Below are 57,671 nucleotides of genomic sequence, written 5' to 3'. Positions count from 1 at the left end.
GGATTCACCTTCGGGGCCCACATATTCAGGCAGCATAAAGGCTTCAGGATATCCGCGCTGCGCGCCAATGAAGTCTGTAATTTTTTCAACCTCGGGTGTATCAACAAAAGCACATTGTATACGCAGCAAATCTGCTCCGGTACTTAGCAACATATCACCTCTTCCAATTAATTGATCGGCACCTCCGGCATCCAAAATAGTTCGCGAATCTATTTTGCTGGTAACACGAAATGCAATACGTGCAGGGAAATTTGCCTTTATAGTTCCGGTAATAATATTTACCGAAGGTCGCTGTGTGGCAATAATTAAGTGGATACCAATGGCACGGGCCAATTGCGCAAGGCGGGCAATAGGCATTTCTACTTCGCGGCCGGCAGTCATTATAAGGTCGGCAAACTCATCTACTACAAGCACAATATAAGGTAGAAAACGATGGCCGTTTTCTGGATTTAATCTTCGTTGAATAAACTTGGCATTGTATTCTTTTAAATTACGCACTTGTGCATCTTTAAGCAGTTCATAACGATTATCCATTTCTATGCAAAGCGAATTGAGGGTATTCACAACTTTTTTGGTATCGGTAATTATTGCTTCTTCTTCGCCCGGAAGTTTGGCTAAAAAATGTCGCTCGATTTTCTTGAAAAGAGTAAGCTCTACTTTCTTAGGATCTACTAAAACAAACTTTACCTGAGCTGGATGTTTTTTATATAGCAACGAAACAAGTATAGCATTTAACCCAACCGATTTACCTTGCCCGGTAGCACCTGCCATTAGTAAGTGAGGCATCTTGGCAAGGTCGGTAACAAATACTTCGTTAGAAATTGTTTTTCCTAAAACGATAGGTAAATCATAGTCACTGTTTTGAAATTTTTCGGATGCAACTACCGAACGCATAGAAACCACATCAGCGGTTTGATTTGGAACCTCTATGCCTATGGTTCCTTTGCCGGGTATAGGTGCAATTATTCGTATACCAAGAGCGGCAAGGCTTAAGGCAATATCATCTTCGAGGTTTTTAATTTTTGAAATACGCACACCAGCTTGCGGCACTATCTCAAATAGGGTAACGGTTGGACCTACAGTTGCTTTAATTTTTTCAATTCCAATATTGTAATGCCCCAGCGTTTCAACAATTTTATTCTTGTTCGATTCAAGTTCGGCTTTCAATTCTTCGGGCGATAATTTGCTCTTATTACTAACATAATTTTCAAGCAAATCAATATCCGGAAACTGATAGGATGATAAATCAAGCTTTGGATCATACTCTCCCATATTAGCCAACACTTGTTGCACATTCATTTCTGTCTCTTCTTCGGGCAACAGGCTATTTTCAATAGTCAATGGCACCGTGCTTTCAATAACATCAGTAGTTTTATCCTCTTCAGTAACAGCTATGGTTTCTTCAATAATATCATCTGGTGGCATAATTATTTCCAACTCCTGTGTATCGGCTACTTCTAATATGGGAGATTTTAAAGCAATATTCTCAACCAACTCAGGAGATGATGTAACATCAAACTCAACCGGCTCAAATACCTGATGGTTCACCAATCGTTCTTCTTCTAATACAGGTGCATTGGCAGTTTGTTCCAAAATTTCCTTCTGCATCATTTGTGTTTCATCGGGCTGCATTTTCTTTTTCGACAAATCAAATTTTATATTGAAATACAAAGAAGAAAATGCCGTTGCGGCAAACAGTAAAAACAACACGGTGCCTAAGGAGCCCATTGCCGATTGCAACCACACAGCCATATTGAATCCATACTTACCAGCAATAAAAAGAAATTCACTTTTGTTAAGTAATACAAAGCCGCAAGTTGCAGGCACCCAAAACAATAAAAAAAGCGACATAGCAGCCACTCGTGGCCAACTAAAAAATTTGGCTTTGAACAATAAAACAAAGCCTGCCAAAAATGAAACCATCGAAAAAACCAACGAAGCAATTCCAAAGGATTTGTATATAAATAAGTGCGCAAGAATAGCCCCTGTTTTTCCCATCCAATTATTGAGCATAATATTTGTATCGCCAAACAATTGCCAATAACCGGTATTTGCTACTTTATCAAAATCCGATTGATAGGAGAATAAATAACCTGCAAACGACAAAAAAGAAAATAAAGCAAATAGGGTGGCTAAAAATCCGGCAGCAAGAATCCATTTAGAAAAATCCCTGGGTTGTTGAATTTCGGTTTCTTCAACTTCTGCTTCAACTTCTGCTTTCTTCTTTTTACGAACGTTGCGTGAGTTTTTCTTGTCTGCCATATTATCCAATATTTCAGGTTCGGGTAGGGTTTCAATTACTGGCTCTTTATATCTGTTACCTTTCAACATAGTTTAGTGATTTGCTGGTTTAGTGATTAAATTCTTTGATGTATGATAGCGCGTAAGCCACATGGCTCTTTGATGATTGGTAAAATTAATCTTTCGGGAGGCTTGTTCTTGCTGCATTACGAAGATGATTTCTGATTTTTTTAACAGCACTATAATTTCTGCCAATGCAACACAGGCAACACTTACAGGCCATTTGTGTTAATAAAGGCAGAAACTTAAACAAGAGCTTGTTTTATTAATGCCCGTTATTTTTTGATAACAAAAAAACTATTGTACATTCGTCTCATACTATTCAGAAGGATATATGAAACAATGTGCATCCACCGTATGTATGGTCAGACCCGGGCATTTTGGCTATAACATGCAAACTGCTTCATCAAACAAATTCCAGGTAAACACCGATACAGATATGTCGTTGGTCATGACCGAGTTTGATCATATGTACCATCAATTAATAAACGCTGGAATAGAGGTATTCGTATTTGATGATAAAACAGATGTAATCACCCCTGACAGTATTTTTCTCAATAATTGGTTTGCTATGCTACACAACCAAAACGCATTTATTTTCCCAATGATGGCCGAAAACAGGCGTCACGAAAAAAGAAATGATATAATAGAGACGCTGGCAAAAAAACACAAAACACAAACTATTGAAGACTGGAGCCGTTACGAAAAATCAAATGAGTTTCTTGAAGGCACAGGAAGCATGGTACTGGATCATGTAAATGCTATTGCCTATGCAAGCCTTAGCGAGCGTACCCATGAGCAACTATTTTTGCATTTTTGCAGCTACATAAATTACAAACCAGTCACCTTCCGAACATTTATAGATCAATTTCCGATATATCATACAAACGTTGTCATGTCTGTAGGCGAAAAATTTGCAGTGCTAGGGTCGCAAAGCTTTTTAAATGCAAGCGAAGAAAGATTAGTAAAACATTATTTGAAAGTGACAGACAAGGAACTAATAGAAATAACCAATAATCAGGTAATGCAGTACTGTGGAAACATTTTGCAATTGCAGGATAAATATGGTGATAAAAAAATATTGCTGTCGGCAAAAGCTAAAAATGCCTTTACACCCGAGCAGTTAGAAATACTTGAAAAGCATGGCGAGCTATTGGTTTGCAATGTGGATACTATTGAAACCATTGGTGGTGGAAGTGTAAGGTGTATGGTTGCTGAAGTCTTTTAAACTAATTAACATGAAAGATATTGAAAATACAAATGATATAATATTGCTGGTTGATGAGTTTTACAAAAGTGTAAATGCAGACGAATTACTATCACCGGTTTTTAACCAAAGTGCCAAAGTGAACTGGGATACACATCTCGAAAAAATGTACCGTTTCTGGGGCACCATGCTAATAGGAACTATGAATTATTCGGGGTCGCCCTTTGATAAACATGTAGGACATGGCATAGCTTCTATTCATTTTGACCGCTGGCTTGCCATGTTTACAAAAACTATTGACCTACATTTTGAAGGCCCCAAGGCAGAAGAAGCCAAGGCCAAAGCGGCCAATATTGGCAACATTTTTAATAATAAATTGCAAAATATCTAACTATAAACAGCAAAATATATGTGATGAATAATTTTGATGAAATAAATCGTTTGGTTGAAAAATTAATACATTTGCACCAAGAGAGTGCAGAAAAGAATAGTAGTTTGAATGATGAAATTGGCAAGTTGACTAGTCAACTTGTTAAAAAGGAGGAACAAATTTCGATGCTGCAACGAAATCTCGAAGTTGTCAAGTTAGATAGCGGCAATGGCACGTCAGATGAAAAGGAAGAATTGAAGCGCAAACTGAATATGTATATTGTAGCAATTGACAAATGCTTAAGCGGAATGAAGATATGACTGAAGCCACAACCATAGAAGTTGTTCAAATAGCAGACCTGGATTTTAAAATCAGTATATCAAATTCCGAACGAGAATCGTTAACAACAGCAGTTTCTGAAATAAATCAAAGAATAAAGGCTTATAAAAAGCAATACGATATTCATGACCGTACACAATTGCTGGCTATGACTTTAATTAAATTGGCAACCGACTTTGAGGTTTTTAGGGCAGAGGCCAACAAGAGTAAATCTGAGTCCTTAACACATCAACAAGCACTACTTACTAAATTGAATGATTATTTAAATAATCAGACTCGTTCTTTGAAGGTATCATCTAATCAATAAACCCTCGGTTTATTGTCAAGATATCCCGTTTGTTTCCTGACTCTCATATTTAAACTCAACATTTAAATACCATTGGAGCAACACTTAGCGATATTGTAATACAGGCCTCACCGATTGCTACGGTAATCGGATATGTTCGCATATCAGTGGAAGTAAGAATGTATCCGGATGCTCCACCCATGTATAATTGGGGTTTAAAATGGTAAGGGAAGCAAGCGGGTTTTTTATTGGCTATACTCAAGGCTGGCACATACATTTTTCGGTTGTCCGAAATTTCGCCATGCATTGGTTATCAATATATTTAAATGGTCTTAAGTAAAATTTTAGTTTAACAATTTATCAGCAAATATTTTAAATAAAAAAATGGATTCTACTATATTATTAGTTATAACAGCTGTGTCGTGCCTGGTGGTCGGGGCAGCGTTGGTGTATTTTATAATGAACAAAACCGCCTCAGGCAAAGTGTTAGCTGCAAGCGAGCAAGCCAAAGCAATTGTTCATGAAGCAGAAGCAAAGGCCGAGGTTGTTCAGAAAGACAAGCTACTGGAAGCCAAAGACAAGTTTTATCAACTAAAAACTGAGCATGATAAAAAGATTGCAGAGCGTGAGAAAAACATGGTTAACAATGAAAATAAGCTAAAGCAACGCGAGCAATTGGCCAATCAGCAAATAAATCAGCAAAAGGAGCAATTAGCGCGGAAGCAAGCGGAAGTTGAAGCCATTCAGATAAGTTTGAAGAATCAACAAGACCAATTGGAAAAGCGTAAGTCAGAGGTTGACAAGGCGCATGAGAAACAAGTACAGCAATTAGAAAAAATAGCCGGCTTGAGCCAGGCTGATGCAAAATCTCAATTAGTGGAAGCACTTAAAAATGATGCCAAGGCAAGTGCTATGTCATTCATAAAGGAAACGGTAGAAGAAGCAAAACTCACCGCAAGTAAAGAAGCAAAAAAGGTAGTAATTCAAACTATACAGCGTGTAGCTACCGAGCATGCTATAGAAAATGCAGTTACCGTTTTTAATATTGACAATGATGAAATTAAAGGAAGAATAATTGGAAGAGAAGGAAGAAACATTAGAGCACTAGAAGCAGCTACAGGGGTAGAAGTAATAGTAGACGATACTCCGGAAGCAATCATACTTTCATGCTTTGATCCGGTTCGCAGAGAATTGGCGCGTCTTGCACTTCATCAACTGGTGAGTGATGGGCGCATACACCCTGCACGTATTGAAGAAGTGGTTAACAAAGTGCGCAGACAGTTGGAAGATGAAATTGTGGAGGTTGGCAAGCGTACTGCTATAGATTTAGGAATACATGGCCTTGCCCCTGAATTAATAAGGATGGTGGGCCGCATGAAATACCGAAGCAGTTACGGACAAAATTTGTTGCAGCATAGCCGCGAAGTTGCTAATCTATGTGCTATAATGGCAACCGAATTGGGCTTAAATGTTAAGCTAGCGAAGCGCGCAGGACTTTTGCATGATATAGGCAAAGTTTCCGAAGACGAACCTGAATTGCCACATGCTATACTGGGAATGAAGCTTGCAGAGAAGTTTAAGGAGAATGCTGAAGTGTGTAATGCTATAGGAGCACATCACGATGAAATTGAAATGACCAGTTTAATATCGCCCATCATACAGGTGTGTGATGCAATATCCGGTGCACGACCAGGTGCGAGGAGAGAAATTGCCGAGCAGTATATGAAGCGTCTTAAAGACCTTGAATCTTTGGCTTCTTCTTATGCAGGAGTCGAAAAATCTTTTGCCATTCAAGCAGGACGTGAGCTTCGTGTAATAGTTGAAAGTGGTAAAGTAAATGATAAACAGGCCGATGACATGTCGTTCCAAATAGCCCAACGCATACAAAACGAAATGACCTATCCCGGTCAGGTGAAAGTTACCGTTATACGTGAAGTACGAAGTGTAAATATTGCCAAGTAATTTTCTACCGATACATCTTTTAAAACACTGCTTTTATTGGGCAGTGTTTTTTTTGTCAGAAGAAAAACGTTAATAGTGGTGCATTATTATTAGATGGTAAAAGGTAACAGCTACCCTACCCTATTTCTTATGCTGTAAAAGAAATATTATTTTTCTGCCTTTATAATATCAATCTCTCAAATATTGATATCAATAGCAGGTGATTATTAACGGTGAGGTTATTAGTTGCAATTGTACTTAATCATCACTGTGTCCTTTCGAATTTTGGACCTTACCTGAACGCCACATTTTATCTTCTTCCTCCAATTGCTTTTTCAATTCGCTGCTCATTTCTCCAGCTTTTAACGAATCAAGATTTGGCTGTCCGGCATTGACCCAAGCGGTGTACCAAAAACTACCAACCGCAATTATAGAGCTCCTCATTCTTCGTTCTACCATCCCATTTAGCAATTTGTCATAATCTGCTGTATATGCCTTGGAATATGTTTTTACAGTAGTAACACCGCGCTGTTCAAAGGCGTACTTCTTATCCTGATCATACTTGGCATTAAGTATTCTCTCAAACCTTAATACAGAATCGTGTGCAGCATAACTCTCGCGTACTACATTCCATATGTATTCCTGAGGGTCCTTAATATATTCGGCACGGCCTACAAGGTAATCGTAATCGTTGCCATACGATTCAGGTATTCGGCTTTCCCAAAAGCCATGAATGCCGTGTTGCCCCGTTAACTGTCCATTGTAATTTTGTGTGCAGTGCAAGGGTACATGTGCATCGCCAACGTAATGTCCCAGGTCGGCCGAGTAATGAAGAATTTTTTCTACATTCCCATTTCGCATGGCTGCCGTTAGATACCCTAAAACGCGAACTACATGCCAGGGCACTATGCCATATTCATTCAATGTATCTTCTGTGAATTTTTTAACAGCCTCATCCCATTTTTTGGGTAAGGTATCAAATGGGTTTTCACCATAATGATCAAGATCGATATAATGACGGGGGGCTTCTTCCTTAATGGCATATCTACGCTTATCAGGATCGACAGCGTGTTCAGTAACAAACTCCAGATGTTGCTTGTAAAAGCCTAGCATCTCTGGTGGAAGGGTAAAAACACTCATCCTGTTAATGCGCTGATGCCCCCAAAAGCCCCAGGAACATAACACGATGCCAACAACTAAAATTGATGCGATAAGTAAACCAGGATGTAAATTTTTCTGTTGCATATTATTTACTCAACACTTTCTTCCCATGCGCTAAAAAGCAAATCGAGTAACTCGTTTTCTTCGCGGGTAACTTTCTGGTCAGCTGTAACCAGTTTCATTACCATATCAATAAATTTGTTGCGCTCCTCAACGGTGCTATCACTATAAAAATCATCCATGCATTTTGCAAAGTGCGACTTATACTCATGCAAACCTAGGTTGCTGATTATTTCCATTTCGTTGTCTAAGTTGGTTGTGAATGGAAACGAATCAACCAAATACTTCCTTATCACCAAATCTTCTTCGTAATTAAACTCGTTGTCAATGGCGCATAATATGTGCAACATGTGATAACCTGCGATAGCTAAATTCATTCTTTCTGGCATGGCTAAATGGATTTTTATTTTATTAATAGCTTGCGAAAATAATTATTATATGTAACAGTGCAATTTTCTTAGTTATGCTATTATGTTAAAATGCCGATTAATAGTTTGCTGTTAATTGGTTTAGCATTGAAAAAATATTGAAACACTATAGCTTTTGCTTTTTAGTTACCTGATAAAATTAAAAGTCGAAGCCTATAAGTGTTAGCTTGCAGCATAGAGATGCAAATAAATGTATCTCAAGTAATAGCGAAACTTGCCGAATGAGCTTTGAATTACACCCGCATTTTTTGGCTAATTGAAAGCACATCTTGGTGCGAAATGCAGAAAATCTTAGGGCAGGTGGCTCATACACAAATTAAAAAAAGAAACCATCGCATATACTTAACGTAACAAACTAAGTGCTACAATGTGAGAATTGTTATTTTAGAAAATCTCCAACTTGAATGCTTGATGTTACTAATAAAAGTTTCTATTGAATTATTAAAACTTAGTTTTAAAGTCAATGCAAAAAGAGTTTTTCAAAAGGGCTATTTATCAAATCCAGTTTGAACAACGCGTTATCAATTTCACGCTATTCCATAAAAACACGAACACCACTAAATAGACATCGGTACATGTTTCTTAAGACGATGAGTAACTGGGCTTATAGCACAAGTTTCGGTTTTCAAAAAAAACTGCTCATGGCTTTTTGTTGCCATGAGCAGTAGTACTTCTGCTATTATGTTTTTGAGAATCTCTTTTATTGGTATCGTTAAATAAGGAGATTATTCAGACACCTTGATTTATTTAATGTATTGCCAATTTCACTTCTTCAAATCATAACGATCGGCATTCATTACCTTAATCCATGCATTTACAAAATCGTGAACAAATTTTTCCTTGTTATCGTCTTGCGCATAAAACTCTGCATAAGCGCGCAATATACTATTGGAGCCAAACACGAGATCTACGCGTGTTGCAGTCCATTTTGTTGCACCACTTTTACGATCCACTATATGATATAAATTTTCGCCAGCAGGCTTCCATGAATTATTCATATCAGTAAGGTTTACAAAAAAGTCGTTTGTTAGAACACCTTCGTGGTTAGTAAATACACCATGCTTGGTGCCGCCATAATTTGTTCCTAGTACGCGCATGCCACCAATTAGTGCAGTCATTTCTGGGGCAGTAAGACCCATAAGTTGCGTGCGGTCTAGCAGTAATTCTTCAGGTGTCGCGGCATAACTCTTTTTTTGATAGTTGCGGTAGCCATCGTGCAACGGCTCAAGCACTGCAAAGGATTCTGCATCGGTCATTTCAACGGTAGCATCTCCCCTGCCTGTATTAAATGCAACCTTAATCTTTACGCCTGCATCATGGGCAGCCTTTTCAATAGCAGCACAACCACCCAATACAATCAAATCTGCCATGCTAATTTCTTTGCCCCAGGCTGTTTTTATTTCATTAAGGGCTGCAAGCACTTTATTCAATCGCGCAGGTTCGTTGCCTTCCCAATGTTTTTGCGGAGCAAGGCATATCCGCGCACCATTGGCACCACCTCTAAAATCTGAACCACGAAACGTTCTTGCACTATCCCATGCCGTGTTTATTAATTCGGCATTGCTTATTCCGCTGCTTAAAATCAGACCTTTTAATTTATCAATTTCGTTATCACTCAATAGGTAATTTACTGCTGGAATTGGGTCTTGCCATATTAACTCTCCACTTGGAACATCTGCACCAAGATATCGACTCTTTGGGCCCATGTCGCGATGTGTTAATTTAAACCATGCCTTGGCAAATGTTTTGGCAAAGTAATCAGCGTCTTTATAAAACTTATCTGAAATTTTTCTATATTCAGGATCCATTTTCAGCGCCATATCAGCATCGGTCATAATCGGATTTCTGCGCACTCCCGGTAAATGAGCATCTAATGGTTTATCTTCCTCCTTCATATTTATCGGCTCCCATTGCCATGCACCTGCCGGACTTTTCTTTAATTCCCAATCATTATTTAGCAATAAGTGGAAGTAGGTATGATTCCATTTGTTAGGTGTTGTAGTCCAGGCACCTTCTAAACCGCTGGTTACAGTTTCTTCAGCATTGCCTTTGCTTTTTGTATTTACCCAGCCAAAGCCTTGTGTTTCTAACTCAGCACCTTCGGGCTCGGGGCCAAGTATAGCTGCATCGCCATTCCCATGCGCCTTTCCTATAGTATGCCCTCCGGCAGTTAAGGCTACTGTTTCCTCATCATTCATTGCCATACGCTTAAATGTGGTTCGCATATCCTGGGCAGTACGCAATGGATCTGGATTACCACCTACTCCTTGCGGATTCACATAAATCAATCCCATTTGAACAGCGGCCAAAGGATTCTCGAGTGTTTCACTACTCGAATCGTTTGTATAGCGTTCCTTAGCTAGCCACTCCTTTTCGGCTCCCCAGTATATATCTTTTTCAGGATGCCAAATATCTTCGCGACCACCGCCAAAACCAAATGTTTTGAAACCCATTGATTCGTAAGCCATGTTACCGGCAAGAATAAACAAGTCGGCCCATGATATTCTATTGCCATACTTTTTCTTTACAGGCCAAAGAAGTCTGCGAGCTTTATCAAGATTAGCATTATCGGGCCAACTATTTAGTGGAGCAAAACGCTGATTGCCTGTATTGGCACCACCACGGCCATCTGACAAGCGGTATGTTCCGGCAACATGCCAGGCCAGACGAATCATTAATCCACCGTAATGTCCCCAATCGGCAGGCCACCAATCCTGACTATCGGTCATTAGTTTTTTCAAGTCTGTTTTAAGTGCTTCTAAATCTAACTTTGCAAATTCTTCGGCATAATTAAAATCTCCTCCATATGGATTTGTTTTGGAATCATGCTGATGCAATATATCCAGGTTAAGCGTTTTGGGCCACCAATTGGTAACGGTATGTTGCGACTCAGTATTTGCTCCATGCATTACCGGGCATTTTCCATTTTTTGAATTTTCCATTTTCGTTTTTTTATGATTTTGATTTATTACTATTTCTGAAACAATTGATGCTAGTTGCTTGCAGGCCCATTTAATTAAAGGTGTGCTTTCCAATTTCGAAAACTAATTACTTAAAGCATTAAACTAACTTGGCAAATATAGCTGTACCTAACTTATCAAAAAGGAAAAAAAATATGATAGTTATCGTTTGTTGATAATTAAAGAAAAATCAATTGTGCTTAGTTTTCTAAAATGAAAGTTGAATAGACCATTCTAAAAAAAATGCATACTAGAATTGGATATTAAGAAAACGGTATTCGCAATACGATTACTTTTTTTTACTCCGAATTGCTTCTCGATTGCACCTTTGAAAAATAGCAATTGAGATATTAAAAAATGATTTCCATTTTTTTGATCATTAATAAATTAAAGAAATAATGCCTGGCGTCTTTTGTGTTATTACTTATTCAATTCCTTTCGCGCAGCATCTAACGATGCTTTATAAACAAGTTCAGAAATAGTTTGACCATTTTTGAAATAATAAATTCCACCCCAGTTATATTTTACTTTTTTGTAAGTGTCTTGCCCACTTTTTCTTTTAACAATCGTGATAAAGGTGGTGGTCGTTTTATCAGTTAAGGTATCTTCTGTTATACCTTCCGTATACTCCTTATTGAGCATAGAACCACTGCTCATAGCTGCTCGTTGCATTTTAAGATCTTCAAGACGTTTGGCCTCTACCTCTGTTAGCGCCTTATCTTTTTGATTTTTCTGTTCAAGTGATGCCAACTCATTTTCAATTTTTAAAAGGCTATCGGCTTTAGCTTTAGTTTCGCGTGCTTCCAAAGCCTTAGGATCGCTATTTTGATTTGCCTTCTGTTCAGCAAGTTTTTTCTCCTCAGCAGCCTTACGTTCCGCTATCTTACGCGCTGTTTCGGCCTTTTCTTTTTCTTCATACTCCTGACGTTTTCTTTCGGCTTCCTCTTTTTGTGCAGCTATTCGTGCGTCTTCTTCTGCCTTAATGCGAGCCTCTTCATCAGCCTTTGCTTTCGCTTCAGCTTCAGCTTTAGCTTTTGCCTGAGCAATTACTTCGAGTCGTGCCTTTTCAGCCTCATCTTTTTTTGCAATTTCTAAATCTGTAAGTCGCTTTGCTTCGGCAGTTTTATAATCGGCAATACTATCAACCTGTGCTTTCAATCTTGCCTTTTCCTCTTCGGCTTTCCGCTTATCTTCCGCAATCTTGTATTGGGCTAGCGAGTCAGCTTCGGCTTTGGCCTTCGCATCTGCTTCGGCTTTGGCCTTCGCATCAGCAGCAACTCTTGCTCGCTCATTTTCTTCAGCTTCTTTTTTTGCCTTTGCTTCTGCTTCTAATTTTGTTTTTTCTTCTTCTGCTTTACGTTTGGCTTCGGCAGCATTAAAGCTTGCAATTGAGTCGGCTTCCAGTTTTGCTTTTGCTTCAGCCTCCTTTTTAGCTTTTGCTTCGGCTTCAATGCGCGCCCTTTCTGCTTCCTCTGCTTCTTTGCGAGCCTTTTCCTCTGCTTCCTTTTTAGCTTTTTCTTCGGCAAGAGTCTTTGCTCTTTCAGCTAATTCAGCATCCTTCTTCTCTTTAGCATCTGCTTCAAGTTTTGCCTTTTCTTCTTCTGCTATACGTTTTGCTTCAGCAGCATTATATTTTGCTAATGAATCAGCTTCCAACTTTGCTTTTTCTTCTGCTTCCTTACGCGCTTTTTCTTCAGCAGCCAATCGAGTCTTTTCGGCTTGCTCAGCTTCCAATTTGGCTTTAGCATCTGCTGCTAGTTTAGCTTTTTCTTCTTCTGCTATACGTTTTGCTTCAGCTGCATTATATTTTGCTAATGAATCAGCTTCCAACTTTGCTTTTCCTTCTGCTTCCTTACGAGCTTTTTCTTCAGCAGCCAATCGAACTTTTTCAGCTTGCTCTGCCTCTAATTTAGCTTTAGCATCTGCTGCTAGTTTTGCCTTTTCTTCTTCTGCTATACGTTTTGCCTCGGTTGCATTATATTTTGCTAATGAGTCGGCATCCAGCTTTGCTTTTTCTTCTGCTTCCTTTCGCGCCTTTTCTTCAGCAGCCAAACGAGCTTTTTCTGCTTGCTCTGCCTCTAATTTGGCTTTTGCATTTGCTGCTAATTTTGCCTTTTCTTCTTCGGCTAAGCGTTTCGCTTCAGCTGCATTATATTTTGCTAATGAGTCAGCATCTAGCTTTGCCTTTTCTTCAGCTTCCTTTTTCGCTTTAAGTTCAGCTGCTACACGCGCACGTTCTGCCTCTTCAGCTTCCTTTTTAACCTTGGCATCTGCCTCGGCCTTTGCTTTAGCTTCGGCCAAAGATAGTTTTTCATCTGCCTCAGCCTTTTTCTTTGCTGCGGCCTCATCTTCTTTAAATTTTGCAATCGAATCTTTTTCTGCTTTTGCTGCAGCCAACTGTCGTGCCTCCTCTTCAACTTTATATTTGGAAACACTGTCCTTTGATGCTATTGCTGCTTTGCGAGCAGCTTCGGCTTGCTCATCGGCAAGACGCTTGCGAACTTCTGCATCTTCTTTTTCTTTGGCAACGGCAGCAGCTGCTGCTGCTGCTTTGTCAGATTTCTCTTTCTCTTCGTTTAGTTTGGCCAGGCTATCTGCTTCGGCTTTGCTTTTAGTGGCCGCCAAATCGCGTTCTGCTTTTCCTGCATTCCATTGAGCTATGCTATCGGCCCGCAATTTCGCTTTTGCATCAGCAGCTTCTTTATCTCGAAAAGCCTGTATGGTTTCCATGTTGTTTTTTACTGATTCAAATTCTACTTTTCGTTGCTTATGAAAGCTCTCATCGTAATTAAAGTCCTCTACATTCTGATCATAGGCGATTTTTGCAGCAGGCTTGTTCAACTTATATTCCGCTATTGAATCTATACCGTCTACTTTGCTAAAAAGATCAACTTTGAATTTCATAGAGAAAAGTTCGGTGGTTTCTGAACTTGGTACGGTTGTATTTATTTGCACCGATTTCGTAATGGTGCCGGGCCGGGTAAAATTGATAATGAAATTTTGATTCAAATCCAGATTCAAAATAAACTTACCTCCATTGCTGGTAATAATTTTATCAACTTGCTCGTTCCCTTTCAATACAGTTATTTCAGAGCCTTCCACCCCTTTACCATCCAGTAAAACTGAACCAACCAATTCTAATGAGCCACCTTTTTGCGCTTGAAGCTGTGTTGCTGCAATAAAAAGCGAAATCACCGCTAATATCTTTATCTTCATTTATTTAAATTTTTCCTATCCTTTTCAAATATGATGCTATTATCTATATGAATATATTAATTGAATGTGAAAATTGCCATTTGTCTTGCTTTTTCAAATTCGAAATAATTAAGCGCAGTAGTTGCATTATTATCTTCAATAAACTTAACTAAATTCTCTGTTGAAAGATTTCCGATCAATTTATCTTCTGCAAATGGGCACCCACCAAACCCAAGCAAGGCCGAATCGAATCTTCTGCAACCTTGATTATAAGCAGCCCTTAGCTTACCTTCCCAGTTGGTAGTAGTGCAATGTAAATGAGCACCTATTTCTGCATTGGCATTCACCTTTTGGACAGCGCTAAACACATCTGAAACCTGAGCGGCCGTAGCTATGCCAACGGTATCAGCAATTGAAATGGTAGCAGGAGCCAATGTGTCCAGCTTGCCGGCCCATTCTGCTGTTAATGCTGCAGACCACGCATCACCATAAGGATTACCAAAACCCATTGATATATAAACTACAAGTTGCTTATTATTACGTTCAGTAATCTCTTTTATTTCTTTAAGATTTTCAAATGATTGAGCTATTCCCGCCTTTGTGTTTCGTTGCTGAAAAGTTTCGCTTATGCTAAAAGGAAAACCAATGTAAGAAATGGCTTCAAACTCAGCGGCCATTTCAGCTCCCTTAATGTTTGCAACAATAGCTAAGAGTTTAGTCGCAGATTCGGAAGTATCTAATTGTTGCAATACTTCGGCTGAGTCGGCAAGTTGAGGAATGGCCTTTGGCGAAACAAAACTTACGCAATCCAGAATATCAAATCCTACTTTTAGCAAAGCGTTTAGGTAAGCAACCTTGTTGGCAGTAGGTATAAAATCGTGCAATCCCTGCATGGCATCGCGCGGACATTCTACAAGTGTTATTTTTTTATTTTCGCGCATAAATGTTTGTTGCTCCTTACTGCATATAATGCAGTGATAAAGAAAATTTCATAAGCCTATTTAAGAATAACTCCGCTTGCTATAAAAGTAATATCGTATTGAGGCTCGGTAATTTTTTCTATTTCCTCTTTCGATTTCATAGCATCTTCAGCATAATGACGCAAGTCTTCAACACTGGTAGTATCATAGTAACTATCGCCTTTAAAAATAGCCAGTTTGCCACCACAATCGAATGGCAATTCAAACGCATGGTCTTTCATTTTTACCATCATGGTGCTTCCATCCCCGCGATCAATGTTCATCCAGCAGCCGGCATTCTGACAAACTTCGGCAATTGTGCCTGATACCACAACACCTGTCACCATTTTTTCGTTACTCACTTTACTGTTTAATTCAGCTACTGTCAAAGGTTTTCCCGGTTCAAATTTTTCTCCATAAAAAACTAATGAGTCAGGCGCCTCTGTTTTTGCCGCATTATCGGCAGGTTGGCCACAACTGTATATGAGTGATACAACTAGGATGGCAAGAATAAAATATTTCATCGGTTTGTTATTTTTTGGAAATGCGAAAGTAATAAATATTTGTAAGGTAAACATGTTGAGGCAAGCATAACTTATTCACGCTTAAGCACTATCATGTCTAAAATGAACAAGACATAAATCAGCATAAATGAACATTAATAGAAATAAGCAGGAGTTGATCAGGAGGTTCAATTTTGCAACAAAAAAATCCATCAATTATATTGATGGATTAAATTGGTCGGGGTGGCAGGATTCGAACCTACGACCTTCTGCTCCCAAAGCAGACGCGATACCGGGCTACGCTACACCCCGAAATATGCAACTTGATTAGTTTACTGGATAATTTGTTTTGCGGTGAGGGAGGGATTCGAACCCTCGATACAGGTTTCCCCGTATGACAGTTTAGCAAACTGTTGACTTCAGCCACTCATCCACCTCACCGGTGACTTGGTTGAATTATCCACATAAGCTGTACTATCTATGTTGCACGAGAAAATAAAGAACCACTCTTATTTTTTTTAAGAGGGCGCAAATGTATAAAATACTATTGCCGCAACAAATAAATTTTAGCTTTTATCTTTTTTTTCATCCAAACGGCTGTAAAAACTATTGTTGCTAATAAACTCAGGAACAAGTTCTTTCATAATACTTACCATTTTTAAATCGTCTTGTTGCAGCAAGGCTTCCTTTAATCTAGCTAGATGTTGCGTTAACATATCTCCTTCAACATCGGCTAGTTTTGCTTTTTTAATTTTTGGATGATGTGTAGGTACAACATTCTCGCTATCATTCAATAATTCCTCATAGAGTTTTTCACCGGGGCGAAGCCCGGTATATTTAATTTCAATATCGCGCCCTTCTTTCAAACCCGAAAGGGTAATCATTTTTTGGGCAAGATCGGCAATACGCACAGGCGTGCCCATATCAAACACAAATATTTCTCCACCCTGCCCTATGGTGCCGGCTTCGAGCACCAGTTGACAAGCTTCGGGTATGGTCATAAAATAGCGGGTAATATCAGGATGGGTTACGGTAATATTTTTCCCATCTTCAATTTGTTTTTTAAATAATGGAATTACCGAACCATTGCTTCCCAGCACATTTCCAAATCGTGTTGTTACAAACCTGGTCATATGCTGCTTGTTTTGCCACTGACAATACATTTCGGCTATACGCTTGCTTGCACCCATCACATTGGTGGGGTTCACTGCTTTGTCAGTGGATACCATTACCATTTTTTTACAACCGTATTTAATTGCTGTATCGGTAACCATACACGTTCCAAATATATTGTTGGCTACCGCTTCACTTACATTTTCTTCCATTAATGGAACATGTTTATAAGCTGCCGCGTGAAATACTACCTCCGGCTTGTGCTTACCGAAGATAGTGGCCATGCGTAATTCATTCTTTATATCTGCTATGTAATAATTTATATTGTTATCTGGGTTTGCTGATTTTAATTCCTGCTCAAGATCATACAGCGCACTTTCGGCAGTATCAAGCAATATTAGAGCGGCTGGATTAAAATTGATTACCTGCCTTACAATTTCACTACCAATGCTGCCTGCTGCTCCGGTTATCAATATTGTCTTGTTGTTTAATTCAGTGGATATAGCTTCCGTGTCTAACACGATAGGATCACGTTCAAGCAAATCTTCAACTTTTATTTTCTTAATCTGCTTAAAACTTAACTCGCCTTTTATCCAGCTTTTTACCGGTGGCACATCAAGCACCTTGGTATTGTAACGCAGACATATGGCTGCTATCTCAGCTTTTCTGCGTTTCGAAATTTCCGAAATTGCAATTATCAAATGTTTAATCTCATTTTCCTGCAGCAATTTTTCAAGGCTTTCGTCTGTTTGAAAAACTTTTACTCCCTCAATTAATTTGCCTTTGCGATTGACATCATCATCTAAAAACGCAAATACTTTGAAACGTGTGCCTGCATCTCTATCAATACTGCGCTTGGTAATAATACCGGCATCGCCCGCACCATAAACTATTACTTTCGACTTGATACGTGTTGGATTAGTTACTTCATTATAAAGCACACGCACAGCCATACGGCCCATAACCAAAATAAACATGATAATGAGGTAGTCAATAATAACAATACTAATTGGAGCAAGATATAATCCGGTATAATGCCTGCTAATAAATCCTGCGCCAATTACAACCAAAGCAGCCACAGTTAAGGCAAATAAGATTTTGAACAAATCGCGTGCGCCCGTATAACGAATGGAAGAGTTATAAATTCGAAAAATGACGAAACCCAATATTTGTGCCCCTACTATTGAAAATAATGCGGTACGAAAAAACAGCCATTCGTAAAGGGGAATATTAAAATTGAATCGTAATTGATAAGCAATATATACAGCTAACGTACTCGCAAGAGCATCAAGCAGGAAAATGAGTAGCCGTGGCGCATTCAGATTTTTTATATTGCTAAGCACTTTACTTTTCCTTTATCATTTTTTTACGGAGACAATATTAGCAAAATTGATGTTTCTTTGACCTTCAATTACATATTAATAATCACATGCATCAAATCTTGATGATAGGTGCCGGCAGAAGTGCGAGCACAGCCATTAAATATTTTCTGGATAACAGCCAAAGTCAACATTGGCAACTAACTATTGCCGAATCGGATATTGCACTTGCGCAAAAAAAAATTAATGGCCATCCAAATGGCAAATCTGTATTGCTGGATGCAACCGATGATGCGCAGCGCAAAGCGCTCATTGCACAACATGATATAGTTGTTTCCTTACTTCCGCCCGCACTGCACATTCTGGTCGCAATGGATTGCGTATCGCTGAAGAAAAATTTAGTAACTGCATCCTACATATCTGCCGAAATACAAGCCTTACATACCGATGCGCTTCGAGCAGGTATTATTTTGATGAATGAGTGCGGACTCGATCCGGGAATTGATCATATGAGCGCAATGAGAATTATTGACGACCTGCATCATGAAGGATGCGCTATACATCTTTTTAAGTCTTATTGTGGTGGCCTGGTAGCTCCTGAAAGCAATACTAACCCATGGGGATATAAGTTTACATGGAATCCACGAAATGTGATATTAGCTGGACAAAGTATGGCTACTTTCTTACAAAACGGCAAGCAACGCTACCTGCCTTTTAATCGTATTTTTGATGACATTGAGCAAATTGAAATTGATGGTATGGGCAAATGGGATGGATATGCTAACCGCGATTCTCTATCCTACCGAACAATATACAGGTTGCAACATATAGACACCATGTTACGAGGCACCTTGCGCTACGCAGGCTATAGCCATGCATGGAACATTTTGGTGCAGTTAGGTTATACCGATGACAAATGTGTAATAGATAATAGCGAAAACATGACCTATGCAGAACTAACCGAAGCGCTGTTGCCCTCCAATGCAACAGGAAGCACATTGCAAGACAAGGTAGCAAGCGTAATGCCGGGCAAAGCCGACAAAGATGCTTTGGAAAAGGTGGCATGGTGCGGTCTATTCGAAAATCAAAAAATAGGAATCAAGAAAGCAACACCTGCTGCTGCATTGCAAAAACTATTAGAAGAAAAATGGAGATTGAACCCGGGAGATAAAGACATGATTTTGATGCAACATAAATTTGAATATACCGATAAACAACAAGTAGGCTATACGCTTACAAGCGATTTTATATTGAAAGGTGATGATACCACCCATACAGCCATGAGCAAAACTGTTGGATTGCCTTTAGCTATAACTACCAAATTAATATTGCAAAATAAAATCGCCAGCAAAGGCTTGCAACTGCCTGTTACCAAAGAATTTTATGCTCCGGTACTCGATGAATTGCAGTCGCTAGGAATTTGCTTCGTAGAAAAAACAATAAAGAAGTAACATTATTGATTAGTAAATCTTAATCAGCTGGGCTTGCTTGGGTAGTACTTTTACTTCTGCTTTACCATTACGGTAACTACATTTTTGATTTGAGAGCAAATCGATTGGGGAACTATTATCAAGCCCGGATAATTGCGAAGCAAAAGAGGCCGGGAGCGTAACTGTGCCAGTATACGTAGTATCTGAAAAGTTTACGCAAATCAACAAACACTCATTGGTTGTATACCTCAAAAATGAATACATATTTTTATAAGCAGTATTCGCTCTATTGGCAGTTTGAAGGTCATAAAAGTTGGGGCCATAAATACTTTCATACTTATTGCAAATAGTAAGCAACTTAGCATAAAACTCGCGAACCTTTTTTTCATCATCTGCTAATGCATAACCATCGTATTTATATTGGTTAATCCAACCCTGCATGGATGACATGGTCCAATAATCAAATATAGAAGTACGGCCATCCTCGCCACCAAAGCCTTCTACCCCGAGACCTTGCTCACCTGTCTCCTGCCCATTATAGATCATTATAGGGCCACTGCCAAGTGTTGCACTCAATACCATGGCGCCATATCCTTGTTGTGGGGAGCCTGCAAAATCTGCACTTGATATACGTTGTTCGTCATGATTCTCCATAAAACGGTACATCTTATCGCTAATGTCCTTTTGCTCAGTTTTCCAACAACGAGTAATATCTTCCGTATTTCCCTTATTTTGAATTAATCTTTTTACTGCATCATACAAACCAACTTTATCATACAGGTAATCAAATTTGCCTTGCGTTAAATAAGTTTGGTATGCATTGGGATTATAAATTTCAGAGATAAAGATAAGATTAGGATGGTTGCTCTTAACGCGTGTAATGGCATAATTCCAAAACTGAACAGGAACCATTTCGGCCATATCGCACCTAAAGCCATCAACCCCTTTTGCCGCCCAGTATTCCAAAATGTCAGTCATCATTTTCCATGTACGTGGCAAACTATCGAAATAGGTTTTGCGCTCGCTCATGATATCGACTCCATAGTTTAATTTTACCGTTTCAAACCAATCATCCTTTGATGGTGTAGGTTTAAAAACATCATTTCCGGTAGCCTTTGCAGGATATTCTTCAAATACCTGATCTTCGTTTAACGCCATTTCATTTCCTAGCGGATCATAATCTGGAGGAACAATAAATTGCTGATTTGGCAAGTAATAAAAATTGTTGTGCACATCGAAAGCTTTATCTTTATTATCTCTTTCGCCAAGGTCAGAAACATAGTTTGGTTTTGCATCGCTGTTGTATCCGCGTGCAACATGATTAGGTACAAAATCAATAATTACTTTCATTCCGGCATCGTGGGTGCGCCTAATTAATGCTTCAAATTCTGCCATGCGATTCTTTACATCCATTGCTAAATCAGGATCTACATCATAATAATCCTTTATCGCATAAGGTGAGCCTGCACGACCTTTAACAACATCAGCATCATCGGGCTTAATATCATAGGCACTATAATCGTTCATGCTGGCATGTTCTATAATGCCGGTATACCAAACATGGGTTATACCCATTTGATGTAAGCTTGCCAAAGCCTTTTGATTAATATTACCAAACTTGCCACAGCCATTTTGCGCTATGGTACCATAATATCTTTTGGTTTGATTGATATTGCCAAATAAACGCGGCAAGATTTGATAAACCACTATTTTTTGAGCGTGCATCTTGCCAATTACTGCGTTGCTGTCATTTACTACCTGCAATTGTATTTCAGGGTTTTGTTGCATGCTGCAACCTGCTAGTAGCATGCTGCAACCTATTGCTACTATCTTAAAGTATATAGTCATAGTAGATGATTTTAAAAAACTGTTCAAGCGTTATTTGTTAAATTGATTTAAATATTTTTTTTGAATATCAAGGCATGTTTTGCAGTCATATGCACCGCACTGTGAGCATGGCAATTGCATCTTTATTTTAAAACGATATCCGGTAGGATAGATAGAACGTAAAGGGAGATGATACCCACCATATCATAAACAGATTTAAACTTATACGTTTTCTCGGCATATTTATATTCAGACACCAAATTACTACGTGCTAAGATGCCAACATTTCACCAGCCATAGGCGAATGGCATTTGTCCCCTTCGGCAATAGTAAATTCACGACCATATATAAACAGCTTAATACTCTTACCAGATAAATTAATAATTTGAATGCCATCCAGTGCAACCATTATGCGCAGCACATTCTGTCTGAAATTAATATTAAAGCAAAGTGATTCCCACTGTGCAGGCAACGAAGGATTAAAATGCAAGAAACCATCAAGCACCCTCATGCCTCCAAAACCCTGCACTACACTCAACCATGTACCGGCCATAGATGTAGTGTGGCAGCCATCTTCGGTATCGTTATTATAATCATCCAAATCGAGACGTGAAGTTCGCAAATACATTTCGTACGCCTTACGTGTGTTGCCTATACTGCATGCAAGAATTGCATGCACACAAGGCGAAAGCGAACTTTCGTGTACCGTGCGTGGTTCGTAGAACTCGAAATTACGCTTGATTTCTTCTTTGGTGAAATTCTCTTCAAAAAAATAAATACCCTGCAAAACATCAGCCTGCTTAATAAAGCAACTACGCAATATTCGGTCCCAACTCCATTTTTGATTAATTGGGCGCTCACTTCCGGGAAGTTGCGATACGAGCAACTGCTCTTTGTCAAGGTATCCTTCTTGCTGTAAAAATATTCCTAACTCCTTATCTTCAGGATAATACAAATGCTTTACAATATCATTCCATTTGTCGCGCTCGTCAGTTTCGTTCAGTTTTGTTTTTGAAATGAGATGCTCAAACTTGATGATATCTTTTTTCTTAAGCATATCCAACGCTTCCTGAACAAACAACAAGCACCACCCGGTAATATAATTGGTATACCAATTATTATTTACATTGTTTTCATATTCGTTAGGGCCTGTTACTCCTAACATAACATAGCGTTGCTTAGGTATGCTCCAGTTAACGCGCTGCGCCCAAAACGAGCAATGCCAATCAATACTTCGATACCATAATCATGGAGGTAACTTGTATCACCGGTGTATCGTGTATAGTTGTAAATGGCAAAAGCTATTGCTCCATTGCGATGTATCTCTTCAAAGGTAATTTCCCATTCGTTGTGGCATTCTTCACCATTCATGGTTACCATTGGGAATAAGGCTGCACCATTTGTAAACCCAAGAAGTTTTGCATTTTCAATTGCCTTATCCAATTGATTGTAACGATACATCAGTAAATTTTGAGCAACCGTTTCAGAAGTAGTGGCCAAATAAAAAGGAATGCAATACGCCTCCGTATCCCAATAGGTGCTGCCGCCATATTTTTCGCCAGTAAAGCCTTTGGGGCCAATATTGAGTCGGCTGTCTTTGCCGGTATAGGTTTGGTATAATTGAAAAATATTAAAACGAATAGCTTGCTGACAAGCATCATCGCCTTCAATCTCAATATCGCAGGTGCTCCACAATTTTTGCCAGACACGAAAATGCGCCTCAGCCATTTTCTCGAATCCATTATGATACGCTCTGTTAACAGCAGTCAAAGCTGCGGGCATTAATTTCTCCTTCTGATAATTCATGCTGTTAACTATGCCTATATACTTTGTAATACATAGCTCCTCATTTTTATCTAGCTGAATGTTATAATGCGTAGCAATATACTTGGGGCGCTCTTCAAGCGTTGCTCTTAGTTCTACTGTTTCTCCGTTTACGTAAAATGCACTTTTAAAAGCAGTTGCCACCTGAAAGTGAGTTTTTCCGGTTTCCATTATCAGACAACCGTGCTCGTTGGTGAGCTCGCGTGCAGCAGGATTCCAAAAAGTTTCATCGTAGTTGGCATCGCTATTTCTTATTTCGCCATCAACATAAAGCTTAATGTGAACATGCAATTTATCATCCAGTGGAAGAATGCTGTATTCAATAGCTGCAGTTTCGTCATCGGCCATGCTGCAAAATCGCCTTGTGCGAATTTTTACCTGTTCATTATTGCCTAAAGCAATAATGAAATTGCGCGACAACACACCGCTCTGCATATCAAGCACACGCTCATACTCTATAATTTCGATGGTGTGCAGGTCAAATTCCCTATTGTTGAAGCTTAGATGAATACCCTTCCAGTCAGGAGCATTTAATACTTTAGCAAAGTAATGAGGATAGCCGTTTTTCCACCACCCTACTCTGGTTTTGTCAGGGTAATAAATTCCGGCAACATAACTCCCCTGAAACGATTCGCCCGAATATTTTTCTTCTGACATTCCGCGCTGTCCAAATTTTCCATTTCCAATACTAAAAATACTCTCACTTATTTTATTGTAATGCGGATGGAAGTCCTTTTCAATAATCTGCCAGGGATGATGTTTTATATAACTTTTCATTTCTAGAATTATACTGATTTAATAGATGCAAGTATAGTAGTTAACGCATTTAAATTAAAATGTGTAAAGTCAGGAATAACATAATGGGCTTTGATTAAGGAGTCAGGTTGCCCAACGCCAATGGTAGTGCAGCCTATAGCAAGCGCAGCTTCGAGTCCTGCAGGTGCATCTTCAAACACAACACAGTCTGCAGGTTGCAGGCCTAACTGTTTTATAGCAAAACTAAAAATGGCGGGGTCCGGTTTAGATTCATATACACTATTGCCATCTGCAATCACATCAAAAAAATCAAACAAATTAATATGCTTTAAAACACGTTCAGCATTTTTACTTGCCGATGCCAATGCAACCGGTACTTTATTTTCTTTTAATTCTTGCAGAAAAATTTTCACTCCAGGCAATATGTCTGACTCATCCATCATGTCCACATACTCCAGGTACCAATCGTTTTTATCACGCGCATGCATTATTTTTTCTTGCTCCGAAAGTGATTTGTGGTACCATGCTGCAATAATTTCGAGCGACCGCATTCTGGTTATTCCTTTAAGTTCTTCGTTTTGCTCTTCGGTTATTTGTCCACCCCATAGTTGGGCAAGTCTGTTCCAGGCCAGGTAGTGGAAGTGTGCGGTATTTACTATTACACCATCCAAATCAAAAATAATTGCCTTATACTTCATTGTGTGCATTTCATTCGTTTTATTTTAATTCCAATATCTGCGAAGACATGGCCGGTAAAAGCATGCTTGCCAATTTAACTTCCTTTCCTGAAAAAATATCGATGCCTGTTTTGTTTACATCTATTATTTCCGAAAATCGTTTACCATCAATTGCTGCTTCTTTTTTATTCGTATTTATAACTACCATAACCTTTGCATTATCATTATATCTGAAATAGGCATACACACCATCAATAGGAACAAATTGCTTTAGTTTGCCATCATGCAACACTTTATTCTGATTGCGATAGTTGAACAGAAGGGTGAGAAAACTAAAAGCCTCTTGTTGATCCCTGGTCAAAGTTTTATTAAGTGATTCACGGTTAAAAACATCAAGGGTATCACCTTCCCAACCACCGGGAAAATCCTGACGGACATTGCTCGAATTATGATTAGCGTAATTCTCCATCAATAGTTCCGTACCATAATAGATGCTTGGTATGCCTCGCAAAGTTGCCAGCAAGGTTAATCCTATTTTGTATTTATTCAAATCCTTACCACACACACTCCAGTATCTGCTAAGGTCATGATTATCCAAATGTGTAACATTGTTAAATGGGTTTTGATAAATAATATCGCTGCATAATAAATGATATACCCGATTTATTCCTTCGGTCCAGCCAAAAGGCTGATTGATTGCATCATTAATTGCATAATACAATTGAAAGTCTGTTACCCCATCTGTATACGAAGTAATTTCCTTATTGCTCAAATTGTTTTTGGTGAAAAAACTTTGATTAACTACACCATGAACCCATGTTTCGCCAAACATAAAAAATGCTGGGAATTCTGCTTTAATTGCTTTGGCCCAATCGCTTTCAAATTGCAGGTCACTATAAGCATAGGTATCAATGCGAAATGCATCAATACCAAAAGTAGCAATGAGCCAAATTGAATTTTGAGTTAAATATTTTGCAACAAACGGATGGTGCTGATTAAAATCGGGCATGTGTGTATCGAACCAGCCATTTCGCATGAGGTTATAATCGCTTTGTGCACGATAAGGATCAAACAAAGTTCCATCTTTATAAGTAGTTCGTGTAAATTCACTCCAATTATGAAACATATCCTGATATGGCGGGTCTATGTACAAGTAATGCTTGTTGCCAATGTGGTTTAGTACAATATCATGCACCAACTTTAAGCCTTGCTGATGCGCAGCCTCTGAAAGTATTTGGTATTGCTTATTTCCACCGAGGCGTTTATCAACTTGATAATGATTAGTGCAAGCATAGCCATGATAGCTTTCTGTAGGCTGATTATTTTCCATTACCGGATTTAACCAAATAGCAGTAAACCCAAGCGAACGTATATAATCAAGGTGACTTATTACACCTTGCAAATCGCCCCCGTGCCTGTACACAAATGAATCTCTGTTTAGCGTTTGGTCAAACATACCGGCAATACGGTCATTGTTTTTATCACTATTGGCAAAGCGGTCGGGCATGAGCAAATAAATTGCATCGGCAGCGCTTAGCGATGGGGTTGACCTGTTCGGTTTGGCTATAAAATTAAAAGGGGCAGATATTTTTTTTCTCCCTTTTGTAAACAAAAGGGTTGCAGAACCGGGAGGAGTATTGGAGCTTATACTTAGATGAATAACAAGATAATTCTTACTTTGAGTAGTGTCTATACTTTTAACACTAACACCCGGATAGGAAGTAGAAAAATTTGCAGCAGAAATATTTTCACCGCGAACCAATAATTGCAAATCACTTTGCTCTAAGCCTGTAAACCAATTAGGCGGATCTATATGAGCTAGTGTGAAATTTAATTTTTGAGAAGATGCAGGCAAAAGACCATTGCACAATAACAAAAATACGAAACTAAAAATGCGCATTTCTTATAAGAGGTGTGAATGGCAAACGTAAAGAATTTATATTCGCTTGCAAAGGTTTGATGCAGATTTTATTAACCATTGCAGCTAATGAACTAAATGGTTTAAAAGCTTTTTTTCATCAATAATGCTTATTATTGCAAATCAAACTACAAAAAATGAAGAAACAAGTACTATTAGCGTTTTTAGTTTTGTGTTCGCTAGCTTCGCAAGCACAGGACAGGATTAATTTAAACGGACGTGGCCAAAGTGTTCCAGGCATTAAGTCGAGCAAAAAAGGCAAGGATAGTTTTGCTACCATTATTTATTCAGAAAATTTTGCAAATGGAATTCCATCAGACTGGGTATTAACTGATAGTGCAGGACTTGGAGAAACCTTTTTTTATAGCCCAGCCGGAACCGGGCCAAGTGGACAAAGTGTTGGGCTTGGCGATACGCTAAAGTCAACAACTGCATCTAATGGATTTATCATGGTTGATGATGATGCACTAGGCCAAGGCTCTGGAGCAATGATGACCGAGATTTATCTGCCAGGTATAAACTGTACAGCAAACACTATTGTTATATTAAGCTTCGAAGAATTATACAGACATTTTACAGCAGCAGCTGATGAGGGAATAGTTTACGTTTCCAATGATAGCATCACGTGGGTTGAAGTACATAAAAATTCAGAATCAAATCTTGCTAATAACCAATCAACTGACAACCCTAATTTAGTTTCAGTTGATATTTCGGCTGTTGCGGCACAACAGACCTTATACATCCGTTTTCTATACCGAGGCGATTGGGGTTATTGGTGGCAAATAGATGATATTGCGTTAAACGAGCCGTTTGCAATAGATGCGAAGGCAAACATAGTGGGTGCTGAGGGTTCCTGCACGGGCTCTTCGCCCGTATTATTAGAAATATTTAATGCAGGTGCCTTACCAATTAGCAATTGCCCTGTATGGTTTTCGGTTAATGGTGGCGCCCCAGTTATGGAAACTTATTTTGGCACGATTAATCCTTTACAATCCGATTTATATTTATTTGCTGCAACTGCAACAGGTACCTTGGGTGCCAATCAGCTAACAGCCGGTGTTTCGATACCTAATGATGGTAATGCAGCTAACGATTCAGCTTTTACTTCATTTGATGTGTATTCCCCTAACAATCTTAGCAATACTTTTACTAATAGTTTTGAAGTTGGCATTGATGACCTTGCGCAATTTGAAATTATTGATTTAGATGGCGATGGCGATTCATGGGATTACGCTAACAATGCTCAATTCAGTATACCAGCTAACACGGGTGATTACTGCCTTCGCGATGGTGGCAATATATTGGATGATGATTGGTTGCTTACCGGATGCTTCGATTTAAGCACAGGCCCTCTTTATGTTTTCGATTTCTTTACACATTATTTTGATGTTGCCGGCACAAGCACCATTGAGGTATATACCGGAACAGCTAAGAATCCTGCAAGCTTAACACAGCTTATAGCAACTGTATCAAATACAAATGCCACCTTCTGGAATCAATCTATTTCGACATTTTCTGTTCCAACAACGGATACATATTATTTTGGCGTTAGAGTAAATCAATCTGGAAGTACACCCTCTCCTGTACGCATTGATGACATAACCATAAGCTATGCGTCAGGCACTAATGAAAATGCATTATCTGCTGCTATTTTAGTTGCTCCCAATCCGGCAACTGATGTTGTTAACATTATCTTGAATAACCATGGCGATGATGCATTTGTGCGCGTATATGATGAACTTGGCAGGCTAATACTTACTTCACAGATGGTGCGCAGTCATCAGGTCACACTTGATGTATCGGGCTTGTTACCGGGTGTGTATATGTTGGTTGCCGAAGGTGTAAATACGCCATCAAAGCATAAGCTTGTAATTGCAAGATAATTAATAAACTATTTTATTAAAAAAATGAGGCCTCTTACCGATAGAGGCCTTTTTTATTTGCCTGTTATCATCCTTTTAACTGAGATGAAGTAACAAGGCTACGCTTGCACCCATTGCTACAGTTATTAGCTTTTGCAAATTAAAACGATGATCATTGCTGGCTTCAAATAAAATGGTAGTGGAAATGTGTAGTAATATTCCCGTTACTACTGCCATACTTTGCCTGAAAAACATTTCTGAACCGGATAGTTCTGTACCTTGAAGCATACTGCTAACGTAAGCACCTAATGGTGACATGAGCGCAAAAATAAGAAGGCAGACAACGGTTCTGTATTTAGAAACACCGCTATGCATCAACATAGCGACCAATGCAAATGCTACGGGAATATGATGTAGCAATATGCCCCAGAATAAATGGGTGTGGCCTGCATGTTGCATCCCCGCAAGCGGCATTGCCTCAATAAATGAGTGAAGACTTAGACCTATCATTAAACCAAATGGGAAGGTCTTATCATTCGTCTTATGAATATGAATATGGCCGTGCTCAATTCCTTCGCTAAAATATTCCAACACAAGCTGCAAGAAAAATCCTGCTAATAAGTAAATGCCAATATGTGCTATATCGCTTTCGAAAACATACGGCAGCAAATCCATCAATATAAGTCCAAATAAAAACGCACCTGTAAAAGACAGAATGAGCTTGAGATATTTTTTTTCTATCGCTTTAAAATAGAAAAACAACAATCCGCTTGAGCAGATAATTACAAAAAAAAGTATGTATTGCAGTAAGGTCATTTTTGGGCAATAAAAATACAGCGTGGCGAATTGTTTATATCAAATGGCTCGAGTTTATAATTGCCATAGATTTGCTGAATGAGGAATCCTGCCTTTGCAAATAAATTTTCAAATTCTTTTAGTGTTATTAATTCAACACGCTCAAAAAAAGTGTGTTCCCTACCATCATCCGACACAACGATTTCTTTAATTACAAAACGGTCTTCTATTTTTTTTCTGATTTCGAATTTGATGTTATCATGAATAACAACTTTCACATCAGGTATTAAATTTTCTACAAAGGTGCTGTTAAAGTAATCGAGCACCATTACTCCACCCTGCTTAAGTGCAGCATAAGCTGCTTGTAAGGCAAGTTCATTGTGATGTAGCTTTTCGAAATATCCGAAACTAGTAAAGAGGTTAAGCACCACATCAAATGTATTAATGCAATAAAACCTACGCATATCGTGTACCTTGAAATCTAAATTAGCATTGGCGAACTGCATGCAATGTTCTATATTTTTTTCCGACAAGTCGATGCCTGTAACAGTATACCCTTTTGAATTTAAGTAAACAGCGTGGCGTCCCTTGCCACATCCCAGGTCGAGTGCCGATGCGCCTGTTGGCAGCTTTTCTATAATATTATTTATAAAAAACTCCGCCTCGGCATAATCGCGATGCGCATACAGTTTATCATAATATGTTGTGCCAAACCAGGCATTGTACCAGTTATCAGTTGCCATAGTGCGCAAATGTATTGCAAAATTGCATATCAGCATGCATACTTTAATTGTTTATAATATGATTGATAACTAACAATTGCTTCTAGTTATAAAAGGTGTAAGTCTGTATATATTTGAAAAAATAAAGTATTGATAAGCTGTGAAAAGAAAAATCAGTTACAAAAAACCAAAGACTAAAACTCCGGTATCACATTTTAAAAGCGGATACTTTAGCTTCCATCAGGGTTTGCAAAAACCTGAAATGACTGTGTATAACTATTCAATAGATGAGTTCTATACTAGTAATGCAAATAACTTAACCGATGCGTTAGCCATTTGCAGCAAACATGCCGGAAGCAAGCATTGGATACACATAAGCGGAACAGGCGATGAACAAATGTTTAACGACATTTGCAATAGATTTGATGTACATCCATCTGAATTGGATGATGTATTAATAGAAAATCAGCGTTCTAAGTTTTCAGAGCACCCCAACTACATTTTTTCTATTGCACATGCTATTAATTACAATCAGGAAGCAACCATGCAATCGGAAGCTATTGCTACCTTGCTTACTAAAGAATACCTGGTAACGATTCAAAAAAGTAAAAACAACTATTTCGAAAAAATAATTTCGCGTATGACAAACCCTAAAAGTTCGCTTCGAACTTTTGGACTTGACTACATGGCATTCAATGTAAACGATCAGTTTATTGAAGCTAATTTTAAAACAATAGAAATTGTTGGTGAACGGCTTGACCGGCTCGAAGATGAAGTGCTTGGAAGAGTTAATATAGCTACCTTACAACAGATACAAGCTACCAGACGTAATCTTATTTTTTGCAGGAGAATATTTTTTGCAGAGCGAGATAAAGTCAATGATATTATCCGCAGCCATAACAATTTGGTAGATGCTGAAACCAAAATTTATTTCAAAGATTCATATGATCATATAGTTCAGTTAATTGATCTGGCCGATAATTTTAAAGAGATAACTGTAAGTTTAACCGATATTTACTTATCATCCATAAGCAACCGTATGAATGAGGTAATGAAAACACTAGCAGTAATAAGTACCATATTTCTTCCTTTAACTTTTATTGTTGGTTTATACGGAATGAACTTTAATCGATATAATGAAACAACTAAGCAAATAATGCCCTTAAGCATGCCTGAATTATATTGGCCATATGGTTATGTAACCATAATGGCGTTCATGCTAGCACTCGCAATAGGTATGATGTTATACTTCAAAAAGATTGGTTGGCTTACCAGAGGCACTTAGCGCCTGCTCACCTTGTAGTTAAATTACACCCGCATAAATGAGATAAGGCTTGTACTTGTCTGGAATAGCTAACGGCTTATGGCTAAGAGCATACAAGGTACTTCCACTGCCGCTCATTAATGCAAACCATGCACCACAATCATATAGCATTTGCTTTAATTCGGCAAGCATGGGAAAGGCATTAAACGCATAATCTTCAAAGTCATTTTTAATTAAATGCGGCCATTCTTCTTTTGGCAATTGTATTATTTCGTTTAGCCTGATGGTCGGCATACAAGGCTTACAATTTGCATAAGCAGCAGCGGTGTTAATGTGAATGCCTGCATTAACCAGGGTTATATACGTTCCCTCTAATCCGGTTGATAAGGAGCTTAACTCATCACCCCGGCCTGTGGCAAAAGCAGTGGTGTTATCAATAAAAAATGCGCAATCGCTGCCAAGTTTGGCAGCATAAGACTTCAGCGCTTGTTGAGAAATATTTAGCTCAAAAATCTTATTTAGGATGACTAGTGTAAATGCTGCATCAGCACTGCCACCGCCAAGACCGGATCCTGAAGGAATTTTCTTTAACAAAAAAAAGTCAACAGGTGGCAATTGGTATTCTGCTCTCAATAAAGAATAGGCTTTTATACACAAGTTATTGTCGAAGGATGGTGGCTCCTGCATGCCTTCTATCCGCATATGGACTTCCTTATTGACTGAAGGCAAAATTTCGAGTGCATCGCATAAGGCAACAGGAATAAATATGGTTTCGATGTTGTGAAACCCATCACTTCGTTTCGAAGTGATGTTTAACCCTAAGTTGACCTTGCAGTTTGGGAATGAAATCAATTTACTCTACTGTTTAAAAATATTTTTCGGGAGTCAAATACTTAGTAACATAATCACGTATGCCCTGCTCAAGCGATTGGAATGGCTGCACAAATCCAGTTGAAACTAACTTGTTCATGTTAGCCTCTGTAAAGTACTGATAGTTGTCGCGTATGTCAATGGGTATGTCTACCCATTCTATTTGAGGTTGTTTATCCATTGCACTGAAAGTGGCAGTTGCCAATTCCAGAAAACTACGGGCTGTACCTGTTCCTAAATTATAAATTGATGAGGCAATATTTTTTTGATAAAAATACAAACACACATCAACTACATCTTTTACATAAATAAAATCGCGCAACTGAAAACCATCTACAAAGTCGGCCCGGTGTGAGCGAAACAATTTCATACTACCGCTTTTTTTAATCTGGTTAAAGGCATGAAAAACTACAGAAGCCATTCGGCCTTTATGATATTCGTTAGGGCCATATACATTAAAAAATTTTAAACCTGCCCATTTTGGTGGCTGGGTCCTTTGCATTAATACCCATTTGTCGAAATCATTTTTACTGATACCATATGGATTAAGGGGTTCTAATTTTTCAACCAGACTGAGGTCACGATCATCATATCCATACTGGCCATTGCCATAGGTTGCGGCCGAAGAGGCATAGAGCATCGGTATTTGAAAAGCACTGCACAACTGCCAAACATGACAACTGTAGGAGACATTTAACCGATCGAAAATTTCACTATTAAATTCGGTGGTATCTGTGCGCGCACCAAGGTGAAAAATAAATTTTATGCGCTTGTGATTTTCTTTGATAAAATCAAAGAACAAATCGCGGTGCACACGTTTGCTGATATGCTTATCGGCAAGATTTTTTTCTTTTTGTTCGTGCGAAAAATCATCTACTGCAACAACATCATGAATATCAAGTTGATTTAACCTGCCAACCAGGCAACTACCTATAAACCCTGCGGCCCCAGTTACTATTACCATATACGCTACTGCAATAAGGCGTTAGTCAACGAAAACCGGTTCAGTAAGAAAATTATACACATTTACCTGCTTGCTTCTGCGAAACAGTGCACGAACAGCGCTGATGCCTTCTATGCCCAGATTTACTGAATAATGATTGACAAACATGCGAATGTGCTGCATGATTACATCATCGCTCAACGATTGTGCATGTTGACGAACAAAAGGCAAAATCTCGTCAGGATGTTGAAAAGCATATACAATACTACTGCGAATTAATTCTTCAATTTTCTTTTTGGCTTCCATTTGCATTCTGCGCTTAACAACTATGCCACCAAGTGGTAATAAGGTGAAATTTTGTTCTTTCCAGGCTTCGCCAAGGTCAGCCACTTTTACCAGGCCCTTAGCCTCATAGGTAAAACGATTTTCGTGAATAATTACTCCAAGGTCATAATCACCATTCAATACAGCGTCTTCTATGGTAGAAAATAATATGGCTGTCTTGTCTACCAGGTCAGGATAAAATAAGCTAACCAAAAGGTTGGCAGTAGTATGCATACCAGGAATTGCCAGGCGTGCTGTGGCATCCTGAGCTTTTTCTTCGTTGCCAGGCTTACAAACTAGTATGGGGCCATTAGATTCGCCAAGTGCAGCACCACACTGTAATACCTGATAGTTGTTACTTACAAGCGGGAAGGAGTGAAAACTGATTTTACATATATCAAAATTGCCTTCTAAAGCCTGCGAATTCAATTCTTCAATATCCAGAATGTGAGGTTCACATAGGAATTCATCGGTTGCAATTTTTCCGGTGAATAATGCACCAAGCATAAAGGTATCGTTAGGGCAAGGAGAAAAGCCAAATTTCATTTTATCAGCCATAATTAGTTAGTTATTAAGTGCACAAATATGAACCAAAATTTTTAATAAATCGTGATTAAGATTTTCGATAGCCAAATTAACCTCCCATGCTGCGCGGTTTCGTTTCTCTACATAATTAGAAATTGCCCTAACACTAATTGCCGTAATAGAATACATACCTGCGCAATAGGCCACAGCTGCACCTTCCATAGTTTCAATGTCTGGATTATAATAAAGTGTAAGGCGTTGTATATGTGCCTCATTACCATGTCCTGTATCGCTGGTAATTGCAGTAACTCTGGACAGTGGCAAGTAGGTAATTAAATCTTGATGATAGTTGAGCCAGCCATCATTAAATGGAAATTTATTTTTATCAGCAATGGGCAAATCAAATGCATGTATAAACTCCTGATCATCTTGTGCGCCAAAATCACAAAACGTATCACGTTTTGTAAGCACCACCTGGCCAAGCTTTAAATCGTGGTTAAAACTGCCTGCAATGCCTGCATTAATAATAATGTCTGGTTTTTCTGCAGCAAGGTATTGCGCAAGAGCAAAGCAAGTAGCAGCAATGCCGGGTCCGGTAACTAGCCAATACAGCTGTTGACTATTGGCCAATGCGGTTCCTGCAAGTAATAATTCCTTTGTCGGTTTTATTTCTTCTTCAGTTGCAGCAACTATCAGTATTTTTTTGAATAAACTCATTAATTGAAAAGTTCACAAAAGTTGTAATTTCGCGCCACATTATCATTAAAAAAAAATAAATGGTTTACGTTATTCGAAAAGAGCACTTTAATGCTGCTCATAAAGTGTTTAATCCCGAGTGGAGTGATGAAAAAAATCATGAGGTATTTGGCAAGTGCAGTAATCCAAACTGGCACGGGCACAACTATGATTTGTTTGTAACAGTAAAAGGCGTTCCTAAGGCTGATACTGGCTTTGTAATGGACTTAAAAAAACTCAGCACGCTCATTAAAGAAAAGGTGATTGATAAGGTAGATCATAAAAATTTAAATCTGGATGTTGATTTTATGAAAGGCCTGATGCCAACCACAGAGATTGTTGCAATAGCTATATGGCAGCAGTTAGAAGCCGAAATTGCTAACCATGGTTGCTTGCTGCATTGTGTGCGGTTAAATGAAACCGAACGTAATTGTGTAGAATATTACGGTGAGTAAGTATTATTTTCTTTCAAAAAAAAATCATTTGAATGCTTCACAAATTAAGAAGTTGAAAGCACATATTAAATTCTACTTTTGTAGAACCTCATTCTAATTTTATGAAATTTAAAATCAGTGCCTTATTGGCCATTTGCCTGATGCTTACTTTGCAAGCATTTAATCAGGTTAAGCAAGAAAAAGCAAATCTTCAAAAACGACCTAAGCTTACCATTGGTATTGTGGTTGACCAAATGCGTGTAGATTACCTATACCGATATTGGAATCATTACGGTAATGCAGGGTTTAAGCGAATGGTAAATGAAGGTTTATTTTGCAGTAATGTACATTACGACTATGTGCCTACCTTTACAGGCCCGGGACATGCAAGCATATACACAGGAGCTACCCCATCCTTAAATGGCATCGTAGGTAACAATTGGTATATGCGATCTAATTACGATACCGTTTATTGTGTAGAAGATACATCAGTTACTGCCGTTGGGAGCACATCGACAAGCGGCAGAATATCTCCACGAAACATGCTAACAAGCACCATTACAGATGAGGTGCGTTTTGCAACAAATTATCAATCGCGTGTAATTTCAATATCACTTAAAGACAGAGGAGCCGCGCTGCCCGGAGGACATTCGGCCAATGGGGCTTATTGGTATGATAATGCTACAGGTAATTTTATTACAAGTACCTATTATATGACCAAACTGCCGCAATGGATGGAGGAATTTAATGCAAAAAAACTTTCAGAAAAATACTTTCAAACTCCATGGACCACTTTGTTGCCTTTAGAAAAGTATCAGGAATCAACGGCAGACAGCACTGTTTACGAAGGACTATTTCCAACATATACCAGCCCTGTGTTTCCTTACAACTTTAACAAAATGGGCAAAACAGGCTATGGTTTATTAAGAAGTAGCCCATGGGGTAATTCACTAATTACACAAGCGGCTATGGCAGGTATACAAGGAGAAAATCTGGGAAGTGTAAACGGAGACTTTTTATGCTTGAGCTATTCTTCGCCTGATTACATCGGTCATCAATTTGGCACCAATGCTATTGAGACCGAAGATATATACTTGCGCCTGGACTTAGAATTAGCTTCGCTGCTTAAATACCTTGATACTAAAGTTGGCAAGGATAATTATCTTTTGTTTTTAACTGCTGATCATGCAGCAATTCCTAATCCACAATACTTAATCGATCATAAGATTAATGCCGGTTGGCTTGATGACTCCTTGATTTTTGCTTCACTAAAAAATGAAATGAAGAAAAAATATTTGGTAGATGGACTATTGCTTTCATTTTATAACGATCAACTATTTATTAATAAACCATTGCTAACAGAAATGGGGATAAATCATGAAAAATTTGAAAATGAGTGCGCACAATTCTTCATGCAGTTTGATGGGGTGCACCATTGTTTAACATCAACCTCTTTGCTTAGAAATGAGTATACCCTTGGCATAGATGCCAAGGTGCAAAAGGGATATTACCCAAAGCGTTGTGGCGATGTTGTGATTGTGCCTGAGCCGGGATTAATAGAATACTCTGGGCATACGGGCACTACGCATGGTAGCGGATATACGTATGATACCCATGTACCACTGCTTTGGTTTGGTTATGGAATTAAACCGGGCGAGGACGCCACGGAACATAATATAACAGATATTGCTCCTACCCTTTCGGTTTTATTGCGTGCCGCATTTCCTAATGCTGCCAGTGGCAAAGTAATAACCCGTGTGACCGGAAAATAAGAATCGTTCATGCAACAATTTAGTTACAAGGAAATCTCAACTGCCTTTTCAGCAAAGAAATTTTTTAAAAAACGTTCTTTCGAAATTCTTACTGCAAGCAGCCGGCATATACCCATGCGCGAGATTCTTGAATTGTACTTATACATTAGTGGCAGTCGCGATTTTGGTTGGATTGATTATAACGGTAACTATATAGCTGCCCATTCGTTTTTCAAAAATCTTAAAAACCTGTTCGAAGATTTAGTTTTATGGTATCCTGCAATTAAAAGAATCAAGCAGCAACTGACTAATCTTGAAAATACAGTGCCGGTCAAAAAACTTCCGCTGTTAACCGATGCTAAGTTTCTGTATTTACGAACCGATCATTGGTTTAATTTACGCAGCGGTGGCTCGGTAGGTCATGTTAGCGGTGTGGTAAATGAAATGAGAGCAAATCAATGGCTTTCGCAAATTATAAGTACCGATACTTTATTTGAAGTAGATTGCACTTCTCTTTTTACCAAAGTTAGCCCCGATTACAGTTCATATACTTCAATACCTGAACTTGCCACCATCATTTATAATGAGCAGCTAATAAAATTTTTAAGCTCGACAACTATAGACAGTTCCGTTATTTATCAGCGCTATAGTCAGTTTAACTATAGCGGTGTATGGTTAAAACATCATTTAAAAATGCCGTTGGTTTTAGAATTTAATGGGAGCGAAGTTTGGGCGATGAAAAATTGGGGAAGCGGTAAAATGATTCACTCCATATTGCTGGAGCGCATAGAAAGATTGAATTTACAACATGCCGATTTGATTGTGGTTGTATCTGAAAATCTTAAAAATGATTTAGTAGCATCCGGAGTTGAAGCAGCCAAAATACTTGTAACTCCAAACGGAGTTTCGCTAACAAAATTCAACACTCAACTTAAGAGTGCAGTTGTGCGCGAACGCTATCAATTGCAGGAGAAATTTATTTTTGGTTTTATTGGCACGTTTGGCGAATGGCATGGCGTGGTTGAATTAGCCAAAGCAATTGTTTCGCTTTTTACTGCACATACCGAATTACGCGACAAAATAAGATTTCTGCTTATTGGCAATGGTAACTTGTTGCCATTGGTTAAGAAAATAATAGCAGATGCAACGTGTACACCCTATGTTACTTATACTGGCGCAGTACCACAGAATACAAGCCCTGAGCACCTTGCCGCATGCGATGTATTGGTATCTCCCCACATTCAAAACACGGATGGGACAAAGTTTTTTGGAAGCCCCACAAAATTATTCGAGTACATGGCATTGGGCAAACCCATTATTGCAAGCGACCTTGAACAAATTGGTGTTATATTAAAACATAATTATAGTGCTTTATTGGTGCCTCCAGGAGATATAGAGGCCTTGGCCAATTCCTTTTATGAGATGTATATCAATTTTGAAACCTACAAACAACTTGGAAAAAATGCGTACACCACTGTTGCCGAAAACTACACGTGGGCGCATCATGTAAGAAAAATTGCCAAGGCTTGTAGCGTTTCTTAGTATTCTATTCTAATTGTGGTTCCCTTTCCAACTGCAGAGTCAAGAGTAAATTTTGCATCCATATCAAATGCCCTTCGTTTCATATTTTCAATACCATTTCCCAAACTCTGTTTATTTAACAAATCAAATCCCTTACCATCATCGGTAATCTCCATTGTAATAAAAGAGCTATTTTTTAAAATAGAAATATAGCAATTAGCAGCCTCCGAATTTTTTGATACATTATGAATAGCCTCTTTAAAAATGAGGAATAAATTTTTTCGCTGTTCCATTTCAAATTTATGCTTCTCGAATCCCTGGTAAATATTATAATGAACCGCTATATTTTTTGATTCGAGCAATTCAGTTGCAGCAAACTTTATTTTTGCAAGAATGTTGCGACCACTATCATTTTTAGGGTTTATACTCCATACAATATCACTCATGCGCTCAATGCTTTGTTTGGATGTCTTGCTTATCCTTTCAAGCACCACTTTAGATTTTACAAGATCTTTTGATATCAGACTTGACGCCAGGTTACTTCCCAAATGGATACTACTTAAGGCACTTCCTACTTCATCATGCAAGTCGCTTGCTATGCGATTGCGAATTTCCTGTATACGAAGTAACTGTTTAAGCCGGTACTGAAACAACAGATACGCAGCTAAAGAAATTATACCAGCTACCAGAAAATAAAACCACCAGGTATTATACCAAGGCGGAAAAATAGTAATCGAATAGGAATGTGTAAATGCTTTTTTATCGTTCTGTATTGGGCTACATTTTATTTCGAGTTGATACGTGCCAGGTGTTAGAGTATAATGAATATTCCTCGGGTTATTTGTTGCCTGCCAGTTATTTTCAAAACCAGTAAGCCTATACCAATAGTTATACTCAGAAGGATTAAGCATACCAATTGCAACAACATCAAACTGCAAATGATTTTGAAAATATTTTAGTTTTATCTCATTGCCTTGCCATATCCCAGTTGAAGAGGAGTAAACGGAGTCATTCACAATAAGTGAAGTAAGTTGAATAATAGGGTTATCATCTATTCGCGAAAGCTCCTTCTGTCTAAATCTTGTTATTCCATTGATGCCTCCAAAATAATAGAAACCATCTCCGGTCTTAAAATTCGAAGCAGTATTAAACTCATTTTCCTGCAAGCCTACTTCTTTAGGATAGTTGATAATTTTTCCATTCATATAAACATGCGATAAACCCAGGTTGGTGCTCACATATACCGCATCAACTTCGTCAGATGGTATAATACTATAGATACAGTCGTTGGTTAATCCCTGCTGATCTGTTATACTAATAATAAGCTTGCCTTTGGGCGAGTATACGTATAAACCTTTATCGCTGCCTACCCATAAATTTCCATTAGTCGCCTCCTTGATTGCACGAATCGTAAAATTGCCAACTATAGAAAATTGCGAATATTGATTTACACTTCGCGTAATTACCAATCCATTGTTGGTAGCTGCTACTATATCACCATTTTTTTTGATAGTTGCATGGGTATACGCTATCTTGAACGGATCCTGATACGCAAACATGGCTACAGCGCTAATTAGCACATTCTCTTTAAAAGAACATTTATACACATTGGTTGCAGTGGCAATAATGAAAGCATCTGCCCCTATTTTGATAATATTATTTGAAAAATTAATTTTTGCTTTAATAAAATCTTGATGCTCCTTTTTAGATGATGTTACCTTACTAAAAATTTTTTTTTCATAATTAAAAATATACCACCCGTTAAAATAAGTAGAAACAAGAAAATTGCCAGAGCTTAATTTCTCAATGGCCATTATATCTTTAACATCACTCGTAACTATAGGTTGAGAAAGCAATGCCTTACCATTTACTGAGTAAAGTTGTAAACCTCCATTGAAACATCCTGCTAATATTATTCCTTCAGTTGTATCAACATAAATTGTTTTGACAAAATTATTTTTCGCATTGTCATAAAACAAATGCTCGAAAGGAACAGAAGCATCTTGCACCCGCTTTATATCATTATTGGTTATCACCCAAACACGGTTAAACTGATCCGGATAAACCTTTACGATATAGCCAACCGGAACAATGTTTTGGTTTTTTAAATCGATCAGCTCTGTAAAATGCAAAAGCTGACTATCGCTCTCGTAAATATGGTTGTTGATTGATATAAATAATCTGCTGTTCTTCACTGTGAGCGAAGCATACTCCACTTTTTCATTTATTAGATTAGCAATTGTAAATGTCTTAAGCAACGTGCTCCCTAATGCACTATAGATAACCAGGTTGCTATCGCCAAGTTCATAGTAATAGCTACCAATGCTTGCCAAACCAAATATTTTATCGTTTTGCTTTTTAATTAAAGTAAACTTTTTTAATGATGTATTAAACTCATACACAGAATTGAAGTCACTAAAAATGATTCGCTCTCCATTAACACAATATGGACCGCCTACAAATACAAAGTTGCTGATAACAGTATTGACTGTAAAAAAATTTGAAGTTACAGAGGTGGGAAAAGCACACTCCCGACCTTCGTGCGACAGCGAGTCTACATTATATGATACTATTTCATTTTCTATAAGACAGTATAGTTTCCCGTTTAGTTCTGCCAGCGGCAGTGTTGCAAATTTTAATTCGCCTTTTGCGTTGCGCTTATTTACAAAACTAAAGCAATCGTTATTGATATCATATTTTAATAAACCTTGCTTGCTCGTAATAATAATGAAATCGTTGCTTAGTTTTAGTAGATTAACAGCATAATCAATTTGTACACTTCCATATCCATCTATAAACGGGGTAACCGTTTTAAAACGATAGCCATTAAAGCGTTGTAATCCAATTTGCGTGCTAATCCAAATAAAACCTTTGCTATCGGTAACAATGCTCGAAGTGCTGTTATGCATTAACCCTTGCTCATAATTAAGCGTTGTTGCATGCATTCGCTTTTTGGGATGGGCTTGACCAACCAATGTGTAGGCACCTATTGCAAAAGCCAAAAGGGCATGCATAAAAAGTATAAAAGCACTGGTGCGCATCTACAGAGAAAAAGTTTTTTGTAAAGCTAAAACTAATTGGTAGAAAATAAAAGCAACTCCTAATGCACAGAAGCAGATTTGTGCACTCAAACCCAAATGCCTTTAAAATGAGCAGATAATTTCCGAAGTAGAAGCATCATCATTCCACAAATGCATTTCTTAGCTCTTTAAAAAAATAACGTTTTTTGCATCTAAATCGAAACAGCAGCAACTGGCCGCTACTGGCTTGAACACTGAGAAGTCTGTATGCCAAAAATTGTCCTAAAAAACAAATATACTTGTGGACGATGTTGTAAGTAACGTATTAAATGCCAACCGCAAGCAATTATTTAGCATTACCTTTGCAATACTAAAACTTTCTATATTCAATGAAACGTATAAGAAGGTCGCTTTTGGCAATCTTTATCTTACTAGCTATTGTTATCGTATTACGAGGGTGGCTTTATAGGAGTTGAATCATTTATAAGTCAGTTTGCATACGCGATACTTATCCTATAACAAACAATAATCTCAACACGCTAATTAATTATAGCCAGAATCAACATAACAATCATGATATCGAAAAAATAATACAACTTAGTTTATCCATAACAACCAATCAGCTAATTTTTAGTAGCAATAAAACTAACTACAATCCAAATTTGCTTATAGATTCGAAAGCGGCAAACTGCATAGGTTATGCATCCTTCTTTGTAACCACATGTAACCATCTGCTAAAAGAAAATAATCTTGACAACAGTTGGAAGGCAACATCACACATTGGTCATATTTATTTCCTTGGAAAAAACATTCACGTCTATTTCGATTTGCCACTTTTTAAAGATCACGATTTTGTGACTATTGAAAATAAAACTACAGGCGAAATCTTTGCGGTTGACCCTACCATAAATGATTACTTGTTTATAGATTTCATTACCTACAATAAATAATAAATTTAATATAGCAAGTCGAACTACCTTAATTAAGGTATAGAATGCACTTTATTTGAATTGCCCCCTACTCTATTGTTTGCTGCTAAAGAATAGCATTAAGGTGTGAAAAAACTGAACAGCCCACAGTTACACGTTAATGGCAAGTGGTAAAAATAGAAATTACAACATCACAATTAATAAACAGTAGCAAATAAAACATAATGCAACACATGATAGTATGCTGCAGAAATCAAAAGCAGATGTCAAGTTGAGATTATAATATTGGCGCAGAAAATGTTGTATGCTTTAATTATGGCTTACATGGATGCCATGTTTTTTAAGTGTTTTAAAACCAACATATATGCTCCCTGTTACAACCACAAATAGCAAACCGCAATCCATTACAAGTACACTTAAACACAAACAGGCTGTAGCACATATAAAGCACATCACGGCTCGTATCGCTGAATACTTTCTATTTGAAAAGCACCTTTGTTTGGTCTACTTGTGTGTGAGGTTTGTATAGATGCTAAATGTTATATACTGCCCCTTTTTTGTCGTTAGAGTTTGTTTGTGCCATTAGCAATATTTGTAGGCTTTGGAAATGTGAGGAAGTAGGCAATTACAAACAAAGTTACTGTCGCTGTTGTAATAAATGCTATGGTCGCACCAAATTGAAACCAAATTAAACCGGTCAATGAACTAGCCAACATGGTGCAAATACTTTGGAGTCCCGAAAAAGTTCCGATTGCTGTTGCTGTGTCTTTTTTGTCTGTAATGTTTGAAATCCATGCTTTTGAAATTCCCTCTGTCGATGAAGCATAAATACCGTAAAGAAAAAACAGTCCGAAAAAGTAATAAATGTTTGTATTTATGGACATACCAAAATATACTAACGCAAATAAGGAAAGTCCGATGATGAATATTGCTTTAAGTCCCAAGTAGTCAGCAAGAATGCCCACAGGAAAAGCGAACAGAGCATAAATAAGATTGTAAAAAATATAAACCCCAATTACCATTGTGTCGTCAAGTCCTGCTTGTTTTGTTTGAAGCAAAAGAAAGACGTCTGAACTGTTAAACAGGGTAAATAGTAGAAGTCCGATTACAACTTTTCTATATTCTGTTGGGCTTGCCTTCCAGTAGTTTAAGAATGAAAAAATTGGCGTTTTTACTTTTGGTCTATCCACATTTACTTTCTTGTCTTTTAGATAAAATGAGGATAGAACTGCTAATAATCCAGGGATAAATGCAATGAAAAAAAGTGTTTTGTAGTCTTTAGGATAAATATACAAATAGAGCAAAGCCAAAGAAGGACCAATGACAGCGCCTAGTGTGTCCATTGACCGATGAAAACCAAAAACTTTTCCTTTTGTTGCTGGAGTTGCTTCATCAGAAAGTATCGCATCTCTTGCACCTGTCCGAATGCCTTTACCAAAACGGTCAATTGTACGTGCAAAAAATATCCAAATTGGAAACGTAAAAATTGCCATCATTGGTTTTGAAATTGCACTAAATGCATAACCAAGTTGCACAAACGGAACTCGTCTGCCTGATGTGTCAGAAAGCTTTCCGAAATAACCTTTGCTAAGCCCAGCGGTTGCTTCAGCAACGCCCTCAAGCATTCCAATAAGAACAATTGAAAATCCAATTGTCTTTAAGTAAATCGGCATTATTGGGTACAGCATTTCGCTTGCCGTGTCTGTCAGCAAACTAACTACTGATAAAATCCAAACTGATCGTGTTATATATTTCAAAATTTTCTTTTCTTTTTGTTGAGTTTAAAGTATGCTGTGTCGTCTAAGAACTGCTTATAACGGCAGCCTGTTGAAAACCACTAGCCACAAGCTGCACTTTAATAACATAGGGTAAAAATAAAAATTACAACAACACGATTGAAATGACTTAGCAAAAAAAAAAAAAATGCATCACATGCATGCAAGCCGCTTTAATCAAAAGGAGATATCAGGTTGAGATTGCAATTTTGGACAGAAAATGTTGTGCTCTTTAATGCCGGCTTGAATGGATGCAATATTCATTAACTGTATTAAAAACAATGTATATACTCACTGTTACAAGGAACCAATACCAAGCCTCACTTGGTTACAAATAAACCTATATACAGAACAGATAGCGGCTCATACTATGCTGATAGCGGCTTACGCTGCAGAACACCATCTTTATGCCCCTCTCGTTCGCTCTATTCGAGTGCAGTTTTCTTATAGATGGCTAAATGTAAGCGGTTCGGGCATTTTTAAGTTTATTGATTTTCACTTTTGTTTCATAATTTTGTCGTGTCAATGCCTTTTATGAGTAACCACAAACAAAGACATAGTTCACCTATGAAAATTGGAATTGCAAGGTAAATGAACAGAGGATTCGCAAATCCTTTTGAGAGAAACATTGTAAAACTATTTATCAAGTAGCATAGTCCTGCCATTGCATAAGCGATTCCAATAAGTTTAGGTATCGCATTAGTTCTAAAAATTACATATCCAATTAAAATACAATAAAATCCAAAGAATACTAAACCAATTCCATAACCTTGTGCTTGAATATTTAAGGACAAAAGAGAAAGTGTTGCTAGTTGGTTTGGTTGAAAAGTATTTAAGTAAGTCTCATTACCTAATAGTAACAATGGTGTAATTTGATTTAATAGATTGACTGCAATAATTGCCGTTTGAATAATAACTAATGCTAAAGCAATTTGCAATATAATCTTATTTGACTTTTTGAAAAAGTGAAAAATTATCAATATAGCCGGTATACCAACTATAAAATTGATAAGGTCAGCCACAATACCCCAACGAAATAGCATTTCATTAGTTTTAATATTGTGGGCAGTTGCCATTGCATCATTTGACATTCTTAATGCTTGCCTTACAAAAACTTCCGAAAACAAACCTGTCGCAATCACTACTAAGTAGCAAAAACCTGCAATTCGGGCTAAATTTTTATCTGTAATCATTTTCCTGGAGGTTTATGTTTGTCATTGTCTTTTTTCTTAGTCATCAGTTAAATTTACTTTTTGTTATATTGAATTCTCGGTAGTTTTTTTGCCTGACCGATAACGGCAGACTGTGAAAAAACCAACTAGCCGTCAGCTAAACGTAAATAACATGTGGTAAAAATAAAAATTGCAACAAAACTAAGGACATACCTCAGCAAAAAAGAAAAATCATGTATCACATACCCGCAGTGTGCCTTAATCAAATGGAGGTATCAAGTTTAGATTATAAACTTCGTTGTTTATTTTGATACGATTTGATACGCAAAGATACGATTATGATGTGAAACCTCTAATAAAAAGTGATACGCTTTGATACATTTAGGTTTGATTATGATACGAAAAATAACATTGCTTTCAGGTGAGGGGTTGTCTTTTTACGAGTAATACGCGCCTTGCTACTAACAGCAACTTCACCGCCTTAGGCACGACAAGTTCCGAAAACCCAACTGCCCACAGCTACACTTTAATACCATGTGGTAATAACAAAAATTACAACAACACTGATGACCTAACTTAGCAAAAAAGAAAGAATTATGCATCCTATACATTTGGGCTGTCGTAATCAAATAGAGATATAAAGTTGAAATATCAATATTGATGCAAAAAATGCTGTAGCTGATGTTTTTGCTTGTAATAAAGATTCGGTGAGTGCTTAGTAGAATACACATAGAAGTTTTATTTTTTCTATTGTCATTTATTCGCTAGTATAATTTCGCTACTTTTTTTTGTAGATAAAATGCTTTTGCCTGTTACTGATAATTGGTAATGAGAGAACCTCATGCAAAAACACTTTTAACCTTTAAGCCACAAATGTAAAATAGAAGTCGCTATATTTATTTACCAATACTCATTCCCGTTAAATATTCCTATACAGACTGAGGCGGTTGCTTTGTGCCCTATATATTGATTGCTTACAACCAAGCGACTCTTGCTAAAATTGACTCCAACGCCAGCTTGCATACCTGTATTATGCACTTCACCTACCAAAATTTAATAGCCTTGTTAAAAAGATACCGATAACTTGAACCAAAGTTTGCTTATAAAAAAATATTTTCATGCCTTCGAAATTAGCAGGTAACATTAACTGATTTTGCACGCTTTATTCCAATTCTAACACACTTTATTTCAAATTGCCTACACTTGGGTTACAATTATTTTTTCAATCGTTAATAATGCTGCACATTTGCGACATCATAATTTATAAAATCAAAATAGAATTTGTTTAAATGATAAAGTCGCTCCAATACTACATCGCTCTCTGCAATAATAGCAAGCATTGTATGTACTTGTTTTAATTAAGTGGTACCATCACAATTAGATATATTAACTGTAATAGTAAACGAAGCGTTTGTCACTGCCGAAGTAGCTTATACCTGAATTACGTGAATTAATATTTGATTGTCGTCTGTTTTTATAATCTGAACTAATAAATCAACAAAATGAAAATAATAAAATTTGCAATACTGATTTTTATGCTATCCACTTTACATATAAGTGCACAAAAAACCATGAATGCCATCTATGAACTACGCGGAGAGCGTGAAATGGGTGCAGGGTTCGAATTTACTGAGCAAGGGAAGTTCAACTTTTATCTTGCCTATGGCGGCTTAGATAGGAATGCAACTGGAACCTACACTATAGAAAACGACACTGTAAGATTGAAAAGCGATAAAGTGCCGGCAAGCGACTATGAAGTTGAAAGCCGAAAGAACACAAGCAACTATAAAGGTTTTGTAATAAAAGTAAATGATAAAAATTCCTTTATACTTAGTTACACTATAGCAGTAACTTTAGTTGATGGACAAATGCACTCGCACAAATGCGATGGCAATGGAATAATAAAAACAAATACAACAGCATGCGAGAAAATATTTCTTTGGAATCAACTCTATGGTGATGTGATGACCGAAGTATATGACGCCACAAAAGATAAAGGAAGTAAAAATCAGATTACGGTAACAATGAAACCTACACTACAACAATTTACTTTTACCGGGATTAATTTATTTATAAAAGACAGTGAACTAATACTGCCGGCCAACCTATTGCTTAACGATACCGATTTGAATTTTGAGAAAGTAAAATAAACACATTAAACCAAACTGAAAGTTCTCTCATAAACCAACTGAAATTCGCAATAGAAAATGTCAGAACCTATTCGTTCAAGAAACAACTACGCTTCATTTCAGATTTGCCACACTTCATTTATTTTCCTTATGAGCAAAGCCTAAAATATTACACATTTGTGCGATGGTCAGAAGATGCTATTTAACGGCTTGCTTTGTAGTGCTTACTCTTTGTTTGTATGCTCAGCATGTTACTTACATACCGCAGAGTTTACCACCTTGCTTCGATACTTATTTCCCCAAAGGCTCCATTAAAGCCATGGTGCAAACAGATGATGGTTTTTTATGGCTGGGTACAAGCATTGGCCTGATAAGGTATGACGGATACGAATTTCTCATGTCAAATGGCCCCGATTCGCTGTGGAAAGAAAATGAAAGTGTAGGGGTTTCTGCCATGTGCAAAGACAATAAGGGGAATATTTGGTTGGGATATCTGGATGCTGTTGGTTGTTATAATACCAGAACCAACATCTATAAAAGATATCCATTCGATAAAAGCATAATGTCAGGAGTATCAAACGTGTATGGCATTTATGCAGAGAATGATGATGTGTGGTTTGGCTGCAGTGGTAATGGAATGGTGCAACTACATGTTCCTACAGGCAAGATGTGCCGTTATAACATTGCTACAAAAGAGCGCTTTCCTTACATGAGTGAAATACGCATAGACAAATGCAACTATGTTCATGAAATAAAAAAACGCGACAAGAATAATTTATGGCTTGCCAGTTCAGAAGGATTAATGTCATTCAATATTCAGACGCATGAAATTACCCTTATGCAGCCCAAGCCTGACCCAAAAAATGTGGATGAATACAATGTGATTGCACTTTTGCCTATAGGCAGTAAAGTGTGGGTGGGCGGTTGGCAAAGCGGAGTGCAATGTTATGATACGCTAACAAAAACATGGGAGCGCTTTCTATTAAGCAAAGAGGCAAATGCAGAATTCATCGAAACTGTAGGTGCTTTGTTACCTAAAGGTGACCACGAACTTTGGGTTGGGACAGGCGGCTATGGCTTGTGTACATTTAATACCATAACTAAGGAATTTAATTTTCTGAATGCCGACTCGATGTGCACCGGAATGTCCAAACTCTTTGTTTCGGAATTGCTCTTCAATGATGCACAACAAAACTTATATGTTGGCTTTTTAAATGATTTCCGCTTTTTCAAAAGAAACATTTCCATGTTTGAACAATACCCACTTACATCCTATTCAAATAGAAATTCCGGAAGCAGTGAGGCTGCTTGTTTTTACGAAAGTGATGACCATAAATACTTGTTGGTAGGCGAAATGTTTGCCGAAGGGCTGGAATGTTACAACCAAATTAATGGTGACAAGCGAATTGTGTATTATCAAAAAAACGGGAAAGGCATCAAAATAGATTGGGCCGATGAATTTGTAAAACGCGATAAGGATAATGTATTGCTTTTTTGCAACGAGGGTGTTCTCAATTACAATTTCAATACGGGACAACTTACACAAAAAGTAGTGTACGATACCTTAACAAAACTATACATGAATTATTCTGTTGCACTGTTTCACAGTACAGATGATGGGTATCTGTGGATGTCGAGCTCCAAACTTGGCTTGGTGCGATATTGCTTTAAAGACGGTAATGTCAAGATATTTGGGCATGATGATGGGGATACTACTAGTCTTGCTTCGCATAGTATAAATCGCAGTTGCCCCGATAGTAAAGGCAATGTATGGTTTGCTTATCGAAATATAAATTCACTTGGTTATCTTGATGCCCAAACGGACAAACATATTTACTTTAATAATAAAGGAATAGAAGACAAATTAGAAAACAGTGCAGTAACTTCCATGCTAAGCAGGTACAAAAACCATATTCTTGTAAGCACATATTCGGGCTTAATAATTTTTGATACATCGAAGAAAAAACCAGTCGTAAAAAAAATAATAAACAAAGCCAGGGGTTTTACTACTAGCTTCATAGCAAATGCCTATCAGCAAAACGATAGTATAATTTGGATTATTACAGATAAAGGTTTGTATGCATACAACATTCTTACAGATGCTTTCGATATAGTTACTGAAGACGATGGCGTTAAAGGTTTGTTGCTAAATGTGCGTCAAAGCAATCATCATGAAATTTTTATATGCGTGAGCAAATCTTTTTATAAAGTAAACCAGGCTTACAGTATATCAACACAAAGTCCACTGGCTAGTATTATCACCTCATTCAGCATTAATGATAAAAAAATAAATCATGCTTTAGAAATTGAAAATAATCAACAAATATATGTAACAGCAAATTACGATTACTTCACTGTATCGTTTGCAAGCCTTGATTATCGGTTTAGCAAAGACCTTAAGTATAGCTACATGCTGGAAGGGCTTCATAAAAACTGGATAGATGCCGGAGAAAAACGATATGCAAGTTTTAGTGGATTGAATGGCGGCAAATATATTCTTAAAATAAAATCTACGGTAAATAATGGTTACAGTTATAGCCAAATTACCGAGACACCTATTTATATCGAAACTAAGTACTATAAAACCCTTTGGTTTCGAACATTGATAGCGAGTTTAGTTTGTACATTGCTACTTGCCATCTATCGCTATCGTACCAAACAAAAGAAAGAAATGGATGCGCTAACAAATCGTGCGCAACTTTTAGAAAAAGAAAAATCAGTAGTACAATACGAAAACCTTGTGCAACAATTGAATCCGCATTTTCTTTTTAATTCGCTAACCTCGCTCAGTAGCTTAATAACCATTGACCCAAAAACTGCGCGGCAGTTCGTAGACCAGATGAGTAAAATATACCGCTACCTACTTAAGAGTAGCGAACATGAAACGGTGCTGCTGAAGGAAGAACTTGTATTTGCAAAAAATTATGTTGCACTGCAACAAACACGATTTGATAAAGGTTTTATTGTAAACTTTAATGTGAGTGAACAAATTTCAGAAAAAAAGATAGTTCCCGTAACGCTACAAAATTTAATAGAGAATGCCATTAAGCACAATATAATTGATGAAGAAGTGCCGCTTATTATTGATATTACGAATGACGCTGATTACATAATAATAGAAAACAACAAGCAATTAAAAAATGTAGTGGAAAGCAGCAACAAAAGAGGTTTGCAACAAATGCAATCGCTGTATAAATACATGACAGATAAACCCATTGTAATACTTAGCACTGACCAAAAATTTATAATAAAAATACCTTTACTATGAATGCAATAATAATTGAAGACGAACATTTGATTGCCAAAGAACTTCAATACAAAATAAAAGAAGTGGCAGATGACATTAAGATATTGGAAGTACTGCCAAGCCTAAAAACTTCTAAGCGCTGGCTGATGAACAACGCAGAACCTGACCTGATATTTATGGACATACAGCTAAGTGATGGTATCAGCTTCGAATTGTTTGATACGTATAAAATTAGTTGTCCTGTCATATTTACCACAGCGTACGATGAGTATGCAGTGCGTGCCTTTAAGGTAAATGGTGTAGATTATTTATTGAAACCAATAGACGAAACAGAACTGACAAAGGCCATAGAAAAGTGTCGAGCTATAGTTGCAAGCAAAAATTCTTACCCTGTAGATTTTGCTAAAGCAAAATCAGACTTTATCAGTCCTGAAAGTGCAACGCAGTTCAAAGAAAAATTTATTGTTAGCCGCAACAAGCAGTGGGTACCTGTCAATACAAGTGATATAGCCTTCTTTAACCGCGATGCCATGAATTATCTATATACCTTTTCGGGAGAATACTACCCGCTGGACTTTGCAACACTTGATGAAGCTGAAGAGATACTTGACCCAAAATTATTTTACCGTGCCAACAGGCAATTTATCGTTCACATTAATTCCATCAACACGGTGAAGCCAATGGAAAATCAAAAGCTCACTATAAAACTAAAAGAGCCAAACCATAAATTTGAAATTGATATAAGCCGCGAGCGCGCTCCTGCATTTAAAAAATGGCTCAACAGATAAATACCAGATTACAGAAAAATATTACGTAATACATATTCATAACGAAGCAAAACAATGCTAAGCGAACACCAGATACAATTAATAAAGCACAGTTGGCGACACTTGCGCAACGTAGACCCTGTCATTATTGGCAATGTATTTTATGCCAAACTTTTTATAGATGCCCCGGAGGTGAAACGAATGTTTGGAAATTCGCAAGAAGAGCAATCGAAAAAATTAATTGACATGCTAAGTTTATTGGTAGCACGATTAGACAATATTACATTACTCACTGATGATATAAAGCAATTAGGCCAACGCCATGTTGACTATGGAGTAAAAGATAAGCATTATGATTATGTAGGCGCTGCCTTGATATGGACACTGAAACTAGCGCTTAAAAATGAATGGAATATTGAGCTTGAAAATGCATGGATTGATTGCTATAACCTAATAGCCAATGCTATGAGAAGTTAATGATAGAAGCCAGCTGGGAAGGGCGTTTGATTATCTTTTTTGCGATTTGTATTACTATCAAGAACACGCCTCATTTTAATTTTACTACACTTTATTTCATTTTTACCACGTTTCATATTTATAAATTTTAGTACCCGTTTATTGCATTGCATGTTTGCAGCATAAAATCAAACAAAAAGCAAACACAATGTCAAATAAAAATCAAATCAACAGCAGGGATTATATTTCGCGCAGCTACATACGCGATAACAAAATAAAATTCTTCACCGTTACCCTGGATGTAATTTTCGGAATTGTACTTGTAGGGCTATGCGTTTTCCTGATGAGTATGACTGCTTATGCACAAAACGTAGGAATAAACAATTCAGCACCACATACCAAGTCGTTGCTCGACTTAACATCAAACGATAAGGGTCTACTCACGCCACGTATGACCGAAGTGCAACGCACTTCTATGTTTGCTGTGAGTGATGTAAGCGCAAAGGGCATGCTTGTATATCAAACGGATAATACTCAAGGGTTTTACTTTTATGATGGTGCTGCCTGGAATTTTATGGGAAGCTCAAATAGTGGATGGAGTACTTTGGGTAATGCAGGTACTACCTCAGCCACAAATTTTATTGGTACTACCGATGCGCAGGACTTTGTTGTAAAAACAAATAACTATGAGAACATGCGCATGACTGCTGCCGGAAATGTTGGATTAGGCACAAGCACACCAACAGCTAAACTGCATATTAATTCAAACAGCGTAACGGGCACACAAAATTTAAAAATAACTGAATTTCTAAATGATTGGGCACGCATTGGATTCTACAATGATTCATCAGTAAAATTCTGGGAAATTGCTGCTAAGCCAAATAATGTAGATTCACTTTCGAGTTACAATGTTTTTCACAGTTCTGCCGGCAATTTATTATCACTCCTTGGCAATGGTAGAATGGGAATTGCGAATTCTGCTCCTATAGCACCGCTTAGTTTCAATAATGGTATTGGCCAAAAAATTACTTTTTGGAATGTGGGAACCGCATCATACGGAATAGGATTGCAAGGAGCGTTATTGCAAATGCACACTGCGAGTATAAATGATGATATAGCCTTTGGCCATGGCAATAGCGGTGCATTGGTTGAGACTGTAAGATTCAAAGGCAATGGCAAAGTTGGGTTTGGCACAAAAACGCCAGGCGCCTTTTTGAACAAGGCAAGAGTAGAAATTGCTGATGATGATGGTTCCAATAGTGATCTACTTATGTCAACAGGTGGCACTTTTGGATATCCACAACTAGTATTTCATAAATCGCGTGGAACAGCTGCTGTGCCTACTATTGCAGCAAATGGCGATTGGGCAGGCACTATTGTAGGTCGTTGTTACAATGGGCTTAATTTTGAAAATAGTGCAGCCATTATATTTGGTGTTGATAGTGCAGTAAGCGCTGGCAAAGTTAGAGGCAGTATTTCATTTCATACTTCTGGCGGGGCGCAAGCCGAAAAAATGCGTGTTACTAAAGATGGCAATGTAGGTATTGGTAATGTCAACCCCGTAACTAAACTTTATGTACAAAATAATGATTCGAATTATACCACGGCTTTGCTAATAAATACCCATACCAGTGGTTACTCTGGTATGTGGTTTGCCTCTACCAACGGCTCGCTGCAAGGTCATTTTGGTTATGCAAACTCCTTAGCACCTAACTGGGCTAACAAGGTATATGCAGGAAGTATTTCTGCTGTGCCATTTTTACTTACGACCTCCGACCTCGAACGTATGCGTATAGAAGCAGATGGCGACATTGGAATTGGCACAACCACACCTACCGCACGCTTGCATGTTTACTCTAACAGTGCAACAGGTGCTCAAAATATAAAGGCCCACGAAGTGGGGAGCGACCTTGCACGCATTGGAATGTATAATGACTCAACTACAAAGTTTTGGGAAGTAGCAGCTTTGCCACATAACATTGACTCGCTATCTGTAGTACATATTTACAACAGCAGTGCAGGTAATTTGCTCTCCGTTAAAGGTAATGGTCGTGTAGGAATTGCAAATAGCAATCCCATAGCTCCATTAAGTTTCAATAGTACACTTGGACAAAAAATTACTTTATGGAATAATGCAACATCAAGCTATGGTATAGGTGTGCTGCCATCATTGTTGCAGATTCACACGGCAAATGTAAACGATGATATTGCCTTTGGTTATGGCTCTAGTTCAAGCTTTACCGAGCATGCACGTATCAAAGGAAATGGAAACATTGGAATGGGCATTATCAACCCAACTGCACGTTTACATATTTACTCTAACAGTGCAACAGGCACACAAAATATAAAAGTGCAGGAAACAGCCAATGACTTTGCCCGCATAGGAATGTACAATGACTCTACTACAAAATTTTGGGAGATAGCAGCCCAACCAAATGCAGTTGATTCACTCGCGAGGTTTAATGTTTATAATAGCTCAACAGGCGCTTTACTTACTGTAACCGGAGATGGAAACGTTGGTATTAAATCAGCTAACCCTACTGCCGAGCTTGAAGTAAATGGGTTTACAAAATTAGGTACTGATGCACCAGCTATAAAAATGAAAAAATTTACCGGCACTACGAGTGCCACTCAAGGTGGTGCAATATTTTTTGCTCATGGAATGAACTCTGCAAAAATAGTAGACATCGGTGTGGTCATAGAATACAGTGCGGGAAGTTTTGTTACCATAAATTATAACCTCACAGTCGGTTTCGAAAGCGGTGTTTATTATACTGCAACACATGTTTTTCTGGGCAATGTAAATGGAAACTCAGCCAACATTCTTAGCAAGCCTTACAAACTGGTTATCACTTACGAAGAATAATTCGTTACTAATTTCTATTTTCAAATATTAAATAATACACGCTATGGAGCAATTAAATATAAACCGTTATGAAAACGACTGTTGTGAATGGAACACACATCAAGCAAGTAAAATGAAAAAGTTTTTTCTTGTAGTTCTGCTGTTTACTACTATCATCAATATTTCATTTTTACTAAAAGCAAAAGCACAAATGGTAACGTGCAACAATGCTCTTATATCTAGCACGAGTGCAATAACTATAAATGGCGATGTGTTGCTAAATACCAATGCAGGCATAAATAACAATGGCACCATAGACCTGAAAGGCGAATGGGAAAATAACAGCGGCAACAATTGCTTTGGCTTAAGCCATGGCCTTGTAAAACTTACCGGCACCAATCAAATGATTGGCGGCACTTCTCCTACCCTTTTCAATAGCTTACTATTACAAGGCACAGGAACTGTAAAACTAAATCAACATGCACTATGCGGGGGTGGATATTTAAATCCGGCAGGAGTTTTCAATCTTGGCAATCAATTACTCGACTTAAACTCGCATACACTTACCGTTACAAACCCAGATGGCAATGCTCTAACAACAAGTACTGGATTTATATTGAGCGAAAAAACAGACAACTCATCCAAAGTGACCTGGCAAATAAACAATACGATTGGAGCACACGTTGTTCTTTTTGGAAATAATTTGGGAGAGTATATTCCTCTTACATTCAATCTTACAAATGGCAATGCAGCCGATGTTACTTTTAGCACCTATGCTACAAACCCAGCCAATCAACCATTACCCACCTCACCAGATTCGGTTACAAACATTAATAATTCTGCTGCTGTTGACAATAGCGCAAATATGGTTGACAGATTTTGGCATATTGAAAAATCAGGTATCAATTGTAATGCTAATATCACTTTTACATATGGCAATAGTGAAGTACCTGCCAATGGTAATTTTAGTATAGTTGCTCAAAATTGGAATCCTATTTTAAAAACATGGAACCCACCGCTGTTAATCCAATCTAATCCGACAATAACTTCGGTGCTTATAACCAATATGCAAGCCTTTGGCACCTATGCACTAACCAAACTAAATAATCCATTGCCAATTGCATTGCTCCGCTACGATACCAAACCCATAGGTAATATAGTACGTAATAGCTGGATTACATCATCAGAAACTGAGAACGATTATTTTACAATTGAGCGAAGCAGCGATGCTCAACATTTCATGGCTATTGGTCGCCTTGAAGGTGCGGGCACCAGCTATACAAGTAAACAATATATTTTTGATGACCTAAATCCGTTGGCTGGCACAAACTACTATAGACTAAAACAAACCGATATAAACGGAACGTATACTTATAGCGATGTTAGAAAAGTATATTTTGAAATTGCTTCTTCTTTTCAAATAGAAGTCTTTCCAAATCCCACGACTGATTTTGTAACTGTATCTTCAAACATGAAAGGAACAAATGATATTGCCTTATACGATGGAAATGGACGCATTCTAAAGGTAATGAATACAACCACTACGATATCAAAAATAGATATGAGCAACTTACCTTCCGGCAACTATTATTTACAAATTAAGAATGAAGATAATATCCAAAGTGCTAAAATCACAAAGCTATAATAAAACACTACTTAATTGAATTGATTTCACGAGAAAGACTTCAACTTAAGCTATGCATACACTTAAAATGAAAGATTAACTGAGACTTCTAGCTTTGCTGAGCTATTTCGGTTTAACTTCCACTTTTAAAAAGTCATAAACATTGCAACGTTTATACCCACCTGTACAACTATCAACACATTGTTATTAAATGCTTTTCACAGCGCAATCTAAACTCAAAACATAACCTTGCTTACCAATCCTAAATTAACATCAATAATGATATCTACTTCAGCGTAAATGGCCATCAACGCAACCAGCATGTTTAGGCGCATCAATAAATTTCCATTTTCTATCTTAGTATAAAACCAATTATGACCAAAGTCATTGTTCACAATAGGCAGTATATTTTAACTTTGACCAGTTTTATTTCGCAAAAAAACAAATCGCTTATGAGTACTAAAACCGTTTATCCCCGATTTATTATTGTAAAGGATGATTTCTATGATAATCCCTTGGAGGTTCATCGCGAAGCTATGGAAGCTGACTATTACGAACCGCGATACTATACAGGATTTCGAAGCCGCAAAGTATACCATCAGCCGGGTGTTAAACAAAAACTCGAAAAAATTTTAGGCATAAAAATAAACAGATGGGATACAGACCCAAAGGATGAAAATGGAGTTTTCTATTTTGGCTATTCGAAAGGAAATAAAAAGGAAATTCCCGGTGTGCACTACGACCATCCCAATGATGATATAACGGTGGTTGTATACCTAACACCCGGTTTACCATTTGACTGCGGCACATCGCTTTGGATGCATCAAAAAACACAAATTACTGACATGCCCACAGCAGAAGATGCGCGAAGGCTAAAAATGAAACGGGCTGATTTATTTCAGCTATTTGAAACCGATTCGAAAAAGCGAAACAAGTGGCAGGAAATTGACCGTGTTGGTTACCGATTTAATCGCATGGTTGCCTATCCTTCGGGAGCAATGCATTCCGCAACCAGCCACTATGGTGAAAGCATTAACGATGGGCGGCATTACCAAACATTTAGGATTGGTGTTGACTGGAGTACTTTCAGAATGAATCTGTAGCTTACAGAAAAATATTTTTTACTTGTAAGTATCACCAAAGAACAAACGCAGTAGTTCCTGATAGCGGTATTCATCAACAGTTTTTAGTTTTACCATTTGAAGTAAGAGATTTAATTTAGCACTATCTGCAATATTCATGGCTAATGCCCACAGCGATACTTCTTTCAACACCTCAAATTCAGCTTTATCAAATGAATCTTTGCAATTTGTTTTCGTCAGAAAATCTACAATGCATTTCTTCTCAGCCTCTATACTATTTCCACGGTATTTTTTTATAATAAAAC

At 37.8% G+C, this 57,671-nt stretch carries 42 protein-coding genes, 2 tRNA genes and 1 pseudogene (2 of these 45 running past the window's edge); 19 read left to right on the top strand and 26 right to left on the bottom strand.

The features are described from left to right. Nucleotides 1-2,262 carry the 5' portion of a DNA translocase FtsK 4TM domain-containing protein gene (locus IPO27_14655; GenBank protein MBK8847708.1) on the bottom strand. 252 nt of this gene lie to the left of the window's left edge, so the window shows 2,262 of its 2,514 coding nt (coding positions 1-2,262); its start codon is at nt 2,260-2,262; its stop codon lies beyond the left edge, outside the window. 373 nt (nt 2,263-2,635) lie between these two features. On the opposite strand from IPO27_14655, the gene IPO27_14650 reads away from it, so the two are divergent. The 4 genes from IPO27_14650 to IPO27_14635 are packed head-to-tail and all read left to right on the top strand — an operon-like array spanning nt 2,636 to nt 4,524. After that, entirely contained in the window at nt 2,636-3,529 is an 894-nt protein-coding gene (locus IPO27_14650; GenBank protein ID MBK8847707.1) for an amidinotransferase, read from the top strand. A 10-nt stretch (nt 3,530-3,539) separates the two neighbouring features. Continuing rightward, entirely contained in the window at nt 3,540-3,899 is a 360-nt protein-coding gene (locus IPO27_14645; protein MBK8847706.1) for a group III truncated hemoglobin, read from the top strand. A gap of 23 nt (nt 3,900-3,922) precedes the next feature. Then, on the top strand, nt 3,923-4,198 hold the full coding sequence (locus tag IPO27_14640; GenBank protein MBK8847705.1) for a hypothetical protein: 276 nt from the start codon (nt 3,923-3,925) through the stop codon (nt 4,196-4,198). After that, a complete protein-coding gene (locus tag IPO27_14635) occupies nt 4,195-4,524 on the top strand; it encodes a cell division protein ZapA (GenBank protein MBK8847704.1) in 330 nt (109 codons plus the stop codon). The genes IPO27_14640 and IPO27_14635 overlap by 4 nt, the downstream gene beginning before the upstream one ends. A gap of 55 nt (nt 4,525-4,579) precedes the next feature. Here IPO27_14635 and IPO27_14630 read toward each other — a convergent pair whose 3' ends face one another. After that, nucleotides 4,580-4,810, bottom strand: coding sequence for a hypothetical protein (locus IPO27_14630; GenBank protein ID MBK8847703.1), 231 nt, complete (start codon nt 4,808-4,810; stop codon nt 4,580-4,582). Between the two features lie 77 nt (nt 4,811-4,887). Here IPO27_14630 and rny point away from each other — a divergent pair, with 77 nt between their 5' ends. After that, on the top strand, nt 4,888-6,465 hold the full coding sequence (rny, locus tag IPO27_14625; protein ID MBK8847702.1) for a ribonuclease Y: 1,578 nt from the start codon (nt 4,888-4,890) through the stop codon (nt 6,463-6,465). Between the two features lie 237 nt (nt 6,466-6,702). Here the strand turns inward: rny and IPO27_14620 are convergent, their stop codons facing one another. The 9 genes from IPO27_14620 to IPO27_14580 form a co-directional block, all read right to left on the bottom strand. Continuing rightward, nucleotides 6,703-7,689: a S1/P1 Nuclease gene (locus tag IPO27_14620; protein ID MBK8847701.1), complete on the bottom strand. Its 987-nt coding sequence runs from the start codon at nt 7,687-7,689 to the stop codon at nt 6,703-6,705. Between the two features lie 5 nt (nt 7,690-7,694). Beyond that, nucleotides 7,695-8,054 (bottom strand): TerB family tellurite resistance protein, encoded by a 360-nt coding sequence (locus IPO27_14615; protein MBK8847700.1) that lies wholly within the window; start codon nt 8,052-8,054, stop codon nt 7,695-7,697. A gap of 803 nt (nt 8,055-8,857) precedes the next feature. Next, nucleotides 8,858-11,035, bottom strand: coding sequence for a catalase/peroxidase HPI (gene katG / locus IPO27_14610; GenBank protein ID MBK8847699.1), 2,178 nt, complete (start codon nt 11,033-11,035; stop codon nt 8,858-8,860). A 438-nt stretch (nt 11,036-11,473) separates the two neighbouring features. Next, the gene (locus tag IPO27_14605; GenBank protein ID MBK8847698.1) at nt 11,474-14,269 is read right to left on the bottom strand and encodes a hypothetical protein; all 2,796 of its coding nucleotides are present in this window, start codon (nt 14,267-14,269) and stop codon (nt 11,474-11,476) included. A gap of 56 nt (nt 14,270-14,325) precedes the next feature. Further along, nucleotides 14,326-15,189, bottom strand: coding sequence for a hydroxymethylglutaryl-CoA lyase (locus IPO27_14600; protein MBK8847697.1), 864 nt, complete (start codon nt 15,187-15,189; stop codon nt 14,326-14,328). A 56-nt stretch (nt 15,190-15,245) separates the two neighbouring features. Further along, nucleotides 15,246-15,731, bottom strand: coding sequence for a DUF4920 domain-containing protein (locus IPO27_14595; GenBank protein ID MBK8847696.1), 486 nt, complete (start codon nt 15,729-15,731; stop codon nt 15,246-15,248). 214 nt (nt 15,732-15,945) lie between these two features. Beyond that, nucleotides 15,946-16,022, bottom strand: a tRNA-Pro gene (locus tag IPO27_14590). 40 nt (nt 16,023-16,062) lie between these two features. Next, nucleotides 16,063-16,151, bottom strand: a tRNA-Ser gene (locus IPO27_14585). Nucleotides 16,152-16,276: 125 nt separating this feature from the next. Beyond that, nucleotides 16,277-17,596, bottom strand: coding sequence for a polysaccharide biosynthesis protein (locus tag IPO27_14580; protein ID MBK8847695.1), 1,320 nt, complete (start codon nt 17,594-17,596; stop codon nt 16,277-16,279). A 656-nt stretch (nt 17,597-18,252) separates the two neighbouring features. Between IPO27_14580 and IPO27_14575 the strand changes: the two genes are divergently transcribed. Further along, on the top strand, nt 18,253-19,593 hold the full coding sequence (locus IPO27_14575) for a saccharopine dehydrogenase NADP-binding domain-containing protein (protein MBK8847694.1): 1,341 nt from the start codon (nt 18,253-18,255) through the stop codon (nt 19,591-19,593). 9 nt (nt 19,594-19,602) lie between these two features. Here the strand turns inward: IPO27_14575 and IPO27_14570 are convergent, their stop codons facing one another. From IPO27_14570 to IPO27_14555, 4 genes and pseudogenes are all read right to left on the bottom strand, one after another. Further along, a complete protein-coding gene (locus tag IPO27_14570) occupies nt 19,603-21,297 on the bottom strand; it encodes an alpha-amylase family protein (GenBank protein MBK8847693.1) in 1,695 nt (564 codons plus the stop codon). A 373-nt stretch (nt 21,298-21,670) separates the two neighbouring features. Further along, nucleotides 21,671-24,000, bottom strand: a pseudogene (locus tag IPO27_14565) (glycoside hydrolase family 65 protein). Between the two features lie 8 nt (nt 24,001-24,008). After that, entirely contained in the window at nt 24,009-24,677 is a 669-nt protein-coding gene (pgmB, locus tag IPO27_14560; GenBank protein MBK8847692.1) for a beta-phosphoglucomutase, read from the bottom strand. 19 nt (nt 24,678-24,696) lie between these two features. Beyond that, nucleotides 24,697-26,556 carry a cyclomaltodextrinase C-terminal domain-containing protein gene (locus IPO27_14555; GenBank protein MBK8847691.1) on the bottom strand — a complete coding sequence of 620 codons (1,860 nt, stop codon included), beginning with the start codon at nt 26,554-26,556 and terminating at the stop codon, nt 24,697-24,699. 155 nt (nt 26,557-26,711) lie between these two features. On the opposite strand from IPO27_14555, the gene IPO27_14550 reads away from it, so the two are divergent. Further along, complete coding sequence (locus IPO27_14550; GenBank protein ID MBK8847690.1) at nt 26,712-28,457, top strand: T9SS type A sorting domain-containing protein; 1,746 nt, start codon at nt 26,712-26,714, stop codon at nt 28,455-28,457. A gap of 75 nt (nt 28,458-28,532) precedes the next feature. Here the strand turns inward: IPO27_14550 and IPO27_14545 are convergent, their stop codons facing one another. Together IPO27_14545 and IPO27_14540 are read right to left on the bottom strand one after the other, a co-directional pair. Next, nucleotides 28,533-29,252, bottom strand: coding sequence for a ZIP family metal transporter (locus tag IPO27_14545; GenBank protein ID MBK8847689.1), 720 nt, complete (start codon nt 29,250-29,252; stop codon nt 28,533-28,535). Continuing rightward, nucleotides 29,249-29,974: a methyltransferase domain-containing protein gene (locus tag IPO27_14540; GenBank protein MBK8847688.1), complete on the bottom strand. Its 726-nt coding sequence runs from the start codon at nt 29,972-29,974 to the stop codon at nt 29,249-29,251. The genes IPO27_14545 and IPO27_14540 overlap by 4 nt, the downstream gene beginning before the upstream one ends. Before the next feature lie 139 nt (nt 29,975-30,113). Here IPO27_14540 and corA point away from each other — a divergent pair, with 139 nt between their 5' ends. After that, on the top strand, nt 30,114-31,238 hold the full coding sequence (gene corA / locus IPO27_14535) for a magnesium/cobalt transporter CorA (protein ID MBK8847687.1): 1,125 nt from the start codon (nt 30,114-30,116) through the stop codon (nt 31,236-31,238). A gap of 18 nt (nt 31,239-31,256) precedes the next feature. Here the strand turns inward: corA and IPO27_14530 are convergent, their stop codons facing one another. From IPO27_14530 to mqnB, 4 genes are read right to left on the bottom strand one after another with little or no spacing between them, the layout of a single operon-like run. Beyond that, complete coding sequence (locus IPO27_14530; GenBank protein ID MBK8847686.1) at nt 31,257-32,069, bottom strand: 4-(cytidine 5'-diphospho)-2-C-methyl-D-erythritol kinase; 813 nt, start codon at nt 32,067-32,069, stop codon at nt 31,257-31,259. A gap of 13 nt (nt 32,070-32,082) precedes the next feature. Beyond that, complete coding sequence (rfaD, locus tag IPO27_14525; protein ID MBK8847685.1) at nt 32,083-33,051, bottom strand: ADP-glyceromanno-heptose 6-epimerase; 969 nt, start codon at nt 33,049-33,051, stop codon at nt 32,083-32,085. A 21-nt stretch (nt 33,052-33,072) separates the two neighbouring features. Then, nucleotides 33,073-33,912, bottom strand: coding sequence for a 1,4-dihydroxy-6-naphthoate synthase (locus tag IPO27_14520; GenBank protein MBK8847684.1), 840 nt, complete (start codon nt 33,910-33,912; stop codon nt 33,073-33,075). A 6-nt stretch (nt 33,913-33,918) separates the two neighbouring features. Continuing rightward, nucleotides 33,919-34,596, bottom strand: a complete 678-nt coding sequence (mqnB, locus tag IPO27_14515; protein ID MBK8847683.1) for a futalosine hydrolase — start codon at nt 34,594-34,596, stop codon at nt 33,919-33,921. A 59-nt stretch (nt 34,597-34,655) separates the two neighbouring features. Here mqnB and IPO27_14510 point away from each other — a divergent pair, with 59 nt between their 5' ends. The 3 genes from IPO27_14510 (at nt 34,656) to IPO27_14500 (ending at nt 38,341) form a co-directional block, all read left to right on the top strand. After that, nucleotides 34,656-35,069 carry a 6-carboxytetrahydropterin synthase gene (locus IPO27_14510; GenBank protein ID MBK8847682.1) on the top strand — a complete coding sequence of 138 codons (414 nt, stop codon included), beginning with the start codon at nt 34,656-34,658 and terminating at the stop codon, nt 35,067-35,069. 101 nt (nt 35,070-35,170) lie between these two features. Further along, the gene (locus IPO27_14505) at nt 35,171-36,820 is read left to right on the top strand and encodes an alkaline phosphatase family protein (GenBank protein MBK8847681.1); all 1,650 of its coding nucleotides are present in this window, start codon (nt 35,171-35,173) and stop codon (nt 36,818-36,820) included. A 9-nt stretch (nt 36,821-36,829) separates the two neighbouring features. Beyond that, entirely contained in the window at nt 36,830-38,341 is a 1,512-nt protein-coding gene (locus IPO27_14500; GenBank protein ID MBK8847680.1) for a glycosyltransferase family 4 protein, read from the top strand. Here the strand turns inward: IPO27_14500 and IPO27_14495 are convergent. Next, entirely contained in the window at nt 38,338-41,361 is a 3,024-nt protein-coding gene (locus tag IPO27_14495) for a hypothetical protein (GenBank protein ID MBK8847679.1), read from the bottom strand. The genes IPO27_14500 and IPO27_14495 overlap by 4 nt on opposite strands. Before the next feature lie 641 nt (nt 41,362-42,002). On the opposite strand from IPO27_14495, the gene IPO27_14490 reads away from it, so the two are divergent. Next, a complete protein-coding gene (locus IPO27_14490) occupies nt 42,003-42,290 on the top strand; it encodes a hypothetical protein (GenBank protein ID MBK8847678.1) in 288 nt (95 codons plus the stop codon). A gap of 542 nt (nt 42,291-42,832) precedes the next feature. On the opposite strand, the gene IPO27_14485 is transcribed toward IPO27_14490, so the two are convergent. Together IPO27_14485 and IPO27_14480 are read right to left on the bottom strand one after the other, a co-directional pair. Continuing rightward, nucleotides 42,833-44,026 carry an MFS transporter gene (locus IPO27_14485; GenBank protein ID MBK8847677.1) on the bottom strand — a complete coding sequence of 398 codons (1,194 nt, stop codon included), beginning with the start codon at nt 44,024-44,026 and terminating at the stop codon, nt 42,833-42,835. 524 nt (nt 44,027-44,550) lie between these two features. Continuing rightward, nucleotides 44,551-45,237 carry a DUF4386 domain-containing protein gene (locus IPO27_14480; GenBank protein ID MBK8847676.1) on the bottom strand — a complete coding sequence of 229 codons (687 nt, stop codon included), beginning with the start codon at nt 45,235-45,237 and terminating at the stop codon, nt 44,551-44,553. 1,481 nt (nt 45,238-46,718) lie between these two features. Here IPO27_14480 and IPO27_14475 point away from each other — a divergent pair. The 6 genes from IPO27_14475 to IPO27_14450 all read left to right on the top strand — a co-directional run bounded on the left by IPO27_14475 (nt 46,719) and on the right by IPO27_14450 (nt 56,305). Next, the gene (locus tag IPO27_14475; GenBank protein ID MBK8847675.1) at nt 46,719-47,366 is read left to right on the top strand and encodes a hypothetical protein; all 648 of its coding nucleotides are present in this window, start codon (nt 46,719-46,721) and stop codon (nt 47,364-47,366) included. A 163-nt stretch (nt 47,367-47,529) separates the two neighbouring features. Beyond that, a complete protein-coding gene (locus tag IPO27_14470; protein ID MBK8847674.1) occupies nt 47,530-50,613 on the top strand; it encodes a histidine kinase in 3,084 nt (1,027 codons plus the stop codon). Then, complete coding sequence (locus tag IPO27_14465; GenBank protein ID MBK8847673.1) at nt 50,610-51,380, top strand: response regulator transcription factor; 771 nt, start codon at nt 50,610-50,612, stop codon at nt 51,378-51,380. Before IPO27_14470 ends, IPO27_14465 begins: the two co-directional genes overlap by 4 nt. 54 nt (nt 51,381-51,434) lie before the next feature. Beyond that, nucleotides 51,435-51,836 (top strand): hemoglobin, encoded by a 402-nt coding sequence (locus IPO27_14460; protein ID MBK8847672.1) that lies wholly within the window; start codon nt 51,435-51,437, stop codon nt 51,834-51,836. Nucleotides 51,837-52,023: 187 nt separating this feature from the next. Next, nucleotides 52,024-54,681, top strand: coding sequence for a hypothetical protein (locus tag IPO27_14455; GenBank protein MBK8847671.1), 2,658 nt, complete (start codon nt 52,024-52,026; stop codon nt 54,679-54,681). Nucleotides 54,682-54,724: 43 nt separating this feature from the next. Continuing rightward, complete coding sequence (locus IPO27_14450) at nt 54,725-56,305, top strand: T9SS type A sorting domain-containing protein (GenBank protein MBK8847670.1); 1,581 nt, start codon at nt 54,725-54,727, stop codon at nt 56,303-56,305. Nucleotides 56,306-56,520: 215 nt separating this feature from the next. On the opposite strand, the gene IPO27_14445 is transcribed toward IPO27_14450, so the two are convergent. Beyond that, nucleotides 56,521-56,679, bottom strand: a complete 159-nt coding sequence (locus IPO27_14445) for a hypothetical protein (protein MBK8847669.1) — start codon at nt 56,677-56,679, stop codon at nt 56,521-56,523. 57 nt (nt 56,680-56,736) lie between these two features. Here IPO27_14445 and IPO27_14440 point away from each other — a divergent pair, with 57 nt between their 5' ends. Continuing rightward, nucleotides 56,737-57,387, top strand: coding sequence for a hypothetical protein (locus IPO27_14440; protein MBK8847668.1), 651 nt, complete (start codon nt 56,737-56,739; stop codon nt 57,385-57,387). Between the two features lie 18 nt (nt 57,388-57,405). Here IPO27_14440 and IPO27_14435 read toward each other — a convergent pair whose 3' ends face one another. After that, nucleotides 57,406-57,671: the 3' end of a hypothetical protein gene (locus IPO27_14435; GenBank protein ID MBK8847667.1), read on the bottom strand. It continues 1,354 nt past the right edge of the window; the window shows 266 of its 1,620 coding nt (coding positions 1,355-1,620); the start codon falls outside the window, past its right edge; its stop codon occupies nt 57,406-57,408.

The organism is Bacteroidota bacterium, assembly GCA_016714535.1.
Lineage (GTDB): Bacteria > Bacteroidota > Bacteroidia > AKYH767-A > OLB10 > JADKFV01.
This window is presented reverse-complemented; position numbering and strand designations above follow the sequence as displayed.

Coding starts and splice junctions, on each gene's coding strand:
- IPO27_14650 (MBK8847707.1), top strand. CDS start 2,636: ATGAAACAATGTGCATCCACCGTATGTATGGTCAGACCCGGGCATTTT.
- IPO27_14645 (MBK8847706.1), top strand. CDS start 3,540: ATGAAAGATATTGAAAATACAAATGATATAATATTGCTGGTTGATGAG.
- IPO27_14640 (MBK8847705.1), top strand. CDS start 3,923: ATGAATAATTTTGATGAAATAAATCGTTTGGTTGAAAAATTAATACAT.
- IPO27_14635 (MBK8847704.1), top strand. CDS start 4,195: ATGACTGAAGCCACAACCATAGAAGTTGTTCAAATAGCAGACCTGGAT.
- IPO27_14630 (MBK8847703.1), bottom strand. CDS start 4,810: ATGCATGGCGAAATTTCGGACAACCGAAAAATGTATGTGCCAGCCTTG.
- rny (MBK8847702.1), top strand. CDS start 4,888: ATGGATTCTACTATATTATTAGTTATAACAGCTGTGTCGTGCCTGGTG.
- IPO27_14620 (MBK8847701.1), bottom strand. CDS start 7,689: ATGCAACAGAAAAATTTACATCCTGGTTTACTTATCGCATCAATTTTA.
- IPO27_14615 (MBK8847700.1), bottom strand. CDS start 8,054: ATGCCAGAAAGAATGAATTTAGCTATCGCAGGTTATCACATGTTGCAC.
- katG (MBK8847699.1), bottom strand. CDS start 11,035: ATGGAAAATTCAAAAAATGGAAAATGCCCGGTAATGCATGGAGCAAAT.
- IPO27_14605 (MBK8847698.1), bottom strand. CDS start 14,269: ATGAAGATAAAGATATTAGCGGTGATTTCGCTTTTTATTGCAGCAACA.
- IPO27_14600 (MBK8847697.1), bottom strand. CDS start 15,189: ATGCGCGAAAATAAAAAAATAACACTTGTAGAATGTCCGCGCGATGCC.
- IPO27_14595 (MBK8847696.1), bottom strand. CDS start 15,731: ATGAAATATTTTATTCTTGCCATCCTAGTTGTATCACTCATATACAGT.
- IPO27_14575 (MBK8847694.1), top strand. CDS start 18,253: ATGCATCAAATCTTGATGATAGGTGCCGGCAGAAGTGCGAGCACAGCC.
- IPO27_14570 (MBK8847693.1), bottom strand. CDS start 21,297: ATGCACGCTCAAAAAATAGTGGTTTATCAAATCTTGCCGCGTTTATTT.
- pgmB (MBK8847692.1), bottom strand. CDS start 24,677: ATGAAGTATAAGGCAATTATTTTTGATTTGGATGGTGTAATAGTAAAT.
- IPO27_14555 (MBK8847691.1), bottom strand. CDS start 26,556: ATGCGCATTTTTAGTTTCGTATTTTTGTTATTGTGCAATGGTCTTTTG.
- IPO27_14550 (MBK8847690.1), top strand. CDS start 26,712: ATGAAGAAACAAGTACTATTAGCGTTTTTAGTTTTGTGTTCGCTAGCT.
- IPO27_14545 (MBK8847689.1), bottom strand. CDS start 29,252: ATGACCTTACTGCAATACATACTTTTTTTTGTAATTATCTGCTCAAGC.
- IPO27_14540 (MBK8847688.1), bottom strand. CDS start 29,974: ATGGCAACTGATAACTGGTACAATGCCTGGTTTGGCACAACATATTAT.
- rfaD (MBK8847685.1), bottom strand. CDS start 33,051: ATGGTAATAGTAACTGGGGCCGCAGGGTTTATAGGTAGTTGCCTGGTT.
- IPO27_14520 (MBK8847684.1), bottom strand. CDS start 33,912: ATGGCTGATAAAATGAAATTTGGCTTTTCTCCTTGCCCTAACGATACC.
- mqnB (MBK8847683.1), bottom strand. CDS start 34,596: ATGAGTTTATTCAAAAAAATACTGATAGTTGCTGCAACTGAAGAAGAA.
- IPO27_14510 (MBK8847682.1), top strand. CDS start 34,656: ATGGTTTACGTTATTCGAAAAGAGCACTTTAATGCTGCTCATAAAGTG.
- IPO27_14505 (MBK8847681.1), top strand. CDS start 35,171: ATGAAATTTAAAATCAGTGCCTTATTGGCCATTTGCCTGATGCTTACT.
- IPO27_14500 (MBK8847680.1), top strand. CDS start 36,830: ATGCAACAATTTAGTTACAAGGAAATCTCAACTGCCTTTTCAGCAAAG.
- IPO27_14495 (MBK8847679.1), bottom strand. CDS start 41,361: ATGCGCACCAGTGCTTTTATACTTTTTATGCATGCCCTTTTGGCTTTT.
- IPO27_14480 (MBK8847676.1), bottom strand. CDS start 45,237: ATGATTACAGATAAAAATTTAGCCCGAATTGCAGGTTTTTGCTACTTA.
- IPO27_14475 (MBK8847675.1), top strand. CDS start 46,719: ATGAAAATAATAAAATTTGCAATACTGATTTTTATGCTATCCACTTTA.
- IPO27_14470 (MBK8847674.1), top strand. CDS start 47,530: ATGGTCAGAAGATGCTATTTAACGGCTTGCTTTGTAGTGCTTACTCTT.
- IPO27_14465 (MBK8847673.1), top strand. CDS start 50,610: ATGAATGCAATAATAATTGAAGACGAACATTTGATTGCCAAAGAACTT.
- IPO27_14460 (MBK8847672.1), top strand. CDS start 51,435: ATGCTAAGCGAACACCAGATACAATTAATAAAGCACAGTTGGCGACAC.
- IPO27_14455 (MBK8847671.1), top strand. CDS start 52,024: ATGTCAAATAAAAATCAAATCAACAGCAGGGATTATATTTCGCGCAGC.
- IPO27_14450 (MBK8847670.1), top strand. CDS start 54,725: ATGGAGCAATTAAATATAAACCGTTATGAAAACGACTGTTGTGAATGG.
- IPO27_14440 (MBK8847668.1), top strand. CDS start 56,737: ATGAGTACTAAAACCGTTTATCCCCGATTTATTATTGTAAAGGATGAT.